This is a genomic window from Flavobacterium microcysteis, assembly GCF_006385255.1.
In the GTDB taxonomy this organism is placed as follows: Bacteria; Bacteroidota; Bacteroidia; order Flavobacteriales; family Flavobacteriaceae; genus Flavobacterium; species Flavobacterium microcysteis.
On the sequence record NZ_VFJE01000046.1, the window covers coordinates 1 to 57,671 of the forward strand.

The following is a 57,671-nucleotide window of genomic DNA, read 5'->3' on the forward strand; positions in this document are numbered from 1 at the left end:
TGACCTGGGAATTAAGCGTGCCGGTAATCGTTACCGTGCCGGTGCCGTTCTCGCAGATCACGGGGGTAGATGTCGATATCGTCGCAGTCGGGGCATTCGTTACCTCGATGCTGACAGTGCCTGTTGCAGGTTGCGTGCACATTGGGGCAACGCCTGACCTTACACCAACAAGGGTGTAGGTATGCGTGCCAGCAGTAGGAAGTACCTCAAGAATAACGTATTCTCCTGTAGTATCAAGCGTTTTATTGTCTGCATTACCGTCAAGTAAATAAAAAACAGTAGCATTTGGTTCTCCTCTAAGTATTACCCTGGACGGGTTGCCAAGACATACCTGGGCATCTACCTGGTGGATTGTAGCCGTTGGCATAGGCCTTACGGTTATGATAACCGAATCCGTAACATTCTGCTCGCAAGGCGGCGTGCTGGTCGTGGATACTTTTACCAATGTATAGGTATAGGTTCCAGGAGTAAGAGTGTTTGGAACGGTAATAGTAGCGTTGCCCGTCGTAGGGTCAAGAGGCAGTATCTGCGTTACGCCATTAGGGTCAGTAAAGGTCACCGTAGTACCAGGAGTACCCTGAACATCGATGGTAAGACCGCTCCCCTCGCAGATAGAAGTATCTGCTGTAGTGATTGAAGCAGTTGGCAAACCTCCAACAGTTACAGTAGCCGAACCTGTTAATGGTTGTATACAAGTTATTCCAGCAGTTGTCAAACTAGCATCAACCAAAGTATAAACATATGGTGAGTTTGCCGCAACAACAGCTGGTGTTGCAAAGGTATAGACTCCTGTATTTGTACCAGTACCATCATCTACTAAAACAACAGTTATTGTAGCACCTGTATGATCAGTATATCGAACAGTAGCTCCAGCCGTTCCAGTTATTGTAATGGTTGCTGTTGAATTTTCACAGATTTGTGCAGTTCCAGAGATAGTTGCAGTTGGTGTAGGCACCAAACGCAAATCAAAGTAATACACATAATAGAATGTAGGATCTGCAATACTTTCTGCTCTAACATATACTCTATCACCAGTAGTACCTGGATAAGAGATTACTTCCGCAGGAGTAAGAGCTGTTGAAACATCGTCAGCATCAGCTTCAGATTCATGGAAAGTTATCGAGAAGTCAGCCGGAAGCGGATTACCCGTTTCAGCTGCAATTGCAGCATTGATTGCCGGCAATTCATCATTTAAATTGAAATTTTCCTGTGAGTCATTGCTAATGTCGCACATAATAATTGGTGCTATTTGCTCTGCATCACAATCTCTTAGGATTAAGTCAAAAGGAAGAATATAAGAACAGTTTGATATAATATCAAGTATTTTAACATACACTGTTTTAGTCATATCCGGTGCCGGAAGTGTATATAACACTGGCGCATCCGTATCTGCAGGATCATAAAACGCTGTATTTATCGGATTCGCATCTAAATTGGCATCCGCAAGGGTTTCATAATAATTAATATCAAAATCATACGGGTTCAAATTGTCCGGCGGTCCGGGAACAGTCGTACCGAGGACGACATCCGTATTAATCGCTAAATCAAAAATTCGAGGATTAGTATCAGTAGTACAATGTTTGATATTTTTTGGAGGATAACCTACAGGCTCCCCTACTTTTACTATAGTACAATCTGTGGCCGTAATAGGTGGGATTGCTGGACTACAACTTCCGAATGTAGCCTTAACACAATAGGTAGTCGATACTGCAGGACTTACTGTCACTGTTTGACCCGTTCCTATTATCGTACCAGGGTTACTTGCCTCATACCATTCGTATGTAACCGGAACCATCGGACCGCTTGGACTAAACCTCCATGCTTCTGATTGAGTTTCCGGAACCTGCCAAGTACCTGTATTTCTATTTGGACTTGTTGGAGAATATGCTGTAGAACCATCTGCATTTTGAATACCAAGCAGACCATTCCCTCCATTCCAACCGCCGCAAGATGTTCTTTTTCTTACGTGAATTTCTATAATATTAGTAGACTCAAACAATACGATTTGGTAGGATTGATATCCTTGTACAGTAGGATTACAAGAAAAATGAGGTACGTCTTGCCAGTTGGCAACGAACGCTCTACATGGATATGTACCAACTGTAAAATAGTTAATCGTACTGGTCGAGGTAGGACCATTCGCAATATTCAAATCCTGCAACATCATGATTGCATTTTTGTATGGCGGGCCATAACCTGGACCAGAAGGAATCGTCGCATTGAAAGCCCATCCACTACCACTTTCAGCTGGTACTTGAACACTCGGCCTATACAAACCTGTTGGTGAATCTGGATGCCCTAAAATACTAAAGGTAACAACTCCATTATCCCCTATCAAACAATCACTATATTTTTGTCCAAAAAAACAAAAATTAAAAGGTACTGTTTGCTTTCCTCTCAGCGGAATAATTCCCGACCATTTATCATCCGAAGTGATACTTGTTATATCATTAATGTTGTCAGGACTTCTCCATACAAAAGGAGTCTGAGAAATGTTATAAGTTGAAGTCTGTCTAGGGATACTGTTAATCGGTGGTGAAGCCGTGATGGTCCTGGAATCACCAACGTTACAAATAGGCAACGGAGTATTCGCATTTACGCGGACACAACCCAAATCCTGGCCGTAACTATTCGTTAACAATAAAGCAAATAAGAATAATAAAAGATAATTCTTTTTCATTTTTAGATTATTTTGAGGAGCGAAATTTACATAAATTTAAGAAATAATTATCTTAAATTTTGAAAATTTTTAAATTTAACATCTATGGAATTTCTTTGCTATTAATTATTTATCTTTGCAGTCTTTAATACATACTTACCATAATATATAATTTTCAATGACAAATAACGAAGATTTTCTAGACGAAATTGGAGATAACCATATTGCCACAAATGCAAAAAATCCTTTAAGAAGCGATGCCTTTGACATCCCAGATGACCAAAAGATCGAGCTTATAAAAAAAGATGTTGAAAACATTCTCTTAACGTTGGGAATGGACCTTACGGACGACAGTCTGAAAGGCACTCCAAACCGTGTTGCCAAGATGTTTGTAAAAGAGATTTTCGGCGGCTTGAATCCGGCAAAAAAACCAAACGCTTCTACTTTCATCAATAATTACAAATACGGTGAAATGCTGGTAGAAAAAAATATTACTTTATATTCTACCTGCGAGCATCACTTGCTACCAATTATAGGAAGAGCCCATGTTGCTTATATTTCCAATGGAAAAGTGGTTGGCCTTTCTAAAATGAACCGTATTGTTGAGTATTTTGCAAAACGCCCACAAGTTCAAGAACGACTTACAATGCAGATTGTTCAGGAACTGCAAAGAGTCCTGAATACGGAAGATGTAGCCTGCGTAATTGATGCTAAACACCTTTGCGTAAATTCACGTGGAATTAAAGATATCGAAAGCAGCACTGTTACTTCTGAATTTGGCGGTAAATTTAAAAATGAAGCTACGAGACGAGAATTCCTAGATTATATTAAATTTGACACTCAGTTTTAAGCAACTGACCTCATAGCCTTTTGCAGATAACTCAATCAGGCTCAAATTTTAAAACCGACAACCTATGCCATTGTACAAAACTCAGAATCTAAAAATATACAATTCTCTCTCCGGAGAAAAAGAAGTTTTCGTTCCCCTTCATGAGGGCAATGTAGGAATGTATGTTTGCGGGCCAACAGTTTACAGCAATGTGCATTTAGGAAACGTAAGGACATTCATGTCATTTGATGTTGTTTTCAGATACCTGCTACATCTTGGATATAAAGTACGCTATGTACGTAATATTACCGATGTTGGGCACGTAGTAGACGACGAAGATGAAGGTGAAGATAAGATTGCCAAAAAAGCGCGTGTTGAGAAACTCGAGCCGATGGAAATCGTGCAGCGTTATACTGTTGATTTTCATGAAATTTTAAAGGAGTTTAATTTCCTTCCACCTAGCATAGAACCTACTGCTACGGGGCATATTATAGAGCAAATTGAGATCATCAAAAAGATTATCGAAAATGGCATTGGGTATGTCTCTAACGGCTCTGTGTATTTTGATGTTCAGAAATTTAATAAGACCCATAATTACGGAAAATTAAGCGGCAGAAATATCGAAGATATGATTGCCAATACCCGTGAACTTGACGGTCAATCTGACAAACGAAATCCGCAAGATTTTGCCTTATGGAAAAGGGCCGAACCGGAACACATCATGCGATGGCCTTCTCCTTGGAGTGATGGCTTTCCTGGATGGCATTTGGAATGTACGGCAATGAGCACAAAATATTTGGGCAATCATTTTGATATTCATGGCGGCGGGATGGATCTTAAATTTCCTCATCACGAATGCGAAATTGCACAAAATGAAGCTTGTACCGGAGAAGCTCCTGTAAATTACTGGATGCACGCCAATATGCTTACCCTGAATGGTAAAAAAATGGCCAAGTCTACCGGAAACAATATATTGCCAAGAGAAATCTATTCCGGCGGCAGTCCTTTTTTAAGCAAAAAATACGCTCCTGCCGTAGCACGCTTTTTTATGCTTCAGGCACATTACAGAAGTAATCTTGACTTTACAGATGATGCGATAGCAGCTTCGGAAAAAGGTTTCGTGCGATTGATGGATGCGTATGATACGATAAACGAAATCATTCCTTCTGAAAAATCATCACTTGATATCCAGACATGGATTGCAGCGTGCTATGATGCCATGAACGATGATTTCAATACTCCAATATTGATAGCACAGCTTTTTGAAGCCGTTCGTTATATTAATTTGCTAAAAGAAAATAAGGAGACGATTACTTCAGAAGACCTAAACCTGTTCACCAAGACTATTGAAAATTTCTTGTTTGACGTTTTGGGACTGACAAACGAAAAGTCACTTGAAAATAACGACAAACTTGACAATGTCATCAATATGCTTATAGGAATGCGAAATGAAGCAAGAGCCAATAAGGATTTTGCACTGTCTGACAAAATTAGGGACCAACTTACTGATCTCGGAATCAATCTCAAAGATGGTAAAGAAGGGACGACATTCTCTATAAACTAACAAATCATGATGAAGCTTTACAGTTTCATCATTTTTTTTAACAGCACTATTTTGAATCTGAAAAAGATACTTATCGCTCCGTTTGTACTTCTGATCCGGTTTTATCAAGGCGGCATATCTCCTTTTTTACCTTCTGCCTGCCGATACCAGCCAACTTGTTCTCAATATACAATAGAAGCACTTCAAAAGCATGGTTTATTTAAAGGTGGTTATTTGGGAATCCGCAGAATACTGAGCTGCAATCCCTGGGGAGGAAAAGGTTATGATCCTGTTCCTGAAAAAGCCTGCAAGCATAAACATTAACGCCTTTTTTTGATTCGATTAAAATCAAATCTTTATTTTTACAGCTAAATTCAGAACTTCAAAATTATGACTACAGCTCTAAACATTGTTTGGAATCCATCAGAGGGCATTGACTTAGGTTTTTTCGTAGTGCGTTATTACAGCCTGATGTTTGTAATTGCCTTTGTACTAGGATGGTATTTAATGAAAAAGATATATTTGCGTGAAGGCGAATCAATCGAAAAATTGGACACGCTCTTTATTTATACCTTTTTTGCAACATTAATAGGAGCCCGCTTAGGCCATGTCATTTTTTATCAGTCGGAGTTGTTCCGTGAGGATTTCTGGAGCGTCTTCCTTCCATTTAAGACAAAACCGCATTTTGAATTTACCGGATTTTCAGGATTGGCCAGCCATGGAGCTGCGATAGCTATTATCATCACAATGTATTTTTACAGCAAAAACGTTATCAAGCGTCCGCTTATGTGGATTTTGGATCGTATTGTTATTCCTGTTTCCTGCGGCGCTATTTTTGTAAGACTAGGAAACTTCTTTAATTCTGAAATCGTAGGTCACAAAACGGATTCTCCATTAGGAATTAAATTTGTACGAGATAGCATCAAGCCTGATGTGGCTATGATTGAAACCAAAACCAACAATATCAAAGATGCTTACCACCAAATTGCAACTAATCCTGAATATGCAGCTATATTACAACAGGTTCCGGCCAAGCATCCGGCACAGCTATATGAAGCTGTAGGCTATGTGGTTGTTTTCTTTATCCTATTTTTCTCTTACTGGAAAACGCAAGCCCGAGAAAAAACCGGATATCTTTTTGGTCTATTTTTAGTCTTACTATGGGCTGTTCGTTTTTTAGTAGAGTTCGTAAAAGAAAGCCAGGGCGGAATTGAAGAGTCTCTAGGCCTTTTCTCAACCGGACAATGGCTAAGTATTCCTTTTATAATTGCCGGCTTGTATTTTATCTTCAATGCAGAAAAAAAGGTAAGTTCTTTATAGAAATTACATATCAAATTTCAAAAGGGCCTTCGGGCCCTTTTTTATTGGCTTTTATAAGCCTTCAAGCATTTCTCAATCCCATTTAACCTAAAGCAGACAAAAGCTCTAAAAAAGGCTGATTTACGTTTATATACCAAACCCCTCGATCCTATCTTTACTTAATAGCACACAAAGAATTATTTACTTTGCGCCTTAGCGCCTTTGCGAGCAACTATTATCTCACAAAAGTGCTAAGGCGCAAAGCTTATAAGAGCGAGGCTTGAAACAGACTTTAGCTCCTTACCCATTTAACACAAGCTTCCCGAAAACCCTATAAAACAAAAAAGCCCGATATCTCTATCGGGCTTTTCATTATCTATAAAAGAACTTATTATTTGTTCTCAGTATTATTGTGCATTTCTTCAATTCTCTTGTGCTCAGCATCTGAAATCGAGTCACAAAGAACTGGCGTTGCAATGAACAACGAAGAGTATGTTCCTACGATGATACCTACAAGCATTGCGAATATAAATCCACGGATAGATTCACCACCAAAGATAAACATGATTAATAATACCATGATCATTGTCAACGAAGTGTTTAAAGTTCTTGACATTGTAGTATTAACTGATCTGTTTACGATTTCATTGAAGCTTCCTTTTGTTTTACCTGCAAGATATTCACGAATTCTATCGAATACAATTACCGTATCGTTCATCGAGTAACCAATTACTGTCAGGATAGCTGCGATAAAGTGCTGGTCCATTTCCATATGGAATGGCATGAATTTATAACATAATGAATAAATACCTAAAACGAAGATAACGTCGTGCGCAACAGCTGCAATCGCACCAAGGCTATACTGCCATTTTCTGAAACTTATCATCAGGTAAAGGAAAACGATTCCCATAGCTCCTAAAACAGCCCAGAAAGAGTTTGTCTTGATATCTTTTGCAACAGCAGGACCTACCTTAGAAGAGGATACGATACCTACAGTTTTTCCGTCATATGCATTTACGAATTTTTCATAAGTCAAATCCGGTCCATAATATTTCTTAAGGTTGTCAAATAACATTTTGTTTACTTCAACATCAGCTTCAGAGCTTGCGTCATCAATCTTATATTTAGTAACAATTTTAAGCTGTTCTTTATCTCCCAATACTTTAGCCTGAACCACTCCGTCAAATACTTTTGTAAGTTCATCAGATACTTCAGAAGCTTCTACCGGCTTTTCAAATCTGATTTGGAATGTACGACCTCCTTTGAAGTCAACACCTTCGTCAAGTCCGTTGATGAAGAATGAAGCAACGCTCACGATAACAACACAGGTTGAGAAAATATAAGTGATTTTCTTTTTACCTAAGAAGTCGTAGTTGAAGTTTGTAAACCAGTTTTTAGACATTGATGTTACAAATGTCAGGTTGTTCTTTCTCGAAATACTCCACTCTAACAAGATTCTTGTAATGAAGATAGATGTAAATAGAGATGTGAAGATACCGATCAACAACGTAGTTGCGAAACCTTTGATTGGTCCTGTTCCAAAAATGAATAATACAGCTCCAGTTAAGATGTGGGTTACGTTCGCATCTGTAATAGAAGACATCGCTCCTCTCCAGCTGAAAGAAACTTTTACGGCTTCTTCTAAAGTCTTGCCCATTCGCAATTCTTCTTTCGCTCGTTCGTAGATGATAATGTTAGCATCTACCGCTGTACCCATTGTCAATACGATACCCGCAATACCAGGCAATGTCAAGATTGCACCAATACTAGCCAAGATACCAAATAAGAAAAGTAAGTTAACTGCCAATGCAACGTTAGCATACCAACCTGATTTTCCATAATAAACAACCATCCAAAGCGAAACTAGTAACAATCCAACTAAAGCTGAAGTAATACCATTATCAATCGCTTCTTGTCCTAATGATGGACCAACAGCATCAAACTGAACGATGTCTGCAGAAGCTGGTAATTTACCCGCTCTAAGAATGTTTGCTAAATCTTTTGTTTCAGAAATATCAAAGTTACCTGTAATCTGAGAAATACCACCTGTGATAGCACCGCTTGTTACACCTGGCGCAGAATATACTACATCATCCAAAACGATAGCAATGAATCCTTTTTCAGTATATGCTTTTCCAGTAAGAGCTTCCCAATCTTTAGCTCCTTTGCTGTTCATGATCATCTCTACAGATGGTTTACCCATCTGGTCGAATTTGTCGCTAGCATCAGTTACTACTCCTCCGCTCATTGCTGGAGTATTTTGTCTGTTACCTTTTAATGCGTATAGTTCTAAAACCTCTACTTTTTTAGATTTAGGTGTTTTAGCCGGATCAACAATCTGCTTTTCTAATACATTTATAGATTGAGGCTTACTCCAAACAAATTTAGCATAACGCTGCTCACCTGCAAGAAGCGATTTCACTTCCGGCATTTTTAGATAAGAGTTGATTTTTGCAGTATCTTTTGCAGAGAAATACCCCAAGATAGGACCTTGTCCAAAAGCAGTCATCTTATCAATCCAAGGATTGTTTCCTTTTACAGCTGTAGAATCAGCACCTTTTGACGCATCTGTCAACAGGTTACCAATAGTATCGTTAGCAGTTTTAGGAGTTTCTTTAGTTTCGATTGCTTTATCGGTTTTCTTAAGGACTTCATTAGTAGCCATCAAGAAATTACCCATTTCTTCAACCTTATACGTTTCCCAGAATTCAAGCTGGGCAGTACTTTGCAATAATTTTTTAATACGGTCAACATCTTTTGCACCTGGAAGTTCTACCAAGATTCTTCCTGATTCACCTAACATCTGAATATTTGGCTGTACTACACCGAATTTATCGATACGCTCAGTCAATACTCTAAATGCACTTTCAACAGATTCTTTAACTTTTCTCTTGATGATTGTTTTTACTTGAGAGTCACTCATATTAAAGTTAACTTCTTCAAGGTTACGGTGTGCAAAAACTTCAGGATCTGCTAATTTTACTGCTCCTTTAGACTCTTCATCAAATGCTACAAAAAAGGCATCGATATAATCTTGGTTACCTTGTTGATTTTTATCAGCACTTTCTAAAGCCTTATTGAAAACTGGGTTCTTTGTGTGGTTAGCCAAAGTTTTCAAAACGTCTTTTACAGAAATTTGCAAAATCACATTGATACCACCTTCAAGGTCAAGCCCTTTGTTGATTTGCTTATCGGAAACTTCTTTGTAAGTAAACTCCGTAAAGCCAAGGCTGTATACTTTTTCCTTGCCGATTGAATCCAGATACTTTACTTCTTTTTTCTCATCTCCGTTAGCAAAAGCTTTTGCATCACTCTTAACGCGGTTGGCGACAAATGTGAATGATAGTTGGTAAATACTTACCAATGCAAATAAAATTGCAAAAAATTTAACGAGTCCTCTATTCTGCATTATTACTAAAAATTAATTAAATTTCTTATTCTTGATGTGTTTAAACAGATAAAACAGACCAAATCAAGTAGTTATCAGATAATAACAGTAAAACTTGACTTATTCCCTTTTTTTTAAAACGAGCAAATATATAATTAACCAAAAGATTAACCAATTAATTTGCTAATTATATCATAAAAAAAAGACTGCAAGAAGCAGTCTCTTAATTTATAAGGTAGAAATTATGCCAAAACCGACTTCAAATCGGCGTTCATATTTCTTACCGCATCGGCACTTTTCGCCAACAATGCTTTTTCTTTTTCATCTAGGTTGATAGAAAGAATTTCTTCTATACCATTTTTCCCTATAATACAAGGAACACCCAAACAAATATCGTTTTGCCCATACTCTCCTTCTAAGAATACAGAGCAAGCAATCATTTTCTTCTGATCATTTAAGATACTGTCAACTAAATACGCCACAGAAGCTCCTGGAGCATACCAAGCCGAAGTTCCTAAAAGTCCTGTTAATGTAGCACCACCAACCATAGTATCTGCTGCTACTTTATCCAAAGCTTCTTGTGAAAGAAATTCAGAAACCGGAATACCATTATAAGAAGCCAAACGAGTCAATGGAATCATAGTTGTATCACCATGTCCTCCAATTACCATAGCCGAAACATCATTAGACGGTTTGTCTAAAGCTTTTGACAAATAGTATCTGAAACGTGAACTATCCAAAGCACCACCCATTCCGATGATTCTGTTTTTTGGAAGTCCGGTTGCTTTTAAAGTCAAGTAGGTCATTGTATCCATTGGATTTGAAACTACAACCACGATGGTATTTGGAGAATATTTCAAAACATTTTCTGCAACCGACTTAACGATTCCAGCATTAATTCCGATTAATTCTTCTCTTGTCATTCCTGGTTTTCTAGGAATACCTGAAGTGATTACCACAACATCGCTGTTAGCAGTTTTAGAATAATCATTGGTTACTCCGGAAACTTTTGTATTAAATCCAGTATTTGTAGCGCATTGCATGATGTCCATTGCTTTACCTTCTGCAAATCCTTCTTTAATATCTAATAAAACTACTTCACTGGCAATTCCTCTGTAGGAAATCACATCAGCGCAGGTTGCGCCCACATTTCCGGCACCTACTATTGTAACTTTCATAATAATTGTATTTGTTTATTTGTTGTTGTTTATTTCAAAATGATTCAAAAGAGATTATGCATCAATCTTGGCATAGGCCGCATTCTTCTCGATGAACTCACGACGAGGCGGCACCTCATCACCCATCAACATAGAGAAAATACGATCTGCTTCTGCAAGGCTGTCAATTGTTACCTGACGCAAAGTTCTGAAGTCCGGATTCAAGGTAGTTTCCCACAATTGTTCCGCATTCATCTCTCCAAGACCTTTATATCGCTGTATGTTAGAACCTCCACCCATTCTTTCCGTAATTTCATCACGTTGGGTATCATTCCATGCATATTCTTTTTTGTTTCCTTTCTTCACCATATATAAAGGAGGCGTTGCGATGTAAACGTGTCCGTTTTCAATCAGCTCTTTCATAAATCTAAAGAAGAAGGTTAATATTAAGGTAGAAATATGAGAACCATCGACATCGGCATCACACATGATTACTACTTTATGGTATCTTAATTTTTCTAAGTTCAAAGCTTTCGAATCTTCAGCCGTTCCTATAGTTACACCAAGAGCTGTAAAAATATTTCGGATTTCCTCATTTTCGAATACTTTGTGATGCATCGCTTTTTCAACGTTCAGGATTTTACCACGCAATGGCAAAATCGCCTGGAAATTCCTGTCACGCCCTTGTTTTGCAGTTCCGCCCGCAGAATCTCCCTCGACAAGGAAAACTTCGCATTTTGCCGGATCTTGCTCCGAACAGTCAGATAATTTACCTGGCAATCCACCGCCACCCATAACGGTTTTTCTTTGCACCATTTCACGAGCCTTTTTAGCTGCGTGACGCGCTTGTGCTGCCAAAATAACCTTCTGAACGATTACTCTTGCATCATTTGGATTTTCTTCCAAATACGCTTCAATCATATCTCCAACTGCCTGGCTAACCGGAGAAACTACTTCTCTGTTACCCAATTTCGTTTTGGTTTGTCCTTCAAATTGCGGCTCCGAAACTTTTACGGAAATAATGGCCGTAAGACCTTCACGGAAATCGTCTCCTGTGATTTCGAATTTTAGTTTTTCCAAAAGACCAGAAGCATCAGCATATTTCTTTAGAGAACGGGTCAAACCAGTCCTGAAACCTTGCAAGTGCGTTCCTCCTTCATGGGTATTGATATTGTTTACATAAGAGAAAATATTCTCTGAGTAACTGGTATTATAAATCAAAGCTACTTCAACAGGAATTTCTCCCTTTTCGCTTTCCATACTGATTACATGTGAAATGATAGGCTCACGGTTACCGTCTAAGAAACGGATGTATTCTTTAAGACCTTCGTCAGAATGGAAAACTTCGCTTATGAATTCTCCTTTTTCATCTTTTTCTCTTCGGTCTGTAAAAGTAATGGTGATGCCTTTATTCAAGAAGGAAAGCTCACGCATACGGGCAGAAAGCGTATCGTATGAAAACTCTGTTGTTTGCGTAAAAATAGTATCGTCCGGATAAAAAGTCTGGCGTGTACCTCTTTTTTCAGTCTCGCCAATCTGTTTTACAGGATACATCGCTTTTCCTCTTTCATATTCCTGCTCATAAATTTTTCCATCACGGAAAACGGTAGATTTCATATGGTTGGACAAGGCGTTTACAACCGAAACACCTACTCCGTGCAAACCTCCGGAAACTTTATACGAATCTTTGTCGAATTTACCTCCGGCACCAATTTTAGTCATTACAACCTCAAGTGCGGAAACACCTTCTTTTTTATGGATATCTACAGGAATTCCACGACCGTTATCTTCAACTGTTATGGAATTATCTTCATTAATGGTAACGGAAATAGTATCGCAATAGCCACCCATTGCTTCATCGATCGAGTTATCGACAACTTCATAAACTAAGTGGTGTAAACCTCTTACACCTACATCTCCAATATACATCGATGGACGCATTCTAACGTGCTCCATCCCTTCTAATGCTTGAATACTATCGGCTGAATAACTGCTCTTATTGATTTCTTCGCTCATATATAATCTGTCTAAAAAGGTATTTTTTTGTTTAACGAACAAATATATAAAAACAGGAGTGATAATCAGTCACAAAAGGAGATTTTAGCACTTAAGTTATCAACATTCTTAAGGTTTAGCCATTTATTTTTCAACACCTGGCAGACCTTTTTAAAAAAGCAAAAAGCGCCACTCTAAAGTGAACGCTTTTGCAACAAACAAACTAAACTTATTTTTTAAATCAGGCAACAGCATTAGCTTTTGATATCGCAGTATCTGCCTGAATATGTGCCGCATTTGCCCTACCGCTCGGGTCTAAGTTATCTTGCCATTTCGGTATCCATTTTCTAACAGTTTGGGCTGCACTCAACTGAGGAAAATGCTTATGAAATATATCGCGGTAGAAGTAGGCTTCTTTTGTTACCGGAGTGTTGTATGTAAATCGCTCTGCGGCTTGCTCCATTTGCAAATCTGTAACTTGTGAAGAGCAATACTCAATCAACGTATCAATCCAGTTATAGCCTACACCGTCTGAAAACTGTTCCTTTTGCCTCCACAATACTTCCTGTGGCAAATAAGGGTCTTCTGGTGTGTCAAATGCTTTTCTGAGAATGTATTTTTCAACTCCATCATATGTTTTTGGTTGTTTTTCTTCTGGACGGATGCTGATTGCCAAATCCAGGAATGCTTTATCCAAAAATGGCACTCTAGCTTCGAGTCCGTGAGCCATTGTTGACTTGTCTGCACGAAGCAAATCGGCAGTAAACAATTTCTGTACTCTTTCAATGGTTTCCTTTTGAAAATCTTCTGTTGATGGTGCGTTTCTGAAATAAAGATATCCGCCAAAAATCTCATCGGCTCCTTCTCCGGACAACACTACTTTCACACCCATATCTGTAATTGCTTTTGAAAGAAAATACATTGGCGTACTGGCACGAATAGAAGTAATATCATAGGTTTCCAGATGCCAGATTAATTTATCCAGAATCTCAATTCCCTGTTCAATTGTAAAATAGATTTCATGGTGTTCTGTTCCTAAAAACTCAGCTACTTTTCGGGCCGCTTTTGCATCAGGTGCTTCGGCATCTAGTCCGATAGAAAACGAGCGCAATTCTTTGCCTTTTTCTTTTAGCAATCTTGCTGCTATGGCCGATGTTAAGGAGGAATCCAATCCACCGGAAAGCAATACTCCAATAGGCACATCACTCATCAATCTTTTTCTTGTAGCTTCGGTTAAAGTCTCCCTTATTTTCGACAAATCCAGAACTTCTGTAGCTTTTTCATGGTCTTCATATTCTGGTCTGTAATATTTTACGAAACCTGTTTTTTGCGTGTAATAATGTCCCGGAGGAAAAGTTGCGAATGTTTTGCATTGGTCGGCTATGGGTTTCATCTCTGAAGCAAAATAAATGCGTCCTCTTTCATCAAGTCCGTAATACAATGGCTTCACACCAACAGCATCTCTTCCCGCTATAAAATCATCGCCATCAATAACAACAAAAGCAAAGTCGCCATCCAGCTTGTTTAAAAAATCATATCCGAATTCTTCATACAGATGTACGATTACTTCCGAATCTGATTTGGTTCGGAAAGTATGATGTTTCAATACCGTGTCTCTTAATTCCTGATGGTTGTAGATTTCGCCATTATGAACCATATAAGCGGATTTGGTTCCTTTTATAGGCTGTCTTCCGGAATGCAGGTCAATAATCGACAAGCGCTCATGACTTAAGATATGTCCGTTTTCAGTAACATATAGGTCACTTTCGTCCGGCCCACGATGCGACATCCTTTTTGAAAGTTGTTTTACTAATTCTTCATCTTTCCCTTTTCCTATAATTGCTAATATCCCGCACATACCTTTACTTTTTAAATTTGGTTATTTTATTAAAGCAAAATTGTGGTTTTTGTTTTATTTAGTAAACTATAATTTACTTTTTAGTTACAATTTAAAATTAAAAATGTTTATTTTTAGCAATCATGAAACTTTATCCATTAAAAAACGGACTGTTTGGTTTATTTCATAAAAAAACCATCCTTTTGGATGGTCATTTTGTCATTCTTATTGAACTTCTTCTATCAGGTATTTTGTCCCGTTGATTTCAAAACTATAACCAACCTGCTGTCCCAGAAGTTTATTTCCTAATGGTGATTGTGGCGAAAGCGCAATAATGTTTTTTTCTTCTATCTTAATCTTTGGAAATGCGGCACTCATAAACAATAAGATTCCGTTCGCTTTGATAATACTACCCATGGTGATTATCTTGGTTTCTTTTGAAGCATCAATCTTGTCCAGGACATTCTTCTGTTCCAGAAATTCTTTTAGCTTGTGATTGAGCTTTTCCTGCTCCAGATGCATCATGGATAGTGCTGTTTCGTGTTTATCACCAGCAGAGCCTTTTGCATCATTTTGGGCATCATCAGTCAGGTTTGAAATCATATCCTGAAAGGCATCGATTTTATCTTGTACAAGCTGCTTATAATAGTTTAATGTTTTTTCTTTGAGTGTCATTTTTGATGCTTTTTTAAAGATGCTGATTTTCGCTGATTTTTTTGGAATAAAAAAGCCCACAGATGAATGCAGGCTTTTTGATATTTACAATTGATTACTTCTCAGGATTTATTCAGATTTTTGATTTTTGATTTATGATTTATGATTTTTGGATTTTTAGAAATCAAATTTATAGCTGGCTCCTGCCATAACCTGAATTCCTTGAACCGGATAGTTTAGCCATTTTTGGTAATCCTGGCTAGTCAGGTTGTTTGCTTTCAGGAATGCGGTTAATCTGTCGTTGTATTTATATCCGACATGTGCATTAAGATCAAAATAGCTGTCTAGATTTACCGTTTCTGTTTCGTTTCTTAGGAGTGATGTATAACTAAAAATATCTTTTCTTTCGCCCACAAAAAACAGGCTTGTTCCAGCATACCATTTCTCTGTGATATTGAAATCAAGATTGGCTGCAATTTGGAGCTGTGGAAGATTCCATGCCTCAGCCAATTCGTCTGTCGTATAACTGCTGAAAGTTCCGCTCACGCCAAAAGATACATTTTTAGAGAAGTCGGCTTTTAGTTCACCAAAAAAGCTCATTGTTTTTACGTTGTCATATACCACACTGAAGGAGTTTCCAAAAGCATAGCCTTCTTTGTTTGGGTTCTCATTATTATACGGATTGCTCAAGAACATGGCTTTTTGGTCTTCGTTTTTATAAGAACCTCTAATATTAAAGCTTACATTGTTTGCAATTTTTCCTTTTAACCCTACATAAATATCATATTTCTGGTCGGTTGGAGCGATTCCAAGTGTTGGAGACACAAAGAAGTTTTCTTGTGTAAAATCACGATACGAATTTTGTTTCAAGCTTCCTTCCGCTCCTGCATAAGCAATCATAACATCACCCACAATTCTGTAGGTCGCTGTGACTTGCGGATAGATAAAAAACTTATTGTCGCTGTTTTCATTATCCATACTATAAAAAAGCCCTGCTCCTAAATTGACCGTCAAATCATCTTGCTGGTAGATAAAACTTGGCTGTACTCCAATATTGGTATAACCATAGCTAATGTCTGTGGTTCCTGAATAGTCTTTTTCAAAAGAACCACCCAAATAGTCAATTATGAAATTAGCATTAATCTTGTTCCCTGAAATATCCAAGCCAATGGCAGGTTTTACATAAAATCTATTTTCTGAAGAACCAAAAGCATCTGAAAAATGGTTGAATTTTAAGCTTGCTTCTTTAAAAATACTTTCTTTTACGCTGATTCGTCCACCTAGATAAATGTTTTGGTAAGTCTGCTGCGGGTCGATACTGTTTATTAGGTCTTTTCTGTCTTGCGGATCAGCTAAATCATTAGCAAAATCGTTTCTCAATCCATACCAGTTATATACCTGATGTTGGTAACCTGCATCTACATTCCATGAATAATCTTTCTGCTGGTTTCCGTATGTAAGATCAAGCGATGTGTTGTAAAATTTGTCATCCAGTAAAAGGTCATTGATACCACCTTGGGATGAAAGATGGCGAAGCATTCCACCTACATATTCGTTACGGTTTAGGTTTTCTGTAACAAACAATTCTGCATTCAGCGTACCGTAATTCCCGACGCCCAGAGTAGCATAATTTTTATATAATTTTTCCTGTTTTGCTTTATCAACAGAAGCCGCTCTTCCTTTAGCTGGCGTAAATGTAGAAGCTACCGGAAAAGAGAAGATATTGTATTTGATTTCTTCTTTTTTCGTGTTGTCTTCGTCTTCCAATGTCGGAGTTTCTTTTACTTTAAAAGCGTCAGAAATAGTTGGCGTGTATGGTTTTACTACGTTTACGACTTCGGTTCCGATATTCTCATCCTTCTTTTGTGCAAAAGCTCCTTGCAAGCCTGCGAAAAGAAATAATAATGCAATCTTATATTGGGTTTTATGTGTCATATTACTTAAATTGTATTAGAATGAGATGTGATTAATTTTGGATGGATGAGTTGCGTTTTGCTTCTTCTCCTTTAATAATATCCAATTCTTTTTGTGCTTCTTCAATAACATCAGGATAATCCTTGAAATTTTTAAGGACGCTTTCCAGAATATAATTCGCCTGGAAGCTGTCTTTTAATCCGTAGAAGTTTTTCGCCATTACAACCAAGCCTTTAGCTCCAAAATACTTATATCCGGAATAATCTTTCGCTAATTTTTGTACTGCCGTATTTGACGCTTCAAACTTTCCGTCTTTATTTTTGAAATAAGCATCGTAGAATAATGCTTCTGCCGCGAGTTCTCCTTTAGCAATGGTCTGTAATTTCGCATAAGCCGTTTTGGCTTTTGCCTCGTCATTAATTTTTATTGCAGAACGCGCTACAATCACCTGAGCATCACTTTTTACCTTATCGTCTGTTTTTGCATTTGCCAAGACTTTTTCAGCATATACTACCGCATTTGCATAATCTTTTTGTTCGTAATACGATTTCATCAAATTGGATTGAGCAAATGTTATGTTTTGCGGATAATCAGCTTCCGCTTCTAATCTTTTCAAAACAGGAGCTGCTTTCACATAATCTGCTTTTTTAAGCAGGATCTGAGATAGCCTTGCAAGTGACTGCTCCGTGAATTCGTTTCTTGGTTTTGAAATCACAAATTCATAGTTCGGAATAGCATTGTTTTCCAAACCATCCGCAAAATACGATTGTGCCAGATAGAAGTTTGCTTTCAATGAGTTGATTCCGTTAGGGAATTTTGCAACATAACCGCTCAATGCTGTAATTGCAGGTTTGATATTATTCTGAAGATATTGTTTTTCAGCTGCACCATAAGTATCATTGTCTAATTCTGCATCAGAAACCTCTACAAAATCTAATGTTTTTACCCATGTTGCATATTCGTCAACTTTGCCATTATCCAGATAAATAAGCCTTGCCGTAGATACCGCTTCTAAAGCTTCCGGAGTATTTGGAAATTCCGCTACTACTTTTTTAAGCTTGCCCAAAGCCAATTGGTCTTTTTCTGCGTTGTAATATACAAGTCCTTGACGCAAAATTGCTTTTGAGGTATAGGAGCTTTCTCTATATTCCGCAATCAGTTTATCATAGGTCTGGATAGCACTTTCTGTTTTCTTCTCTGCTACATACGTATTTCCAAGTTCATAAAGAGCATCGTCACGCAATTGCGATTTCGGGAAGTTTTTGATAAAACTGTTCAACTCTTCAATTTTCTTTTCGTTTCTGGCAACAAAACCATAGCTGATTGCTTTTTGGTATGCTGCATAATCTGCATCAATTCCTTTGATTTCGATAGCTTTGTTATAAGCTTCCATCGCAGGCCAGTATTTTGCAGAGACATAATGGCTATCTCCCAAACGAAGGTAGGCATCATTTAAACGAACCTTATCGTCTTTTGCTTCCGGAATATAGCTTTGGAAGTTGGTCGCAGCCTGATCATAATCTTTTAGCTTGAAATAAGCATAACCTAAGTTGTAGTATATGTTTTTGTATTCTGGCGTATTTTTAGCTTCAGATTCGCCTAAAAATTGCTTGTAAGTAAGTACTGCTTCTTTAAAGCTATCCAAAACATATTCTGTTTCTCCTTTCCAGAAAGTGGCACGGGCTGTAAATTTCGCATTGCTTCTTTCGGCTAAAGATTTCTTGAACATAGCAAGCGCTTCCTGATAATTACCATCGGTATACAGTTCTAAACCTCTGTAAAACGTAACTTTTTGGTAAGCTTCTCTATTGGCTGTTTTGTTTTTTTCCAATAAGGTCAATGCTTCTTTATAGTTCTTTGAGGTAATGTAAGAGTTAATCAATAGCGTTTCGATTTCCGGTCTGCTTGGATTGTTTGGATATTTTTCAATAAAACCATTCAATACGGCAGGAATACTTTGGTAAGAGTTTCCAATTTCATAGCTCAGCTTGGCATAATTCAAATAGGCATCTTCCTGGATTTTTGCATCAAATGCCATTTCTGAAGCATTTTTAAACGCATTTAGCGCCTGTTGCTTTCTATCGGTTTTTAAGTAGCTTTCACCTAAGTGATAGTAGGCATTTTGTGCTACGAAATCTTGTCCATCAATAATTTTATTGAATTGCGAAATCGCATTTTCATAGTCATTCTGCTTGTAGTAAGCATATCCTAACTGGTAAAAATCCGTATTATTCCATTTTCCTTTTTTCCCTTTGTATTCATTCAGGTATGGAATGGCCTGATCGTATTTTTTCAGGTTAAAATAGCTTTCTCCAATAATCTTGTTCAGTTCTGATTTTTCCAAGGCGTTTGACTTCGCCATAGCCGCTTTTCCAAGTTCTATCGCTTTATCAAATTTGCCCAGTTTGAAGTTCATATCTGCCTGGAAATATGACATCTTTTCCTGATATTTTTCTTCGCCAGAAACTTCATCAAACAATTTGGTAGCTTTGGTATAATCATCCGATTCATACGCCATAAAACCTAAATAATACTTTGCCTGTGAGCCGTATTCCTTAGAGTTCAATACCTGGTTGAAATAATTTGCAGCTTCTTTTTTCTTACCGGCTGTAAAAAAAGTATATCCTTTTTGGAAATTATATCTTTCACGGTCGCTATCGCTTAGTGAACCTTCGTCTACTTTGTCAAACCATTTGAGTGATTGCGGGTATTTTCCCTGTTCGAAATAATAATGCGCCACTTCAATATAGGCTTGATTCTGCTTGGTACTCGTTGGATAATCTTCCACGAAGCTTTCCATCATCTGATCGGCATTGGCCTGATTCAAACGAATCGCACAATTTGCAATATAATAAGCACAATCCGCTTCGATATCTGAATTTTTATTGCTGTTTTCAGCTTTTACTTTTTCAAAAATAATCTGTGCGGCCTGATATTGCTTGTCTTTATAAAGCGAAACAGCCTTATTGTATTCCGTTAAATCGTTGGTGTAAATTGCTGTCTGCTGAGCAAAAACCGGAGCGGTTCCTATAAATGAAAACAACAGAAATAACCTTGAAAGTCTGTGCATTTTTAATGGTTTTGTTTAATATCCAAATATATCATTCTTAAGTTTATAACGGAAGCCCTTTTGTGTTTATTGTAAACATCTTTTTTAACATTTTGAAGTTTTATTGCCTTGCAGCTCCGGACAATTGAAACTCAAAAGAATACGACCTACAAAAATTAAAACAACCATTTGCAATTTAATTTTGATAAAGCACGTTAACTTATTACTTTTACAACATAAACAAGATTACTATGTCGCAACCTGTGCTTTTTTTAAGAAACGTAAATATCTATCAGGAGAAAAACCTCATTTTATCGAACGTAAATATTGAAGTGAAACACGGTGAATTCCTTTATATTATTGGAAAAACCGGTTCTGGAAAAAGCAGTTTCATGAAAACTTTATATGCTGATCTTCCTCTTACGGATGGACAAGGAAGCATTGTGGATTATGACCTGGCGGCACTCAAAGAAAAAAATATTCCTTACTTGCGCCGTAAAATTGGTATTGTATTCCAGGATTTCAAATTGCTTCCAGATCGAAACATTGAGGAAAATATGATGTTCGTATTAAAAGCTACCGGCTGGACTGACAAGCAGGAAATGCAGGTCAAAATAGAGGAAGTTTTGGAAAAAGTGGGCATGAAGAACTTTGCCAGTAAAATGCCGCACCAGCTATCTGGTGGTGAACAACAACGAATTGCAATTGCAAGAGCCTTGCTTAATGATCCTGAAATCATATTAGCTGACGAACCTACCGGAAACCTTGACCCTCAGACCAGTGTTGAAGTCATGGAACTATTGCGAAATATTAATGCGAATGGAAAAACAATCATCATGGCAACGCATGATTATGCGCTTTTGATGAAATTCCCTTCCAAGACCTTGAAATGTGACAGCGGTTCTGTTTTTGAAGTGGTACAGAGAACGGTTTAATGATTTCAATTTTAATCCCTACATATAATTACAATATCTTCCCGCTTGTTTTTTCCTTATGTGAACAGGTAAAAGCACTGAATATAGAATATGAAATTATAGGTTTGGACGATGCTTCAAAGAAATACCATTCTGAGAACCAAAAAATCAACGATTTAGCGCATTGCTCTTATTCGATTTTGGAAAAAAATATCGGACGGAGTGCTATACGCAATCTTCTGGCAAAAAAAGCACGTTTTGAAAATCTGCTGTTTCTTGATGCCGATGTGATCCCGATCCATAACGACTTTATTTCCAATTACATTCCTCATATAAACTCCAACGTAAAAGTGATTTACGGCGGTATTCGCTATCAGGAACAAAGACCTGAAAAAGATCAGATTTTGCGATGGGTTTATGGAAAATCAAGAGAAGCGCTTACGGCAGATGTGAGAAATCAGAATCCGTATCTCGCTTTTCTTACCTTGAATTTCATGATTCAGAAATCCGTTTTTGAATTGGTTTCATTTAATGAAGAGATTCCGAACCTGAGACATGAAGACACCTTATTTTCTTATGAGCTGAAAAAAGCGGGAGTCTCAATGCTTCATATCGAAAATCCTGTCTGTCATAACGGATTAGAAAGCAACCAGGTATTTTTAAGGAAATCAGAAGAATCTTTAGTTGGGCTTGATTATTTAATTAAAAATGGGCTTATAGAAGCAAACTATGTAAAGCTTTCTGTAGCTTATAGAAAACTGGAAAAGTATAAATTAAAAGGAATGTATTTGGCTTTTTACCGAACTTTTAAGTCGGGCTTTCTAAAAAATCTTCTTGGAAAACAACCTTCACTTCTTATCTTTGACCTTTTCCGATTAGGATATTTTTGCGACCTAAACACTAAGTAAGATGCCTCTATTTTCTATTATCATACCATTATATAATAAACAAAATTATATAGCTGCAACATTACAAAGTGTGCTGGATCAAACTTTTAGTGATTTTGAAATACTCGTTATAAACGATGCTTCTACAGATAACAGTCTGGCTGTAGCACAAGAATTTAACGACAGTAGAATTAAAATAATAAATCATCCTATAAATAAAGGTCTTCCAGCTTCCCGAAACACCGGTATTGATAATGCAGGAGCTCGTTATTTGGCCTTTCTTGATGCCGATGACATCTGGAAACCACAGTATCTTGAGAAAATACATGAACTCATTATAAACTATCCCGAAGCCTCATTATTTGCTACTAAGTATGTAGAAATATACAACAACAGTACCCCTATAGAACTTTCTCACCAAGTTGAAACAGGCATGCTCGATAATTTTTTTGTACAAAACTCAATTAAGTCTATATATTGCCCGTCTAGCTTATGTATAGAGAAAGTTGTTTTTGAAAAAGTGGGATATTATAAAGATATTTATTTTGGTGAAGACATCGATTTAAACATTCGTATCCATTTGGCTTTTAAAATGGCTTATCTCAATGAATCATTAGTTCGTTATAATTTCCATTCTGAAAATCAAATTACACATGCTTCTATGGCCGGAAAAAGCAGAATAGATTTTGATTATTACGAGAATGCATATCCGGAAAATTTAAGTCTTAAAAAATATCTTGATTTTCACAGATACTCTATGGCGAAAAGATATAGACGTTCCGGAGATTTTAAAACTTACAAAGAACTTCTGTCCAAGATTGATCTTAGAAACTTAAATAAAAAGCAAATTATATTGCTTTATTCTCCTCCGTTTATTTTACAGTTCATTATAAAATTAAAGGCTTTTTTTCATAAAAAAGGGATAAATCCTACTGCTGATTAGTTTTTATATAGGCAAGAAAATCATCATAATTTCTTATGTAATCATCCTCATCATAAACCTCTGATGCAATAACCATACAAACGGCGCCTGAAGAAAAGTTTTCGAGTTCACGCCATATATTACTTTTAATAAGAAGACCTCGATCAGGCTTATTGAGTGTTATGGTGATTTTCTCAGTACCATCTTTAAGCACTACATCAAAACTCCCCGAAAGAGGTATTAATAACTGTAATAAAGCCTTGTGAGCATGTCCTCCCCTTTTTGCAGAACTAGGAACATCATACAAATAATAAACCCTTTTTATATCAAAAGGCACTACATCCATTTCTATCACACCAATATTACCTTTTGTATTTTTAATTTTTGGTATTTCTATTATTTGTATTTCCATAAACAATTAATCTATATCTATTTTCAGGTAATTCATCCATTGATTACCAATGTTTTCCAAAGAAAATTTTTCAATACTTGCAACAGCATTCTGTTTGCAAGTAGCGTATAATTCTTTGTCTGTAAACATCAGGTTAATCCCTTCTGTAAGTTTTTCTATATTTTGGTCTTCAATTAACAAACCGTTTATTTTGTCACTAATAATTTCAGACGGCCCGCTAAAACAATCAAAAGACACAACTGGCGTACCACAGGCTAATGACTCCAGCAACACCATTGGCAAACCTTCATTTTTGCTTGAAAGCACATAAAAAAGAGCATTATGCATATAAATATACGGATTTTCGAGAAATCCTTTAAAAACCACCATCTCTTTTAATCCTATTCTATCCGCCTGATCTTCTAATATAGATTTATGGATTCCATCTCCCAAAATTACAAGTTTCACATTATTTTGAGGTAACACAGAATTCGCATAGGCTTCTATAAGCTTGTCAAATTGTTTAATATTGTCGTCTCCCATTCTCCCTGCAGCGAGTATATAAGCCGAATCAATATCTAGATTGTTTTCATTAACACGTTTAGCGATGTAGTCCAAACTAACAAGATTGTGGATAGTAACGACATTCTTAAGTCCATGTAGTTGTTCAATATGCTCTTTCATTTTTAAAGTAAGAGCAACTACTCCATAAGCTTTGCCGTAAATAAACCTTGTTAACCAGGGTTCTTTAGGCATATACCAGTCAATAAGATAACTATGGACCGTATATATTGTGGGTGCTGTAAATATAAACCTTGAAATGAAAACATCCTGTATCTTTTTTTTACGCATCCTAAAGTCAATAATAAAATCAAACTTATGCTTTTTTATATAGCTGCGTAATACTAAAAAACGCTTTAGTTTATTATTGAAACCATTAGTAGTGTCTTTAAGAAGTCCTAAATTTAAAAGCTCTCCAGAAAAATCATAGGAGATCTTATTCTGCACCACTACGTTATGTATTTCAATATTTTTTGAGGCAAAATAATTTGAAAGAAAAGCATGAACACGCTCGGCACCTCCCGCTGACAAAGCATCTCCAACAAGGCAGATTTTAATTTTAGAAGGTTGCGACATCAAGTTATATTAGCTATTTTTGATACAAATATAAACATTCATGAGGATTTTACTGATTGGTGAATATAGCAGGCTGCACAATTCGTTAAAAGAGGGTTTGGTTGCATTAGGCCATGAGGTTATTTTAGTAAGTGATGGAGATGGCTTTAAGCAATACTCGTCCGATTTTTATATTACTCCAAAAATAGCAGTAAACAGATTTTTTAATATTCCTAGACAGCTAATTTTTAGGATATTCAAATTTGATATTGCAAAAATAGAGCGAGGCATAAAGTTCTACAGATTGCTGCCTAAATTAAAAGATTATGATGTTGTACAACTAATCAATGAAGCTCCTATACAGACAACATCATTCTTTGAAAAGTACCTTCTCAACAAAATAATAACACAAAACAAAAAAGCTTTTTTACTTTGCTGTGGAATCGATTATACGGTAGTAAAGTATATGCTTGATAAAAAACCCAGATATTCATTATTAGATCCTTACTTTGAGAATACAAATCTGATAAAGCACTATCGTTATATTTTTGATTATGTATCTAACGGACATAAAAAAGTACATAATTTTTTATATGAAAAAGTAGAAGGAATTATAGCCAGCGACATGGATTATTATCTCCCTTTAAAAGGACATCCTAAGTTTTTAGGCCTTATACCTAATCCTGTCAATCTACTGAATATCGAATATACAGAACCTTCAATAAAAGATAAGATTATTATCTTTTTGGGAATTAACCAAGGAGCTTATCATGCCAAAGGAATTCCTTATTTTGAGCAAGCCTTAAAAAGTATTACCTCTAAATATAAAGACAAAATTGAGGTGATAGCAGCTCAAAACATACCCTATAATGAATATATTGAGCTCTATAAAAAAGCCCATATAATACTGGATCAGATATATGGTTACGACCAGGGTTATAATGCTCTCGAGGCTATGGCTGCCGGAAAAGTAGTTTTTACCGGAGCCGAATCTGAATTTCAGGACTATTATCAGCTTACGGATACTGTTGCTATTAATGCCTTGCCTGATGTCGAATCTATTGTAAAACAACTTTCCTTTTTAATTGAAAACCCGGAAGAATTGATTTTGATTGGAAATCGTGCCCGAAAATTTATAGAGAAAGAGCACCACTTTGTTAAGATAGCAGAAAAGTATCTTGAGAGCTGGAATAAACCCAAAATCTAACTATGAAAACAATTCAGGCTAATACTATCTACCGTAGTTTATTTTTCATGATTATAGCTATATACTGCTTGTTTACGGCAAGATATGGCTTTGAAACATGGGACACTGGATATATCCCAAGTTTTTCATGGCGAATTGCAAACGGACAGGATGTTTATAACGATTTTGTATATAAAGCTCCCCCATCTACATTATATTTTCAGGCTATTTTCATGAAAATCCTTCCTGAAATCGGTCAGTTTTATTTTATAAAGGTCACAAATTATGTATTGTTTGCTTTGCAGGTGTTTTTGGCTGTTAAGAGCTTTACTAATTTTTATCCGCAGCAAATAAAGTTTAATAAATGGGCCTTAATGATACTAGGACTTGTCATTTCCTTATTAAATTTTACGGCCTATCCCTGGCCTACAACCGACGGTTTGCTTTTTGCTGTTATTGCATTGTATATCTTTTCATTAAACACCAAATCAAATGGATGGCAGCTCATAGCAATTGCTTTTTTCTGCCTCATGTCGAGTCTCACAAAACAGTCATTCTATTTAATTCCTATTGGATTTCTTTTCGTCATAATTGGCATGCAAGGAATAAAAAAAGGACTATTTTTCTTTTTCTATCTGGTTCTCTTTTTTCTGCTTTTCCTTTCCTGGGTTGCTTATACCTCATCACTTCATGAATTTTTAGAGCAGACAACCGGACAAACCCATTTTAAAGATCTCCTTTTTTCAGGCTTTCTGGATTATATAATAACCTACCCTAAAGTCGTTGTTTTTATTCCCCTGCTTATTATATCCGCTTTTTTATTATTTTATTTTCCAAAGCGCAAAACCTTGGGTATCCTTGAATATTTAAAAAACTTAGCTGTCGTTTTACTTGTTTTTGCCCTTTCTTTATGCTTCTTCAGAGAATTTTTATTTGCTTCAAGGATTGCAATGCTTTCAGCTTCTTTTGCTGTAGTCAGTAAAGTCATAAAAGACAGAAAGAACTTTAGCTATTATATGCCAATCCTGTTGTCACTTTTGATTGCATGGAGCTGCTCAATAAGTATGGGCTATAATTACCCAATTTTCTTTTCGACTGGAATCATCTTATCAATAACCGTTTTATTTGCTGAAGAATTAAATAAAATTTACAATCAAAAAGCATTTATTCTTGTCGGAAGTATCATTTTGGTATTGGCTTATTCTTTAAATCTAAGACCTTATAGGGAAAAACCTTTTTCAGAATTAGAATATCCGCTTGCTGATGTTTCTCCCAAACTAAAATATCTTATAACCCATAAGGATAACAAAGATAAATTGCTTGACCTTAAATCCTTAATCAAAAAATACGGTAACAATTATATTGTTGCTCCAAGCTTTCCTATGGCTCATTATACTTTCAATACTCAAAGTATACTGCCAGCAGATTGGCTTACAAATAATGAGGTGAATAGAGACCCTGAACGTATTTTAAAGATTGCCGCAAAAAAGGAAAATTATGTCTTTCTAGAAAAAAGCTTTTTGGAAGGTGAGGAATTTATGTTTGACAATAGAGCTGATTTTAGCGTGATTGCTATTTATATCTATAAAAATTTCAAAAAAATAGACGAAACAAAACACTTTATCATCTTCAATACACTAGAAAAAAATGAAGCATTTCCAGTTATTATAAAGAAATCAGTCCATTAAAAAATTACTCTTTTCTTTTATCGTAATGGAAATATATTTTCAGAATTTGAAAAGGAAAAATTAAAAACTCTTTCAGTTTTATAGAGGTATTCCCTTTTTCTATCCAGGTTTCTAATGGAAATTCTTTAACCGCTATTAAAAAATCGGGATAATTAATTTTATACCTCAATAACATTTCAACATCAAAAATCCATCGGGTTAAAAATGGCTTTTCAAATAATTTCTTTGCTATGTTGGTTTTTATAATTTTTGCACCACATTGCGTATCGTAAACCGGAGCACGCAAAATCATTTTACTGATGATGGTAGCAAAGATCCTTCCGAAATAATGCCTCCTCTGCGATCTTACAACCTGGTTTCCGAGAAGCTTTACCCTACTTCCTAAGATAATATTTAAATGCCTGTTTTTTTTCGCATACTCCAATAGTTTTACCATTTCAGAGACTGGTGTCGAAAAATCGGCATCGAGATAACCAATATATTCGTATTCTTTTTGACTATGCAGTATTCCTTGTCTTATTGCTTCAGCTTTACCTGAATTTTGAGATAAATCATAAACTGAGCAATTTTTTAAATCATCAGAAAGTTTATTTAAAACACTCAATGTATCATCTGAACTTCCATCATTCACCAATAAAAAATCTATTTCTTTTGAATCATCGATAATTTGCCGATATTCATCAAAAGAAATTCTTTTTCCTTCATTATAAAATGGTATGATAAAAAGAGCCTGGTTCATTTAGTTTTGTTTAGATAGCATGCCGGTAGGCTTTAGTTTATTTTTAAAATAAATTACCAACATCAAAAGATAAAATGCATGGGTAAAAGCATGGGCCATAACAATACCTTCAATGCCATATAAATCTATAAAAAACATGCTGGAAGCATATAAAATCCCTAAAGATATGAGTTCTGTAACGATAAAAGCCAATGTCATTTTTTTTGCAAAAAATTCAAAGCCAAGAATTAGCGAAGCCACTTTAAATATATCGCCAATCAATTGCCATTGAAACAGCTCTTCAACCGGTAAAAATTCTTTTGTAAACAGGAATCTTACAATAAATCCTTTCAGTATATAGATGATCACAATAGCAAAAATAAAAAGTGGTAAAATCTTTTTGTAATAACTATAAAAGACATCCTTTGTCTGCTGACTGGTAGTTGCCAAGATAAGTTTTGGAAGGAAATAAACCGTAAGCAAAGTAGAAATAAACAGTAGGTAGTTGGAAGAAATCCTTTCCATTGCCGACCAATATCCGGCTTGTTCTTCTCCTAATTTTTCAATGACATTATTTCGTATAGTCAGATAAACCAACGGGCCAAAGAATCCTGACACAAAGGCCATCAGTGAAAATGAAGATAGATTTCTGATGACGGCAAAATTAAAGTACCGGAAATGGATATATTCCCGCATATTCATTAGCGACCTGAAATATAAATAGGTAACTATCAAAAGCAACGCAGGTGTGGCGGCAATAGAAATCAAAGCTCCAGCAATATCAAGCTTCCATATCAAAATAACTGAAACCAATAATCCGATTATATTTCCGAAAATAGTAATATAGATTACTTTATGAAATTTTCCGAAACCATTCAAAACGCTTGTTAAAAAAACATTCATCACATAAAATGGGATAGAAATCGCCAAAATTGAAATGACAAAACCATAATTATTATGATCTCCAAAAACCTGATTGCTCCAAAATTCACTAAAGGCAAAAAGAATCAGAGCAAATAGTATAGAAGAACACAGCAGGGTTATAAAAATCGTAGAAATTACTTTTTTTAAGTGGGTTTCATCATCTTTATTTTCAGCTGTATACTTTACGATTCCGTTTTGAAAACCTAATGTAGTTACGGTTTCTACTGAAGAAAAGAAGTTTCGCATGTTTCCAACAAGAGCCATACCCGGAGCTCCTAAAAAAATAGCAATCACCTTTGAAGACAATATGCCAATCAGAAGTTTTATGACAACACTGACACTGTTCAAAGAAGTCACCTTGAATAGCGAGGATTCTACTATTTTTTTTATAGAAACCAATTAGAATTTATTAATTATTTCGATTACATATCCTATTTCTTCGTCTGTCATGACTGGGCTTATAGGCAAGCTCAAAACCTCTCGATGGATTTTTTCCGTGATCGGGAATGACAAATTACTCATATAAGAAAGCGCTTTTTGCTGGTGTGGTGGCGTTGGATAATGAATCAAGGTTTGGATATCATTTGCAGACAGATAACCCTGAAATTCTTCTCTATGCTCTGTCCTGACTACAAAAAGATGGAAAACATGATTTTGCGAACCGTCAAAAAAAGGCAGTTTTACTTTATCGTTTTTGATTTCTGCCAGATAACGTTCTGCTACTTTCTTTCTTAGTCCGTTTTCTGCATCCAGATTGGGCAATTTTACGCTTAGGAAAGCTGCCTGTAGTTCATCCAAACGAGAGTTTATGCCAATATAGTCATGGACATATTTTTTTTCGGAACCGTAATTCCGAATTGAAAAAATCATTTTTGCCAGCGCATCATCGTTTGTTGTGATGGCGCCTGCATCACCTAAAGCGCCTAAGTTTTTTCCAGGATAAAAGCTAAATCCTGCTGCATCACCCCAGTTTCCTGCTTTTTTTGAATCCAAGACTGCACCATGACTTTGTGCGGCGTCTTCAATTACAAGCAAATTATTTTGTTTTGCTATCGCATTAATTTCTCTCATCGGAGCCAATTGCCCGTAAAGATGTACTGGCAGAATCGCCTTCGTTTTAGGCGTAATGGCTTTTTCGATGGCTTCAGGATCAAGATTATAGGTTTCCAGATTAGGTTCCACAAGCACAGGCACTAAGTCGGCTTGAAGTACGGCCAAAATACTGGCGATGTATGTATTGGCAGGGATGATAATCTCATCTCCTTTTTGGATTTTCCCTAATTGGATGTAAGCTTTAAGAATCAGCACCAAAGCATCCAATCCGTTTCCAACTCCGATGCAATATTTTGTACCGCAATAGTGGGCAAAATCAGCTTCAAATGCCTTAATTTCATCACCTAAAATATACCAGCCTTTGTCCATGATAGTTTTTAACCTGTCTTGGAAAGCCTTCTCATAAGGCTGATTTATTTTTTTTAAATCCAGAAATTTTATCATATCAAAACATTTTCTAGCTTATCATAATTGGAAGTGGCGATTTCATAAAAATCTTGCGTGAGTGTCCTTGCTCCAAAACTTTCCTTCCAGAAAATAAGTCCCTCGTTGAGCTTTCGTCCATTTTCTTCGTTTGAAATTCCAAAATCAAAGAATCTTTTATCCTTAAATACTTCAAGAATCAAGTGACTATACAGAAAATCGAGCGAACCCAATTCGTTTTTTTCATTTTGACCCGATACATATTGGGGATGGGCTACATTTTTGGAAATAAAAATGGTTGTTCCGGCAACAATCTTGCCTTCAAAATACACATTAAAATGCCGAATATTTTCAGGGAATAACCGATGTAGCTTTTCAATTTCTTCAACGGTATGCACCGGTTTGGCATCGTGTTTTGCAGAAATATTCGGAATCAGGATTTCATCCCAGAATAGCCTAAAATTAGGTTCTTCTTTTAAAACGAGACCTAATTGTTGGCCTCTGCGTACGCAAGCTCTTCTGGCCCGGGAAATCTTATGTGGTCTGGAATTATCAATAACAGACAAAGCATCTCTTCGCATTAATTTTGCATCCGTCAAAAACAAAGCATAATTGAGTTCGTCTGACGGATAATCAAAATAAATAGACGGCATCATTTTAAAATGAAGCTTCTGGATTCCATTGGCTTCAAGATATTGCAATACGTTTTTGACAATCAAAAGCATCATTGATTGCTTCAATTTTACATCACATACAACACCTCCATAGGTCAGACCCTGATGTGAAAAAACAATATCTCCAACTACATTTGCTGGTAAAACAGCAATCCAAGTCTCGCCATCCAAAACTATCAAGGAATAATCATGGAACCTGTCGCTATGGTATTCCATAAAATCTCTATGAAATAAAAAGGTAGCATTCTTGGCTTTAGCAATAAAAGCATTCCAATCCTGATAGTCTTCAGCTCTATATTTCCTGACAGTATAGTTTCTCACAGCTTATTTTTATGCTTTGGAAAAGTACTAATTTTTTGAATATGATTAGGCCATTCCATAATGCTAATTTCATTTTGTTAACATACTCTATTGTAAATAAATAGTATCTTTATATCTTTCAATTGATTATCGGGTGAATCTAAAACTACAAATTAGAAATTTTGTTGTCCTTTTCTTTTTTTCTTGTGCTGCTTTTGCACAAGACGTAGCTTTATTTCGGCAATTTAACGGGCGTTACGATTTTACTATCGTTGGAAACACCTTAAACACTTCCGAAAACAACCTCAATAATTTTTGTACCATCACAACAGCTTCTTCCGCCTCCTTAAATCTGGGAGCTGCAGATGAGATTGAAAAAGCCTATCTGTATTGGGCAGGCTCAGGAACTGGTGATCTAAATGTAGTATTAAACGGTGTTCCTATCGCTTCCGAAAGGAATTTTGCATTCTTCCAAAACGATCTTGATTATTTCTGTGCTTTTACAGATGTTACCACTCAAATACTCGCTACAGGAAATGGAAATTATACGCTATCCGATCTAGATGTTTCTCGTTTTTTAGATGCGAACCACTATTGTAACAATCGTACCAATTTTGCAGGCTGGGCTATTGTAATCATTTACAAGAATGAAAATCTTCCATTGAATCAGATTAATATATACGATGGACTTCAGGGCGTTTCAAGAACACAGAATCACCTGACATTGACATTGAGTAGCTTAAATGTAATTGACAATGTTGGTTCCAAAATAGGATTTATTGCTTGGGAAGGTGATGTGAATCTGCCAAATCCAGGATTTACAGAATCATTAAAGATTAACGGACACATTCTGAGTAATGCCTTAAACCCGCCCAACAATGCTTTTAACGGCACCAATTCATTTACCAATTCCAGAACGCTGTATAATATGGATCTGGATGTATATGATATACAGAATTACATCCAAATCCATGATGAATCTGTAGAAATCCAGCTCACATCAGAACAGGATTTTGTAATGATCAGTACGGTACTTACCAAACTAAATAACCAACTTCCTGATGCCACAATTTCAATAGACAATGTAGATTTAGAATGTAATTCACGACGGATTATTGTTGATTATACTGTATACAATCTTGACAGTACAAATCCTCTAAGAGCCGAAGTCCCAATTGCAATCTATGCTGATGGAACATTGATTGAACAAACATTGACCGTACCTCCAATTCCTATTGGCGGTAGCTATAGCGATATTATCCATCTGACGATACCGGATGAGATTCCAAATGATTTTATCTTAAAATTTGTGGTGGATGATACTGGAAACGGTACCGGAATCGTAACGGAATTAGATGAAACGAATAATATCTTTTCTGTTTCTGTTTCTTTATTGGTTTCGCCAGAATTTAATCTGCTGGACAAAATCATCGCCTGTAATGAGGGACTAAAAAAAGGCACTTTTGATTTTTCAGATTATGAAGAAATTGTAAAAGTTGACCCAGACCACGTTGTTCATTTTTTTAATTCCCAGGAAGAAGCCCAGGCAAACCAAAATCCAATCCTGAATACAAACCGTTACATCGCTTCTACCACACCAAAAGAGATTTTCGTAAGAATAGAAGATGAGAACTGCTATAGCATTACTTCTTTTTTCCTGGACACTAAAAACTGTCCGCCAATAGTATATAACGCCGTAACGGCTAATGAAGACGGATGGAATGATTTTTTCTTTATAAGAGGACTAAGAGATATTTTTGTAAACTTCCAGCTTTCCATTTACAACCGTTGGGGCACTTTGGTATGGACGGGAAATAACAATACTGAGAACTGGCGGGGCCAGGCAACCAAAGGCATAGAATTTAACGGGAATAATCTTCCGGATGGTACTTATTATTATATACTTGACCTCAACGATCCTGATTATAAAACACCACTGACAGGTTATGTATACCTGACCCGATAATTTAGTCTTGTTTCAACGCTGGAAGGTACCACTTGAATTTCACAGCCAGAAGTCGGAGGGAAATCATCACGCAGGAAGTTATTAAATAAAGAATGTCATTATCCAGATTCCAGCGTTTTAGGATAAAGAATACAATTCCACCAATAATACAGATCGTAGCATAAATTTCTCTTCTGAAGATTACGGGAATTTCGTTGCAGAGAATGTCTCTGGTCACACCTCCAAAACAAGCTGTCATTGTACCCAAAGCAATACAAATAATGGGATGAAGATTGGTATCCATTCCTTTTTCAAGACCAATCAATGTAAAAACGCCCAAGCCTATCGTATCAAACAGAAACAATGAAGTTCTGAGCCTGTCGAGTTTCTTTCTGAAAATGATAGCAAGAAAATAACCTGCTATGATAAAGTAAACATAGTTCAAATCACGCATCCATCCCACAGGTGTACGGCCAATTAACGTGTCTCTCAGCGTTCCGCCACCTACAGCTGTTACAAAGGCAATAATAAAAACACCAAAAGGATCCAGCCTTTTATTCATTGCTGTTAAAGCGCCAGAAAGCGCAAAAGCCATAGTTCCGATTATATCTAAAAGATAAAACATATTGGGTTTGGGGATTTTTGATTTGTGATTTTGGATTTAGGATTTGGGATTTATGATTTGGGATTTATGATTTTAGACTTATGATTTCTGGCTTTTAACTATCAACTACCCACTATCATCTATCAACTATAAACTCTCCACTATCAACTATAAACTGTCTTTCGATTACATTTTCTGTGTATAATAATTGTAATCTTTCAAAATGGTCCTGATGAAATCTTCCTCATTACCTGATTGGCTCCTGATTCCTGTGACATCTTCAATTTTTGTCTTTAACTTCGAAATCATCTGGTAATCTCTATTTGTCCTCGCATTATTGAAAGTTTCTTTGATAATTCTGGCATCATTGTCACTTAGCTTTATAACCAAAGGATAAGTAGGCACATAATTCACATCGATTTCCTCTAAAATGGTATGACTGATATTGATATTGTTTTTTAACGAAATGACTGAAGTACCCGCTGCCATATCCCCTAATCTTTGTGATTTTTCACTTGCAATAATGCTAACCAATCCTATAATACCGCTACTAAGATTGACATCTACAATCCTAAAAATCCACCTCATGATATAGTCTCCAAAAGAGGCCTGATAACCGTCTATTTTAACTACCTTAATTTTAAGCAGTCTCTTGCCTAATGTCTGTCCTTCAAGCAAACTTTCTAGAATAAGCGAATAAAAAATGACCGGCAAGTAAAACATAATTTGTATTGAAGCTTCTGACCACTTATCATTCATCCTACCCATGAGCTTGTTGATTCCCAAGGCATAAAAGAAGATATAATAGACAACAATTACATAAGCCGCTTTAACCAGAAAATCAAGCATATACGCCAAAATCCTATCACCTATAGTAGCTGCCGTAAAATTAATATTGACATTTTGAGTCGTATTTATAGATAATTGTGTCATATTTTATATTTTAGCTTCCAATGAGAGAAGTTGCATTCATAAAGCAAAATAAAGAAAAATGGCTTGACTTCGAACAAGCAATTTTCGGTAAAGCTAAAAAAAATCCTGATGAAATGGCCAGTTTGTATATACATTTGGTCAACGATTTGTCGTATGCACAGACTTATTACCCTAAAAGCAAGACAGTTGTCTATCTCAACTATCTCGCTGCACAGATTTACCAAAAAATTTACAAGACCAAAAGAACCGAAACCAACTGGTTTGTATATTTCTTTTCTATAGAAGTACCGCTAATCGTGTACCAATACCGAAGGTATGTGTTATATGCGTTCCTCCTATTTTTCATGACAACAACCATTGGAGTTGTTTCGGCAAAATATGATCCCGATTTTGCACGGCTGATTATGGGTGACGAATATATCAATATGACCTTGGAGAATATCAAAGATGGTAATCCTGTAGCCGTATACAAAAGCGGAAGCAATTGGGGCATGACTATTGGAATCACATTAAACAATTTATATGTTGGGCTCATCTCTTTTATATTTGGCATCTTTGCTGGAATTGGGACATTTTATGTGTTGATTCGAAACTGCATCATGCTGGGTGCTATTCAATATTTCTTCTATGAGCAGGGCGTCTTTTGGGAAAGTGTGCAAGGGATATGGATTCACGGTTCTATGGAAATTTTTGCCATTGTTATAGAAGCCGCAGCAGGTTTTATTTTAGGTGCTTCCCTATTGTTTCCAAAAACCTATTCCAGAATGGCTTCTTTTAAAATAGGTTTTAAAAACAGCTTTAAAATAGTATTAGGAACAATGCCTTTTACTATTGCTGCCGGAATTTTGGAAGGTTTTGTAACCCGCTATTCCCTCGAAATGCCTAATTGGCTAAACGTATTAATCATCTTGTCTACCCTGTCTTTAATTTCCTTTTATTTCTTGATCTTTCCTTTTATAGTCAATAAAAAAATACAATCCGCCAAATGATCGCTTTATTCAAGAAAAGAAATTTTAACGACTACCTTAATGACACTTTCTCTTTTTTCAAAAAAGACGGAAAGCATTTCATAAAAAACTATTTTGTCATCAATGGAATTTTCCTGTTGCTGCTGGTCGTTTTTATTTATTTTCTTTCGAAAATTTATTTTGAAGCTATTTTTTCTACACTAGATCAGACCAATCCGGGATATAATTTTGTGGAAGAGCTTTTTAATGAAAATTTAGGGGGTTTTATTGCTTCGCTTATTGGATTCGTTGTATTGTCCCTTTTTCTTACACTCCTGAATTTTGCTTATCCTATTATTTATCTTGACAAATACGACCAGTTCCAAGGAAGCAATTTTGACACCAGGGAAATAATAAGCGGTCTGAAAGCCAAAATGGGTAAGATCTTTTTATTTTTTATTATTTCACTGTTTGTGATAATTCCTGCAATAGCTATCTTATTCACAGTCCTGATACTTCTTTCATTTATTATTATCGGGATTCCATTGATCATGATTACCATTCCTACTATTTTCTCTCTGATTACATTAATGTTCTATGACTATCTGACAACCGAGAATGGTTATTTTACATCACTTGGCAATGCAGCAGGTTATCTAAAAAAGCAGTTTTGGCCAATTGTTGGGGTTACTATGCTCATGTATATGATTATTCAAGTCGTATTAACCCTATTTTCAATGATTCCTTATGTGATTGCTATGGTCATGCTTTTTACATCCATTGGAGATCGTACAACCGGGCCATCCCAGGATGCCTTATCCACTTTTGGTGTTTTGATGTCTGTCGTATTCGTAACCGTAATTTTAGCCAATTATATATTGAACAACTTATTAATCGTAAACCAAGGTATGATCTATTATAGCCGAAAAGAGCATGATGAGAACAAAGCTACTTTTGGTGAAATTGACAGTATCGGAACAAATTTTGAATAAGCTATTCTACATATTTTTATTTTTCTTCTGCCTGAATGCTTTCGGACAGGACTCTCTTTCGGTTAACAAAACGGATACAACTGTTGTAGCCCAAAAATTTTCCGAGAAAGACATTCTTATTGACACTACTAAAATAAAAAGCCTTTCGTTTCCCGATTATAAAAAAAAATACAACGATCCTGACTTTAATTATGAAACCAAAGTCAAAGAAAAAAGTGCATGGGAACGTTTTAAGGAATGGCTCGCCTATTGGTATAATAAAATTTTCAGTATTGGCAATGAGGGAGCCTCTAAAACAGCTATTGAGTTGATTTTAAAAATCTTAGCCGTCATTATCATTCTGATCGTGATTTACCTTATAGTAAAAGCAATCATGAATGACGAAGGACGATGGGTATTTGGAAAACCATCCGACAAAAAAGTCATTCATTACGATGAAATTGAAAAGAACCTTCATCTGGTAGATTTTGAAAAACTGATTAAAGAAGCTGTAAAAACGGGTGAAAGCCGTTTGGTTATACGCTACTATTATTTGTGGCTTCTAAAAAAACTAGCTGCAAAAGAAATTATCGAATGGGATACCGAAAAAACAAACTCTGATTATCTCTATGAAATAAAAAACGAAAAGCTGAGGAACGACTTTGCTTATCTTTCCTACCTCTACAACTATATCTGGTATGGAGAATTTGAGCTTGAGGAAGAAACACTTTCCAAAGCAATACAATCGTTTGAAAAAACAATCAAGACTTTATAATGAACAAGACTATCAAAATATACATCGCTTTTTTGGTACTGCTTTTGGTAGGCATTGTTTTTATTGATGTAGTCCGTCCAAAACCTATGAATTGGTCACCAACGTACGACATTACAGACAAGATTCCTTTCGGGATGTATGTCTTTAACAAAGAAGCTCCCGACCTATTTGGGCAAAAAGTGAATAGAATCACGCAGACTGCCTATCAATATTTTGAACCAAAATACGATTACGATAGCCTCGTAAATACGTATACGGTGCGTGGAACCATACTGTCAATTTCAGACCAATGCCTGATTGATGAAGAATCGGCACAGGAACTTTTGTACTTTGCCCAACATGGAAATAAGGTTTTTATTAGTGCGAAATCCTTTCCTAGTAAATTGAAGGACAGCTTAAAATTCTCCTATACTATGAAATTCATGGGGCTTGGCAAAGATTCTATTTTTACCATGCTAGCCAATCCGCATCTTGGCAAGAAAAAATACGACATCTCTGTGGGTGCCGGAAATTCATACTTTGAAAAAATTGATACTTTAAAAACGACAGTTCTTGGCTATCATGAAAATTCAAAAGAAAAACTGGTCAATTTCATAAAAGTTCCCTACGGCAAAGGAGAATTTTACCTGCATACGCAACCAACCGTATTTACTAATTACCATCTTTTAAAGGGCAATGGTCCTGAATATACAGCCAAAGTCTTAAGCTATACGGAAGGAGAAATATTCTGGCTTCTGAAAAACCAGTCTGGAGAGATTCTGTCGAATTCGCCTATGCGTTATTTCTTGAGCCAGCCTGCATTAAAAGCGGCATGGTATATATTCTTGATAGGCACACTTGTTTTTTTCATATTCAATGCAAAAAGAAAACAACGAATTGTCCCTATCATAAAACCTTTAGAAAATACTACTGTCGATTTTACGAAGACAATCGGGAATTTATACTTTCAGGAAGGGAACCATGACAACATAATTGAAAAGAAAATCATATATTTCCTTGAAAAAATAAGAAACGATTATTTGCTGGATACGACAGTACTCGATGATAACTTTGAAAAAAAGCTACAACAGAAATCCGGCAAAAAACCAGAAGACATACGCAGAGTTATTCATCTCATCAATGAACGCAGAAAAAGCTATCATCAAAGTATTGAAAGCGACCTGATAGCCATAAATACAGCCATTGAGAAAGTCCTCGAAAAAGAAAAAAACAGTCAAGAAACATAATCCAATTATAAAATGGAAGAAAATATAGCACACAATCCAAATGAAAATCCAATTGAGAATGTAAATTTTCAATCCCGAATTGATTTGAGCCAACTGCAAGAAAGCATCGAAAAAATCAGGTCTGAAATTAGCGGTGTTATTGTAGGACAGCACAAAATGATCGACCAGCTTCTGGTTGCCATTCTTTCCAATGGTCATGTTTTGCTGGAAGGTGTTCCTGGTGTTGCCAAAACAATTACTGCAAAATTAGTCGCCAAAACCTTAAATATCGGATTCAGCAGGATTCAGTTTACTCCTGACCTTATGCCATCAGATATATTGGGAACTTCAGTATACGATCTAAAAAAATCAGAATTTGAATTCAAAAAAGGACCTGTTTTCTCTAACTTGGTTTTGATTGACGAAATCAACCGAGCTCCTGCCAAAACTCAAGCTGCTTTGTTTGAAGTTATGGAAGAGCGCCAGATTACAATGGACGGGGTTACTTACGAAATGGATGCTCCATTTTTAGTAATTGCAACCCAAAACCCTATTGAACAGGAAGGAACCTACCGCCTGCCAGAAGCTCAATTAGACCGATTCTTGTTCAAAATCAATATTGATTATCCAAAACTGGATGAAGAGATTCTTATTATCCAGAAAGAACATCAATTACAAAATCACGGAAAGCTAGACAATATCCATACTGTACTGACTTCTGATGAAATCCAGAAATACCAATCGCTGGTAAAGCAAATTATCGTAGAACCTCAGCTTTTGGAATACATTGCCAAACTGGTAATCAATACACGTGAAAATGCTTTCTTATACTTAGGTGCTTCACCTCGTGCCTCTATCGCCATCTTAAATGCTGCAAAAGGATATGCTGCAATCCGTGGAAGAGATTTCGTAACACCAGAAGATATCAAAGAAGCTGCAATTCCGGTATTACAGCATAGGGTTATCGTAACTCCAGAACGTGAAATGGAAGGCATTACCAGTACAGAAATCATCAAACAAATCATCGAAACTATCGAAATTCCTAGATAATCTAAAAGTTACGCCCGTTGAAACTGCTCAAAAAATTATACATCAACAATTTCTTTTTTTACGCGCTGCTTGGCGTGGCATTCTTGTATTGCGTTGCCTTTATTTTTCCGGCACTTTACAACGCTGCAGGTTATGTATTGCTGATGCTTTTGGCTTTTTTAGTTCTTGACATATTGATTTTGTTTAGTGCCAAAAACGGGATTGAGGGAACTCGTATTGCACCCGAAAAATTGTCAAACGGAGATGAGAATCCTATAGGAATTAATATTAAAAACTATTACACCTTTCCTATTGGCGTAAAAATCATAGACGAAATTCCAGAACAGTTTCAGATTCGTAATTTTGAAATAAAAAGAAAAATCAAGGCATCTTCGCAAGATGACATCCAATACTACTTACGCCCGACTTCGAGAGGCGAATATGTCTTTGGAAATCTGAATGTTTATGCCATGACACCCCTAAGGCTGGTTTCCAGAAGGTTTACATTTAACAAAAACCAAATGATTCCAACCTATCCTTCCTATATACAGTTGAGAAAATATGACCTGATGGCTTTTTCCAACAACTTATTCCAATATGGCGTAAAGAAAATAAGGAGAATTGGCCATACTATGGAATTCGAGCAGATTAAAGAATACGTACAGGGCGATGATATCCGTACATTGAACTGGAAAGCGACTGCCAAGAAAAATGCATTGATGGTCAATCAGTTTCAGGACGAAAGATCACAATCTATTTACATGGCTATTGATAAAGGGCGAGTTATGAAGATGCCTTTTAACGGATTAAGTCTGCTGGATTATGCCATAAATGCAACCTTGGTCTTATCGAATGTGATCTTAAAAAAACAGGATAAAGCCGGTATGTTCACCTTTTCTAAAAAAGTAGAAAACCGTGTTGCTGCAGAAAGGCGTTCTTCACAAATGCACCAGATTTTGGAAAGCCTTTACAACATCAAGACAGACTTTTTTGAAAGCGATTACAGCCGATTGTATGTCGATATAAAGAAAAACATCAACCACAGGAGCTTGATTATCCTGTATACTAATTTTGAAACGCTAGACAGCCTGCACCGACAGCTTCCTTACCTGAAAGCAATTGCAAAAAGCCATTTGCTTGTCGTTGTATTTTTCCAAAACACGGAACTAAACGATATTATCAATTCAAAAGCCATTACTGTTCAGGAAGTATACGACAAGGTTATTGCTGAGAAATTTGCATTCGAAAAGAGATTGATTGTAAATGAACTCAAAAAATACGGAATCCATTCTGTATTGACACAACCTGAAAACCTGACTTTGGATACGATTAATAAATATTTGGAGATTAAGGCAAGGGGAATACTTTGATTTGGGATTTTTGATTTCTGATTTTAGATTTGTGATTTAGGACTTTTGACTTTAAACTTTTGACTTTTGACTTTAGATTTTTGATTTTTGATTTATGGTTTATGATTTAGTACCTTAGCAGCTTAGAAATACAGAAATCAGAATCTTGAAACAAATCACTTCAGTTCAGAATCCATTTATCAAATCGCTAGTACTGCTTCAGGAAAAATCCAAAGCCCGAAAACAGACTGGAACATTTTTAATTGAAGGCCACAGAGAAATTGAACTGGCTCTAAAAGGCGGTTATGAAATCGAAACTATTTTATTCCTGCCTGAAATCAGTTCCGAAAACGATACCAAAAAGCTTTCCGGTTCTGCAGAATTAATTGAAATCAGCAAAGACGTATACCAGAAACTGGCCTATCGTGATACTACAGAAGGTATATTGGCTGTGGCAAAATCTAAAAATCTTTCCCTTTCAGAATTGAATCTTGGCAAAAATCCGTTGGTTTTGGTTGCTGAATCTCCTGAAAAACCTGGAAACATTGGTGCCATGCTAAGAACAGCTGATGCTGCAAAGATGGATGCCGTAATCATTGCCAACCCAAAAAGTGACTTATACAATCCTAATATCGTACGTTCCAGTGTTGGCTGCCTGTTTACAAACCAAATTGCAACAGGAACAACCGAAGAGATTATTGCTTTCCTAAAAGAAAAAAAAATCAATATTTACTGCGCTACCTTACAAGATTCGACTGGCTACCATACTCAAGACTACACTACTCCAACTGCTTTGGTCTTGGGAACGGAAGCAACAGGATTGACACAGGAATGGCGTGACAATTCAACTCAAAATATCATTATCCCAATGCAAGGAGCAATCGACTCCATGAATGTTTCTGTTGCAGCGGCCATCTTGATTTTTGAAGCAAAAAGACAACGAGGATTTTAAAAACAGTAATTATGAAATTTATTCCTTTTGAAAAAATAACATATAGCTCAAGACTTCCCATAACAGAAATAAAAGAAAGGCTTGAAAATGAAATACAGCCAAAAGCGAATTTTTCATTTGGACAGAAACCCGCAGCTACCTCAAAAAAATTCGAAGGAATTGCAAACGGAAATGAATTTCAAATTCAAAGAATAATATCCTACAGGAATTCTTTCCTTCCAAAAATTGATATAACTCTCGCTCAAGACCTATCGGGTTCGAAAGCAACAATAACTTTCAAGCTTTTGCCATTAGTCGCTATTTTTATTGGCTTTTGGCTCGCAATCGTAGCCTTTTCAGGGATTGCTCTGGCGCTTTTCACCACTTCTGAAGAAAATTTTGAATTTGCAAAATTCATTCCGCTAGTCATGTTTGTTTTTGGATATGCTATGACAATCCTGGCATTTAATTATGAAGTAAACAAAGCCAAAGAAGAGCTCGAAAAAATCATTCAAATTAGAAATTGATACCATGAAGAAAAACATCAAAAATTATTTTTTAATCACATCCTTATTGTGCTTTTCCGCAGCACATTCTCAGCTAACCTCAACGCAGATTGATGATGTTGTTGAAAAAACCATAAAAACATTTGACGTTCCGGGTATTGCCGTTGCCGTAGTAAAAGACGGGAAGATTGTCCATTCCAAAGGTTATGGCGTAAGATCAATAATCACCAAGCAAAAAGTCGATGAAAACACTTTATTCGGAATTGCTTCCAACAGTAAGGCGTTTACAAGTGCTGCATTGGCAATGCTTGTTGATGAAGGCAGAATCAAATGGGACGACAAAGTCATCAAATACCTTCCTGAGTTCAAAATGTATAACGAATACGTTACCAATGAATTTACCATCCGTGACCTGCTAACTCACAGAAGCGGACTTGGACTTGGTGCGGGAGATTTAATGATCTGGCCTGATGGTTCAGATTTTAAGGCCGAAGATATTATTGAAAACATCCAATACCTCAAACCAGTTTCAGGATTCAGGACAAAATACGATTATGACAATCTCCTTTACATTATTGCCGGAGAAGTAATCCACAAAGTAAGCGGGCAAACATGGAACGAGTTTGTAGAAAACAGAATCATAAAGCCACTTGGCATGACCAATACAGCTTCTTCCTGGGTAAGATTAAAAGACACATCTAATGTTATTGTTCCTCACGTACCGATTGATGGCAAGCTAAAAGTTATTACACGCTATAAAAATCAAATGTTTGATGCCGCTGCAGGTATTTATTCCAGCGTAAACGACATGAGCCAATGGGCAATCATGCAGCTGAATAAAGGAAAATACGGCAACGGACAGAAGATATTCTCAGAAAAAGAGCATTTCGAAATGTGGACGCCACAAACACTTATGCCTAATAGACCGGTTCCGCCTTACAATTCGCTTTTTAAAGCCTATGGTTTGGGTTGGCAGTTGAATGATGTTAAAGGAAAAATGCAGGTTTCACATACCGGAGGCCTGGAAGGAATCGTAACACAAGTAACTTTGATTCCTGAGCTTCAGCTTGGAATTATTGTTTTCACGAATCAGCAATCAGGTGCTGCTTTTTCTGCAATAACCAATACAATAAAAGACAGCTATCTGGGAATGGAAGCTTTTGACCATGTCAAATATTTCAGCGATAGGGAAAAAGCCAGCGGAGAAAAAGCAGACAAAATTACAGATGAAGTATGGCAAACTGTCGCAAAAAACAAAAACCAGAAAATCGATACCAAAAAGTATATCGGGACCTATAAAGACAATTGGTTTGGTGAAGTTAGCATCACTGAAAAAAAGGGGAAAATGTATTTCGCTTCCAAACGTTCACCGCAACTCAAGGGCGAAGTTTTCTTCTATAAAGACAATAATTTTGTAGTAAAATGGGACAATCGCTATTTTCATGCAGATGCACATATCTTCTTCGGGAAAGACAATGCAGAATTCACCATGAAACCAATTTCTCCTGCTACAGATTTTAGCTATGATTTTCAAGACCTTAACTTTTTCAGAATAAAATAAAAAGACAAGCCTGAAACTATTTTCAAAGCTTAAAAACCGCCCAATTTGGAGCGGTTTTTGCTTTTATACAAAGAGGCAAAAAAATTGCAAATTCAAAAACTTTATTTTACTTTTAGTCAATAGCAAACAAACATCAGAAACGCCATGGTAGAAATTGATTTAGAAAAAGAAAACAAGGCAATTGCGAGGGAATACAAAGAACTTTTACGAATCAGTTATCAAACGTTGTCGGAAGATGACAAGAAACTAATTCGTAAGGCTTTTGATGTGGCTGTAGATGCCCATAAAGACCAGCGCAGGAAATCTGGCGAAGCCTATATCTTCCACCCTATTGCCGTGGCAAAAATTGTAGCTTCGGAAATTGGTTTGGGTGCGACTTCTATTGCCGCTGCCTTGATGCATGATGTTGTTGAAGATACAGATATCACTGTAGAAGACATTGAAAGAATGTTCAATCCGAAGATTGCAAAAATCGTTGAAGGATTGACTAAAATAGCTCAGGTAAAGACAGACAACGAAATCTCGATGCAGGCGGAAAATTTCCGTAAAATGCTACTGACTTTAAATGATGATGTACGTGTTATCCTTATCAAGATTGCAGACCGTTTGCACAACATGCAGACCATGGAATCGATGGTGGATTACAAGCAGGCAAAAATAGCATCGGAAACGCTTTATATTTATGCTCCGCTTGCCCATCGCTTAGGATTATACAACATCAAAAATCAGCTGGAAGATTTAGGCCTGAAATATACCGAGCCTGAAACCTACAATGATATTGTCAGCAAGATAAAAGAAACAAAAGAGCAGCAAGACGAATACATTAAATCTATTTCTGATGTATTAAAAGAATCATTAGATGCCGAAGGAATAGACTATATCATCAAAGGCCGTCCAAAATCCATTTTCTCCATCCGGAAGAAAATGCTTGCGCAAGGCGTAAGCTTTGACGAAGTATACGATAAATTCGCTTTAAGAATCATCTACAAGGCAGCTCCAAGCGAAGAAAAATTCCTTGCCTGGAAAATATATTCTATAGTAACCGACCATTATCGCCCGAGCCCGAGTCGTCTTCGCGATTGGATTTCCTCACCAAAATCAACAGGTTACGAAGCCCTTCACATTACAGTAATGGGCCCAAAAGGACGCTGGGTAGAAATTCAGGTACGAAGCGAAAGAATGGACGAAATTGCTGAAAAAGGCTACGCAGCACACTATAAATACAAACAAGGCGGTTCAGAAGAACACGGTTTAGATACCTGGCTGAATCTTTTAAAAGAAGCCCTGGAAAATGCCTCAACGAATGCCGTTGACTTTGTAGAAGATTTCAAATTGAATCTCTATTCTAAAGAAATTTATGTTTTCACGCCAAAAGGAGAAATCAAATCGCTTCCAAAAGGAGCGACATCGCTGGATTTTGCCTTCAGCATTCACTCCGAAATTGGAATTAGAACCCGTGGAACCAGAGTTAATGGTAAATTAGTTCCGCTAAACCATGTACTGAATAGCGGCGATCAAATAGAAGTCATTACATCTCCAAACCAAAAGCCTACTTCACACTGGCTGGATTATGTAACGACATCACGTGCGAAAACCAAAATTAAAAACGTACTTAACGAGAATACAAAGAAAATTGCGGAAGACGGAAAAGAATTATTGACCCGAAAATTACGCCATTTAAAGGTCAATATGTCTGAAACGACCGTAAACGAGCTGGTCAACTATTTCAAGCTAAAAACCAGCCTTGATCTTTTCTATCGTGTAGGAATTGGAGCTATTGACAACCAGCAGCTTAAAGATTTCGCCGCACAGAAGAGCAATACGTTTATGAATTTCTTCAAAAACAAAATCAAACGTACGCCTTCGACCAATCCGGAAACCATCAACAAGCCAGAAATCAGCAATAACTTTGACATGCTGGTTTTTGGAAAAGAACAAGACAAACTGGATTATAAGTTAGCGACTTGTTGCAACCCGATTCCGGGTGATGAAGTTTTTGGATTCGTAACTATCAACGAAGGAATTAAAGTCCATAAAAAAGATTGTCCAAATGCCATCAGTCTCCAATCCAACTATGCCTATAGAATCATCAAAGCCAAATGGATTGATTCATCACAACAAGAATTTAAAGCCATATTAAACATTACCGGAATGGACACTCTAGGTTTGACAAACGAACTGACCAAAGTGATATCCAACAATATGCATGTGAATATCCAGAGTATTTCCCTGAGTGGTGATGCCGGTATTTTTAACGGACAGGTCGTGGTAGTTGTACAGAACAATACAATCTTGAAAAAACTAATCGAGAACATCAAAAAAATTGACGGAATCGATAAAGTCACGAGAATTAACAAGAACTAAAAAATCAGAATCAAAGCCGTTTGTAAACCATAAATTGAGAGACTTTCTCTATTAAAAAATTTTAATATTTTTTTAGGTAAAAATCAACAAACGAGAAACTTGATACTTGAAATAAAATGATTTATCTTTGCAGGATATGACACTAATTTCCGTAGATAATAATAAAAATCAAGAGATTGTAAAAAATGTTTTTACAAAATATCTTGAAACAAAAGGACATCGCAAAACTCCTGAGCGCTATGCTATTCTCCAGGAGATTTATGATAATGAAGAGCATTTTGACATTGAATCTCTTTATATCAAGATGAAAAACAAAAACTATCGTGTGAGTAGAGCTACGCTTTATAACACGATCGAACTTTTATTGGATTGTGCATTGGTAAGAAAGCACCAGTTCGGGCAAAATCAGGCACATTACGAAAAATCTTATTTCGACAAGCAACACGACCATATCATCATGACAGACTCTGGCGAGGTGATTGAGTTTTGCGACCCGCGAATCCAAAGCATCAAAAAAACTATTGAAGAAATTTTTGATATCGAAATTCACAATCACTCCCTATACCTTTACGGAAACAAAAAGACTACACCTAAAGAATAAATAAACAACTAACAACAAAAAAATGACCGTAGATTTACTACTCGGCTTGCAGTGGGGCGACGAAGGCAAAGGAAAAATTGTTGACGTTCTCACTTCAAAGTACGACATTATTGCCCGTTTTCAAGGCGGACCTAATGCCGGGCACACGCTCGAATTTGATGGGATTAAGCACGTTTTGAGAACAATTCCATCAGGAATTTTCCATAAAAATTCAATCAACATTATCGGAAACGGTGTCGTAATTGACCCTGTGGTTTTCCAAAAAGAATTGGAAGGCCTGGCAAAATTTGATATTGACATCCAATCCCGATTGATTATTTCAAGAAAAGCACACCTTATTTTACCAACACACCGCTTACTGGATGCGGCTTCTGAAGCATCAAAAGGCAAAGCTAAAATCGGTTCTACATTAAAAGGAATCGGACCTACCTATATGGATAAGACCGGAAGGAATGGTTTACGTGTTGGCGATATTGAACTGGCGGATTTTAAAGAGCGATACAGAACGCTGGCTGACAAGCACCAAGCAATGATTGCTTTTTACGATGTTGACCTTCAGTATGACTTAAAAGAATTGGAAGACGAATTTTTCGAATCGATTAAAGTCTTAAAAACATTGCAGTTCATCGACAGCGAAGAATATATCAATAAAGCTATGAAAGAAGGAAAGTCAATTTTAGCCGAAGGAGCTCAAGGCTCACTTCTGGATATTGACTTTGGAACTTATCCTTTCGTTACTTCTTCAAACACCACTGCAGCTGGAGCTTGCACAGGATTAGGAATTGCTCCAAACCGTGTAAAAGAAGTGTTTGGAATTTTTAAAGCCTATACGACAAGAGTTGGAAGCGGCCCTTTCCCTACCGAACTTTTTGACAAAGACGGTGAAACAATGGCGAAAGTCGGAAACGAATTTGGTTCCGTTACAGGTCGTGCCAGACGATGCGGATGGTTGGATCTGGTAGCTTTGAAATATGCTATCCAGGTTAACGGAGTAACAGCTTTGTATATGATGAAAGGCGATGTTTTATCCGGATTTGATACGCTAAAAATCTGTACGGCTTACAAATACAATGGAACGGAAATCGACCACCTTCCTTACAACATTGAACCAGAAAACGTTTCTCCGGTTTATGTAGAGAAAAAAGGATGGAAAGCAGACCTTACTGGAATGACTTCCTACAACGAACTTCCTTCAGAATTAAAGGAATATGTCGAGTTTATCGAAAATTTTGTAGAAGTGCCAATCAAGGTTATCTCAGTTGGTCCTGACAGAAAACAGACGATTTTAAAATAAGAACAACGCCTTGATAATCTCAAGGCGTTTTTTTTTGAGAAACTAATTATATTTGGCAATAGCGAGTGCTTCAAGAACGTTATCTAGCAAACTATATAAATGAGAAACAAAAATCTAATCCTGAATTACATTTTTATTATTGGAATTTTAATCCTTTTCATTAATGACCAATTTTTAAAGTTTGCATATCCAGGTCTCATTACGGGAAAATTATCAGATGTTTGTGGAATCATAATTTTTCCATTATTACTGACTTATATATTTCCTAAGTTAAGAGAAAATAGTGTTTGGATAGCAATGCTGATATTCGCTTACTGGAAAAGCCCCTATTCACAAAATTTAATAGACTTTTATAACCAATTTTCTCCCATAGAAACCTCTCGGATTATTGATTATTCGGATCTATTAGTCTTTGTATTACTCCCAATTCCATACTTTATATTAAAAAAAAATTGGCTGATAGAACCTATTTCAATCAAAAAAGCAAATCCACTTCTTATATTGATTCCGTCAATTTTAATTTTAATAGCTGAAGCTCCGCCAAAAAGGTACTATTATACAAAGACAAATGGAAACCTAAAATGTTTTAAATGCGACATTAATATCAATCAAAGTCAAAACGATATTATTGTTAAATTAGGTCAAAACGGAATTATATTTGACTCTATAAAGCCTATTTATTTTAGGGGCGTTATAGATTCTGTGGATGGAGCAAAAAGATTATTCAAGCGAGAAATGATTATCGATAAGGATACTTTAAGAAATATTGATATAACTCTGGTTCCGCTCAAAAAGAATAAGACAAAGCTGTACTTTAACGGCATGGATGTTCCCAAAAATTTGTCTGATGAAAATCTGGTAAAGGACATCAGGAAATATTATAGGAAAATAATTTTCGAAGAAATAAAACGTAAATTATAGAGCAAAACTAATATACTTTTATACCTAAGAAAAACTTTCTGAATCAGGATTTTTTTCTTTAATGCCTATATCCGTTCTTCTCAAAAAAATCCTATGAGCTTCCATTTTATACATCCAAACCATCTTCATCTAGTATGTTATCGTCAAAAATCATCTCAACGAAGTTTACATTCAATTGTTTACACAAATAATTCTTAATTAAAAATCAGATATGCAGATTTTAATTAAATTTGAACCAAAATTCAATCCATTGAAGAAGAACTTTTTATTTCTTGCAAGCTTTTTTATCCTACTGAGTTTCAACACGCTGCTGGCACAAGCACCACCAAAAAAAATAATAGTAGAGAATTCCGACTTTGTCGATATCCAACAGGAGGAAATTCCTGGTGCTATCCGATACAGGGGAAATGTGAGAATTCTGCATGATGGAGTCAGAATGACCTGCAACACGGCTTATTTATTTCAAAAGGAAAACTATATAAAAGCTTTTGGTGATGTAAAAATGAATCAGGGCGATACTGTATTTATGGACAGCCGTTATGCCGAATACCAAGGAAATATAAAGTTTGCCTTTGCAACCGGAGATGTGGTCATGCGAGATCCAAAAATGACGCTGACAACAGACACGATTAATTTTGACAGAAGAATACAGCAGGCTTATTATACTACTTATGGGACTATAAAAGACCAGGAAAACACATTACGAAGCAAATCAGGAAGGTATTACCTTAATGAAAAAAAGTTCCAGTTCCTGACAGCTGTTACCATAACGAATCCAAAATATGTAATCAAATCAAACCATTTGGATTACTATTCAAATTCGGGACATTCCTATCTATTTGGTCCATCAACGATTACAAGCAAAGAAAACTTTATCTATACGGAAAAAGGATTTTATGACACCAAGAAGAATTTTGCGCATTTTGTCAAAAACTCCTATATCAAATACGACAACCGCCTCATTGAAGGAGACAGCTTATACTATGACCGGAATCGGGAATTTGCTTCCGCCACAAATAATGTAAAAGTCACGGATTCCATCAACAAAGGAATTGTTCGGGGCCATTATGGTGAAGTCTATCGAAACCAGGATTCTTTAGTCATGACCAAAAGAGCTGTAGCTGCTACTCTGATAGAAAAAGATACGCTTTATATTCATGGCAAGAAACTAATGGTTACCGGAAAACCAGAAAACCGAGTTATGCGTGCCTTTAATAATGTCCGATTTTATAAAATCGACATGAGCGGCAAATGCGACTCTTTACATTCTAACCAAAAAAATGGACTGACACAATTGATTGGAAGGCCGGTTATTTGGAATGGAGAAAATCAGCTGACTGGAAAAGTGATACATCTGATTTCAAATCCTAAAACTGAAAAACTGGATTCGCTCAAAGTATTGACGGATGCATTTATAGCCTCAAAAGACACGCTCGGAACCGGCTATAATCAGGTCAAGGGCGTCAATTTATATGGCAAATTCCGGGATAATAAACTATATGAAGTCGATCTCGTCAAAAACACCGAAAAGCTCTATTATGGTTATGACAAAGGGCAATTGGCAGCTATTGACAAAGGAATCAGTAGCAGTATTCACCTGGAACTGGAAGACAATAAGATTACGACCGTAACAGCTTTCAAAAACCCAGAAAGTGAGAGTTATCCTGAAAAAGACCTTCCTGAAAACGCACGGAAACTAAGAGGGTTTATATGGCGGGGTGATGAAATAATAAAAAGTAAGGATGACATATTCCCACCGGAAGAAAATGAAATCCATGAAAAAATAGTAAAACAGAGCAAAGTGGACAAAGCCAAGGAAGATGTTCCGATGGAAGTCCGCAAAGAAACTCTGGATTACGACAAGAAAAAGACTGAGAAAAAGCCTGAAAAAAAAGCAAAAACTCAGTAACACCACTATCATAATGCAAACAAAATGAATAACGATTTTCAAAAATACCAGGCACAAACTTCCCCTTACCCGCTTGGAATGGAAGTTTCTCATGCCGTTGGTTCTTACATTTACGACACTAACAATAAAAAATACCTTGACTTCGTAGCCGGAGTTTCTGCCTGCACGCTTGGTCATCAGCACAAAAGAGTGAATGACGCCATAAAAAACCAACTTGACAAGTATTCGCATGTCATGGTGTATGGTGAATATTCGCAAAATCCGGCTGTTGAATTTTGCAAATTATTAGCTTCACTCCTACCCAAACCGCTTGAAAAAACCTATCTGGTTAACTCTGGTACCGAAGCTACTGAAGGCGCATTAAAATTAGCCCGAAGAGTTACAGGACGTAGTCAGCTAATTTCCTGCAATAATGCCTATCATGGCAATACGATGGGCTCCATGAGCGTTATGGGTTTTGAAGAAAGAAAGCGAGCGTTCCGTCCGTTGATTCCAGATGTCGACTTTATTACATTTAACAATGAAGAAGACCTAAAGAAAATCACGACAAAAACCGCCGGGATAATCTTAGAAAGTATACAAGGCGGAGCAGGATTCATACAGCCTGAAAATGGTTTTTTGAAAAAAGTCAGAGAACGCTGCACTGAAGTAGGTGCCATGATGATTATTGACGAAATCCAACCTGGATTTGGAAGAACCGGAAAATTATTCGGCTTTGAAAACTATGATGTTGTTCCTGATATCATAATTCTTGGTAAAGGAATGGGTGGCGGTATGCCTGTAGGCGCCTTTACAGCTTCGTCAGAAATGATGGATTTATTAAGCGACAATCCAAAACTGGGACATATCACAACCTTTGGAGGACATCCTGTCATAGCGGCCGCAAGCCTTGCTACGCTTCAGGAAATCACAGAAACCGATCTGATTCCGCAGACATTAGAAAAAGAAACCCTTTTCCGCTCGCTTTTGGTACATCCTTTGATAAAAGAAATAAGAGGACGTGGATTAATGCTAGCGGCAATGACCGAAGATGCCGAAATCACAAACCAGATCATCTTAAAATGCCAGGACAAGGGACTGATTTTATTTTGGCTGCTGTTTGAAGGAAAAGCAATCCGGATTACGCCTCCTCTGACTATCTCCGAAGAGGAAATTAAAGAAGGATGCGCTATCCTATTAGAAGTAATGGATGAAGTCCATTCGACACTGAAAAACTAGGATTTAACAATAAAAATCCGTAACTTACAGAGAGTAGTTTTGTTAATTAAATTGTTCACAACAATTTCAGTCTGACCTCGCTAAAAGATTTACGTTCCCTAAATTTATTAAGGATAATTTTAAAAACAAAGAGTATGCATTTGAGTCACGATGAAGAAGATTACAATTTATCCTTGTCCAAGTTCGAATCCATGTTGAAAACTAACAAAGTTCTCTTCTTTGATTCGGAAGAATTTGAAGAAATTATTCTTCACTACCTGGATATGGGTAAAGCGTCTCTGGCTAAAAAAGCCTTAAAATTAGCGCTTGAGCAGCATCCACGTTCTACAGGCTTAAAACTAGTACAAGTAGAAATGTTGGTATATGATGACAAGCTTGAAACAGCTGAAAAGCTATTGAATGAACTCTACGCCATTGAACCACAAAACGAAGAGATTTTTATCCAGAAAGCCAACATTTATTCCAAAAGAGACAATCACGAAAAAGCAGTAGAATTATTACAGGAAGCCTTAAAACTTACTGACGATTATGCTGATGTTTACAACTTGATTGGTATGGAATATCTTTTTATGGACAATCTGGAATTTGCCAAAGAGAACTTTATTAAATGCCTTGAAGAAGATGTTGAAGACCAGGCCGCATTATACAATGTGGTGTATTGCTTTGAATTTTTAGACCAAAACAAGGAGGCTATTGATTTCCTTGAGAAATATATCGACAGAAATCCGTACAGTGAAATCGCCTGGCATCAAAGCGGAAGGCTTTATTATGGACTACAGGATTACGAAAACGCATTGCGATGCTTTGATTATGCTTCGATGATTGATGACGAATTCATGGGTGCTTTTATGGAAAAAGCAAAATCCCTGGAGCGTCTAAAACGTTATGAAGAAGCCATTGAAAGCTATAACAGGACCATCGAGTTAGATGATCCTACTTCGTATGCGCTATTGCGAATTGGAAAATGTTACGAGAAATTAGGCAACAAGCCTTTAGCTCTAAAATATTTCCATAAAACCGTACATGAAGATCCGTTATTAGACAAAGGATGGATTGCTATTACTGATTTCTACGTAAGACAGAAGAACTATCAAAAAGCTTTATTCTATGTAAACAAGGCGATTGGAATCGATAACGAAAACAGATTGTACTGGAAACGTTATGCGACCATCAACAAAGCCTTGGATTTTCTGGAAGAAGCCGAAATGGGATACAGAAAAGCTGTCGAGTTTGGAGATTATGAATTAGACACCTGGTTGTATTGGATTGACATATTACAGAATTTAGGCGAATATGACGCTGCCATCCATACGTTATTGCAAGCTTCAGAATATTTCCCTGAAGAATTCCAATTGGAATATCGTTTGGCCGGACTTTACTTCATGGATGGAGACGACACCAAAGGTAAGTTTCACTTAAGCAACGGCTTACGTGTAAGTTTTGAAAACAATACAATCTTAGAAAGCCTATTTCCAGAGGTTTGGACAAGAAAAGATGTCCAGGAAATGATTAACAAGAAATAGACAATACTGAGTATAACTTTTAAAGCCTGACAAAAATGATTAATTTCGCTTTGTCAGGCTTTTTAATTTTGGTTATATGGAAATCACTCACTTATTCGGACTTCTTGGAAAAAACATCGCATATTCTTTTTCAAAAGGATATTTTACAGAAAAGTTCAAATCTTTAAATTTGAAAAACTACGATTACGTAAACTTTGACATTCCATCTATCGAAGAATTTCGTGACATCAAACAGAATAATCCCAACTTAAAAGGGATGAATGTAACGATTCCGTACAAAGAAGCCGTACTGCCCTATTTAGATAAAATCTCTAAAAAAGCTGAGAAAATTGGGGCTGTCAACACCATAAAAGTCACCAAAAAAGGGAATTTAAAAGGCTACAACACCGATTATTACGGTTTCAAGAAATCTTTAGAACCGCTGTTAGAACCACATCATAAAAAGGCCCTGATTTTAGGAACCGGAGGCGCATCAAAAGGCGTAGCCTTCGCATTAGACGAACTTGGAATCTTATATACTTTCGTTTCCAGAGAAGCGACAGGCGAAAGCATTGGATATAATTTGGTCAATGCTACCACGTTTGACAATCACCAGATTATAATTAACTGTACTCCATTAGGCACATCACCAAATACTGATGCTTATCCACCTATACCTTATGAGTATTTTACGCCGAAGCATATTGCTCACGACCTGATTTACAATCCTGCGGAAACGATTTTCCTTAAAAAAGCAAAAAAACAAGGCGCTAAGATTAAAAATGGTTTAGAAATGCTTCAATATCAAGCCGAAAAATCATGGAAAATCTGGAATAGATAAACATTAAAAATAGAAAATCTTACTATCCTTTTGATAAAAAACAGACTACCAGAATCTGAAACACTCTTATTCGCAAAAAAAGAATAACCTAGAAAAAACAAGTTAAATATTGGTTTTTCTTTGAATTTTCAGATGCCTTTACTATCTTTCCAAACGAAAGTATTACCAACCATAAACATTTAATGATGTTAGAAGAAAAGAATGATAACCTGCATGAAGCAGATGGAAGTAACGAAAATGAAACACAAGATGTGTCTCAAAACGAAAATTCGCAAATTGAGGAGCCAATCGAAAACAATGCTGATACTACTGAAGTAAGTTCAGACGATGCAAATGATGTAGTTTCCGAAACTGCGGATGCAATAGAAATTTCTCCAGAAGAACTGGAAGAAACTGTTGTTGTCAGTGACAACCAAAAAGCTTTGGATGCCATCGCAGATTCCAATGCTGAAGAAAGTGAAGATGAAACTCTTAAAGAGCGCCATGAAATTCCAATGCAGGATTATGAAGCAATGGACATGGAATCTCTTGTTGCGGAACTGGAAAAACTGGTTACCGTAGAAAAAGTGATGTCTGTAAAAGACCACGTAGAAGAGCTTCGTACTGCTTTTTTATCAAAATACAACCATTTCATAGAAGAAAAAAGAGAAGAATTTCTGGCCGAAAATCCGGATACAACAGAAGATTTCCACTACCATCTTCCATTGAAAATCAAATTTGATACTTTAATCAATCAATATAGAGATAAGAAAAACACACATTTCAAAAGTCTTCAGAATAACCTAAAGGCAAATTTGGATGTGCGTTTGGCTATTGTTGAAGAGCTCAAAGAATTAATTAATCCTCAGGAAAACATCAAAGACACGTTGAAGCATTTCAACGAACTACGTGAAAGATGGAAAAATGCAGGCCCTATTCCAAGAGACAAATACAATCACGTTTGGAACAACTACCATTTCCATGTTGAAAATTTCTATGACTATCTGCATCTTGACAGAGAAGCCAGAGATTTAGATTTCAAGCACAATCTTGAGCAAAAGCAAAGAATTATTTCTAGAGTAGAAGAACTTGTCAATGAATCGGATGTAAACAAAGCATTCCGTGAACTGCAAGACCTACATAAAATCTGGAAAGAAGATATCGGACCGGTTTCAAGAGATCACCGTGAAGTCATTTGGAATACTTTTAGCGAATTGACTAAAAAAATCCATGACAAGAGAGAATTACTGTTTGAAAAACAAAGAGGTACGGAGCAGGAAAATCTTGAAAAGAAAAAAGATATTATATCAAAAATAGCTGAACTTGCTAAAGAAAAAGTTGAGGCGCACTCTTCATGGCAGGGACAAATTGAAAAAGTCGAGGCTTTACGCAATGAGTTCTTTGCAACCGGAAAAGTTCCAGCTGACGTCAATGAAGAAACCTGGTCTGCATTCAAAAATGCTGTCCGTGACTTCAATGCCTTGAAAAATTCATTCTACAAGGACATCAAAAAAGACCAGCAAGAAAATCTGAACAAAAAAATGGCTTTGGTCGAAAGAGCAAAATCATTAAAAGATAGCGAAGATTTTGGAGCAACCACTCCTGTAATGAAACAAATTCAGGAAGAATGGAAGCAGATTGGTCATGTACCTAGAAAATATTCAGACAGTATCTGGAAAGAATTTAAAGAAGCCTGCAATCATTACTTTGACAAGCTTCACGCCCAAAGAAATGAAGTAAATTCAGAAGAATTGGAAGCTTTTGAGAAAAAGAAAACCTATCTTGAAACCATCAGGGATTTTGAATTGACTGGCGATCATAAAACAGATTTGGATGCTATCAAAGCTCATATTGAAACATGGAAAAGTTATGGTAAAGTACCGCACGCCAGACGCCATATTGAAGGAAAATTCAATAAGATACTGGATGCCTTGTTCGACAAGTTGAGCCTAAGTAAAAAAGACTCTGAAATGGCTCGATTTAACAGTAGAATTGACCAGCTTTCCAGCTCTGACGACAGTAGAAAACTAGAGAATGAGAAAATCTTCCTGATTCGTAAAATCGAAGAAGTACAGCAGGAAATTTTCCAGCTTGAAAATAACATTCAGTTTTTTGCTAATGCTAAAAAAGACAATCCGATGGTGCTTGAAGTAAAGAAAAATATCGAAAGGCACAAAGAGAGCTTACAGATGTGGAAAGATAAATTGAAGCAAGTAAGAAACTTAAAAACAGAATAAAATTTCATAAAAACCCCGCAATTGCGGGGTTTTTCTTTTGATTTAGAGCATTTAATGTCCTATTCCTTTTATTCCTCTTAGATAAAGGGTATCTTTGCCCGATGAAATGGATTAAAAACATAGTTGTGTTTTTTGTGTTCCTGGCTTCTTTCCTTTTTACCCAAATAGGAGAAGCTAAGGCTTTTGACACTGCATCCATTCCTCTTCCTCTAAATAAAAAATCTATTGAAAAGGTTGATTTCCTCAAGGCTTCTGCCTTAATCAACCAGGAAGTAAGCATTCATTCAATCTCAAATCCAAGGGCAGATCTTCCTACCTATGCCAAATGGTTTGAGCTATATTACAATATAAGTTTTTCAGGGTTCAGCGCCTGCGAAGCTACTGCAGCTTTTTTGAAACAAGACATCAACCGATGCCTCAATGTTTCAATCTTATTATTTCCCTTCCATATTTTTTGGTGATTTTTATTCTGTCGAATTAAAAATCTAAGGCTGTGCTTTACAGCCCACAATTACTATTTATTAAATTA

Annotated in this window: 44 protein-coding genes and 1 pseudogene; 29 read left to right on the plus strand and 16 right to left on the minus strand. The window is 36.4% G+C overall.

The annotated features are described in order from the left end of the window. A pseudogene (locus FJA49_RS00530) lies at positions 1–2,680 on the minus strand (hypothetical protein); the annotation flags it as partial. Between the two features lie 157 nt (positions 2,681–2,837). On the opposite strand from FJA49_RS00530, the gene folE reads away from it, so the two are divergent. The 4 genes from folE to lgt all read left to right on the plus strand — a co-directional run bounded on the left by folE (position 2,838) and on the right by lgt (position 6,351). Beyond that, positions 2,838–3,509, plus strand: a complete 672-nt coding sequence (gene folE / locus FJA49_RS00535) for a GTP cyclohydrolase I FolE (RefSeq protein WP_139997753.1) — start codon at positions 2,838–2,840, stop codon at positions 3,507–3,509. A gap of 64 nt (positions 3,510–3,573) precedes the next feature. Further along, positions 3,574–5,052 carry a cysteine--tRNA ligase gene (gene cysS, locus FJA49_RS00540; RefSeq protein WP_139997755.1) on the plus strand — a complete coding sequence of 493 codons (1,479 nt, stop codon included), beginning with the start codon at positions 3,574–3,576 and terminating at the stop codon, positions 5,050–5,052. A gap of 9 nt (positions 5,053–5,061) precedes the next feature. Next, a complete protein-coding gene (yidD, locus tag FJA49_RS00545) occupies positions 5,062–5,355 on the plus strand; it encodes a membrane protein insertion efficiency factor YidD (RefSeq protein WP_139997856.1) in 294 nt (97 codons plus the stop codon). Positions 5,356–5,421: 66 nt separating this feature from the next. After that, entirely contained in the window at positions 5,422–6,351 is a 930-nt protein-coding gene (gene lgt, locus FJA49_RS00550) for a prolipoprotein diacylglyceryl transferase (RefSeq protein WP_139997757.1), read from the plus strand. A 370-nt stretch (positions 6,352–6,721) separates the two neighbouring features. On the opposite strand, the gene secDF is transcribed toward lgt, so the two are convergent. The 7 genes from secDF to FJA49_RS00585 all read right to left on the minus strand — a co-directional run bounded on the left by secDF (position 6,722) and on the right by FJA49_RS00585 (position 20,345). Then, positions 6,722–9,739: a protein translocase subunit SecDF gene (gene secDF, locus FJA49_RS00555; RefSeq protein ID WP_139997760.1), complete on the minus strand. Its 3,018-nt coding sequence runs from the start codon at positions 9,737–9,739 to the stop codon at positions 6,722–6,724. A 221-nt stretch (positions 9,740–9,960) separates the two neighbouring features. After that, positions 9,961–10,896, minus strand: coding sequence for a malate dehydrogenase (gene mdh / locus FJA49_RS00560; RefSeq protein ID WP_139997761.1), 936 nt, complete (start codon positions 10,894–10,896; stop codon positions 9,961–9,963). A 54-nt stretch (positions 10,897–10,950) separates the two neighbouring features. Next, the gene (gene gyrB / locus FJA49_RS00565) at positions 10,951–12,891 is read right to left on the minus strand and encodes a DNA topoisomerase (ATP-hydrolyzing) subunit B (protein ID WP_139997763.1); all 1,941 of its coding nucleotides are present in this window, start codon (positions 12,889–12,891) and stop codon (positions 10,951–10,953) included. Between the two features lie 220 nt (positions 12,892–13,111). Beyond that, positions 13,112–14,728, minus strand: coding sequence for an asparagine synthase B (asnB, locus tag FJA49_RS00570; protein WP_139997765.1), 1,617 nt, complete (start codon positions 14,726–14,728; stop codon positions 13,112–13,114). A gap of 204 nt (positions 14,729–14,932) precedes the next feature. Further along, positions 14,933–15,382 (minus strand): hypothetical protein, encoded by a 450-nt coding sequence (locus tag FJA49_RS00575; RefSeq protein ID WP_139997767.1) that lies wholly within the window; start codon positions 15,380–15,382, stop codon positions 14,933–14,935. A 156-nt stretch (positions 15,383–15,538) separates the two neighbouring features. Beyond that, a complete protein-coding gene (locus FJA49_RS00580) occupies positions 15,539–17,296 on the minus strand; it encodes a TonB-dependent receptor (protein WP_139997769.1) in 1,758 nt (585 codons plus the stop codon). A 31-nt stretch (positions 17,297–17,327) separates the two neighbouring features. Continuing rightward, on the minus strand, positions 17,328–20,345 hold the full coding sequence (locus FJA49_RS00585; RefSeq protein ID WP_139997771.1) for a tetratricopeptide repeat protein: 3,018 nt from the start codon (positions 20,343–20,345) through the stop codon (positions 17,328–17,330). Between the two features lie 230 nt (positions 20,346–20,575). On the opposite strand from FJA49_RS00585, the gene FJA49_RS00590 reads away from it, so the two are divergent. The 3 genes from FJA49_RS00590 to FJA49_RS00600 are packed head-to-tail and all read left to right on the plus strand — an operon-like array spanning position 20,576 to position 23,068. Beyond that, on the plus strand, positions 20,576–21,259 hold the full coding sequence (locus tag FJA49_RS00590) for a cell division ATP-binding protein FtsE (protein WP_139997773.1): 684 nt from the start codon (positions 20,576–20,578) through the stop codon (positions 21,257–21,259). Next, positions 21,259–22,146, plus strand: a complete 888-nt coding sequence (locus FJA49_RS00595; RefSeq protein WP_139997775.1) for a glycosyltransferase — start codon at positions 21,259–21,261, stop codon at positions 22,144–22,146. Before FJA49_RS00590 ends, FJA49_RS00595 begins: the two co-directional genes overlap by 1 nt. A 1-nt stretch (position 22,147) precedes the next feature. After that, positions 22,148–23,068, plus strand: coding sequence for a glycosyltransferase family 2 protein (locus FJA49_RS00600; protein WP_139997776.1), 921 nt, complete (start codon positions 22,148–22,150; stop codon positions 23,066–23,068). Here the strand turns inward: FJA49_RS00600 and FJA49_RS00605 are convergent. After that, complete coding sequence (locus FJA49_RS00605) at positions 23,055–23,459, minus strand: sugar 3,4-ketoisomerase (protein ID WP_139997778.1); 405 nt, start codon at positions 23,457–23,459, stop codon at positions 23,055–23,057. The two genes, FJA49_RS00600 and FJA49_RS00605, sit on opposite strands and share 14 nt — an antisense overlap. Before the next feature lie 6 nt (positions 23,460–23,465). Then, positions 23,466–24,575 carry a glycosyltransferase gene (locus FJA49_RS00610; RefSeq protein ID WP_139997780.1) on the minus strand — a complete coding sequence of 370 codons (1,110 nt, stop codon included), beginning with the start codon at positions 24,573–24,575 and terminating at the stop codon, positions 23,466–23,468. A 40-nt stretch (positions 24,576–24,615) separates the two neighbouring features. Between FJA49_RS00610 and FJA49_RS00615 the strand changes: the two genes are divergently transcribed. Continuing rightward, entirely contained in the window at positions 24,616–25,761 is a 1,146-nt protein-coding gene (locus tag FJA49_RS00615) for a glycosyltransferase family protein (RefSeq protein WP_139997782.1), read from the plus strand. A gap of 2 nt (positions 25,762–25,763) precedes the next feature. Beyond that, a complete protein-coding gene (locus tag FJA49_RS00620; RefSeq protein WP_139997784.1) occupies positions 25,764–27,428 on the plus strand; it encodes a hypothetical protein in 1,665 nt (554 codons plus the stop codon). 4 nt (positions 27,429–27,432) lie between these two features. Here FJA49_RS00620 and FJA49_RS00625 read toward each other — a convergent pair whose 3' ends face one another. From FJA49_RS00625 to FJA49_RS00640, 4 genes are read right to left on the minus strand one after another with little or no spacing between them, the layout of a single operon-like run. Next, positions 27,433–28,167: a glycosyltransferase gene (locus FJA49_RS00625; protein WP_139997786.1), complete on the minus strand. Its 735-nt coding sequence runs from the start codon at positions 28,165–28,167 to the stop codon at positions 27,433–27,435. Next, on the minus strand, positions 28,168–29,469 hold the full coding sequence (locus FJA49_RS00630; RefSeq protein WP_139997788.1) for an O-antigen translocase: 1,302 nt from the start codon (positions 29,467–29,469) through the stop codon (positions 28,168–28,170). Next, positions 29,470–30,567 (minus strand): DegT/DnrJ/EryC1/StrS family aminotransferase, encoded by a 1,098-nt coding sequence (locus FJA49_RS00635; RefSeq protein WP_139997790.1) that lies wholly within the window; start codon positions 30,565–30,567, stop codon positions 29,470–29,472. It lies immediately after the preceding gene. Next, positions 30,564–31,541 (minus strand): GNAT family N-acetyltransferase, encoded by a 978-nt coding sequence (locus tag FJA49_RS00640; RefSeq protein ID WP_139997792.1) that lies wholly within the window; start codon positions 31,539–31,541, stop codon positions 30,564–30,566. Before FJA49_RS00640 ends, FJA49_RS00635 begins: the two co-directional genes overlap by 4 nt. A 133-nt stretch (positions 31,542–31,674) precedes the next feature. Between FJA49_RS00640 and FJA49_RS00645 the strand changes: the two genes are divergently transcribed. After that, complete coding sequence (locus FJA49_RS00645) at positions 31,675–33,486, plus strand: T9SS type B sorting domain-containing protein (protein ID WP_233590044.1); 1,812 nt, start codon at positions 31,675–31,677, stop codon at positions 33,484–33,486. 1 nt (position 33,487) lies between these two features. Here the strand turns inward: FJA49_RS00645 and FJA49_RS00650 are convergent, their stop codons facing one another. Both FJA49_RS00650 and FJA49_RS00655 read right to left on the minus strand, forming a co-directional pair. Continuing rightward, a complete protein-coding gene (locus FJA49_RS00650; RefSeq protein ID WP_139997794.1) occupies positions 33,488–34,090 on the minus strand; it encodes a trimeric intracellular cation channel family protein in 603 nt (200 codons plus the stop codon). A gap of 165 nt (positions 34,091–34,255) precedes the next feature. Beyond that, a complete protein-coding gene (locus FJA49_RS00655; RefSeq protein ID WP_139997796.1) occupies positions 34,256–35,002 on the minus strand; it encodes an RDD family protein in 747 nt (248 codons plus the stop codon). Positions 35,003–35,022: 20 nt separating this feature from the next. Between FJA49_RS00655 and FJA49_RS00660 the strand changes: the two genes are divergently transcribed. The 19 genes from FJA49_RS00660 to FJA49_RS00750 all read left to right on the plus strand — a co-directional run bounded on the left by FJA49_RS00660 (position 35,023) and on the right by FJA49_RS00750 (position 57,603). Next, complete coding sequence (locus FJA49_RS00660; RefSeq protein WP_139997798.1) at positions 35,023–35,991, plus strand: stage II sporulation protein M; 969 nt, start codon at positions 35,023–35,025, stop codon at positions 35,989–35,991. Further along, the gene (locus tag FJA49_RS00665) at positions 35,988–36,941 is read left to right on the plus strand and encodes a hypothetical protein (RefSeq protein ID WP_139997800.1); all 954 of its coding nucleotides are present in this window, start codon (positions 35,988–35,990) and stop codon (positions 36,939–36,941) included. Before FJA49_RS00660 ends, FJA49_RS00665 begins: the two co-directional genes overlap by 4 nt. Continuing rightward, complete coding sequence (locus FJA49_RS00670) at positions 36,934–37,695, plus strand: DUF4129 domain-containing protein (protein ID WP_139997860.1); 762 nt, start codon at positions 36,934–36,936, stop codon at positions 37,693–37,695. Before FJA49_RS00665 ends, FJA49_RS00670 begins: the two co-directional genes overlap by 8 nt. Next, positions 37,695–38,921 carry a DUF4350 domain-containing protein gene (locus tag FJA49_RS00675; protein WP_139997802.1) on the plus strand — a complete coding sequence of 409 codons (1,227 nt, stop codon included), beginning with the start codon at positions 37,695–37,697 and terminating at the stop codon, positions 38,919–38,921. The genes FJA49_RS00670 and FJA49_RS00675 overlap by 1 nt, the downstream gene beginning before the upstream one ends. A gap of 12 nt (positions 38,922–38,933) precedes the next feature. Next, positions 38,934–39,950: an AAA family ATPase gene (locus FJA49_RS00680; protein WP_139997804.1), complete on the plus strand. Its 1,017-nt coding sequence runs from the start codon at positions 38,934–38,936 to the stop codon at positions 39,948–39,950. Positions 39,951–39,967: 17 nt separating this feature from the next. Continuing rightward, on the plus strand, positions 39,968–41,299 hold the full coding sequence (locus FJA49_RS00685; RefSeq protein ID WP_139997806.1) for a DUF58 domain-containing protein: 1,332 nt from the start codon (positions 39,968–39,970) through the stop codon (positions 41,297–41,299). 145 nt (positions 41,300–41,444) lie between these two features. After that, a complete protein-coding gene (locus FJA49_RS00690) occupies positions 41,445–42,230 on the plus strand; it encodes a TrmH family RNA methyltransferase (protein ID WP_139997808.1) in 786 nt (261 codons plus the stop codon). An 11-nt stretch (positions 42,231–42,241) separates the two neighbouring features. Further along, positions 42,242–42,736 carry a hypothetical protein gene (locus FJA49_RS00695; RefSeq protein ID WP_139997810.1) on the plus strand — a complete coding sequence of 165 codons (495 nt, stop codon included), beginning with the start codon at positions 42,242–42,244 and terminating at the stop codon, positions 42,734–42,736. 4 nt (positions 42,737–42,740) lie between these two features. Next, positions 42,741–44,276, plus strand: coding sequence for a serine hydrolase (locus FJA49_RS00700; protein WP_139997812.1), 1,536 nt, complete (start codon positions 42,741–42,743; stop codon positions 44,274–44,276). Positions 44,277–44,420: 144 nt separating this feature from the next. Next, positions 44,421–46,640 carry a RelA/SpoT family protein gene (locus FJA49_RS00705; RefSeq protein WP_139997814.1) on the plus strand — a complete coding sequence of 740 codons (2,220 nt, stop codon included), beginning with the start codon at positions 44,421–44,423 and terminating at the stop codon, positions 46,638–46,640. A gap of 136 nt (positions 46,641–46,776) precedes the next feature. Next, positions 46,777–47,241 (plus strand): Fur family transcriptional regulator, encoded by a 465-nt coding sequence (locus FJA49_RS00710; protein WP_056072956.1) that lies wholly within the window; start codon positions 46,777–46,779, stop codon positions 47,239–47,241. 22 nt (positions 47,242–47,263) lie between these two features. Further along, complete coding sequence (locus FJA49_RS00715; protein ID WP_139997816.1) at positions 47,264–48,535, plus strand: adenylosuccinate synthase; 1,272 nt, start codon at positions 47,264–47,266, stop codon at positions 48,533–48,535. A gap of 99 nt (positions 48,536–48,634) precedes the next feature. Beyond that, entirely contained in the window at positions 48,635–49,456 is an 822-nt protein-coding gene (locus tag FJA49_RS00720; protein WP_139997818.1) for a hypothetical protein, read from the plus strand. A 211-nt stretch (positions 49,457–49,667) separates the two neighbouring features. Next, positions 49,668–51,365 (plus strand): OstA-like protein, encoded by a 1,698-nt coding sequence (locus FJA49_RS00725; protein ID WP_139997820.1) that lies wholly within the window; start codon positions 49,668–49,670, stop codon positions 51,363–51,365. Between the two features lie 24 nt (positions 51,366–51,389). Then, complete coding sequence (locus FJA49_RS00730) at positions 51,390–52,583, plus strand: aspartate aminotransferase family protein (protein WP_139997822.1); 1,194 nt, start codon at positions 51,390–51,392, stop codon at positions 52,581–52,583. Between the two features lie 134 nt (positions 52,584–52,717). Next, positions 52,718–54,106 carry a tetratricopeptide repeat protein gene (locus FJA49_RS00735; protein WP_139997824.1) on the plus strand — a complete coding sequence of 463 codons (1,389 nt, stop codon included), beginning with the start codon at positions 52,718–52,720 and terminating at the stop codon, positions 54,104–54,106. Between the two features lie 76 nt (positions 54,107–54,182). After that, entirely contained in the window at positions 54,183–54,926 is a 744-nt protein-coding gene (locus FJA49_RS00740) for a shikimate dehydrogenase family protein (protein ID WP_139997825.1), read from the plus strand. A gap of 185 nt (positions 54,927–55,111) precedes the next feature. Next, positions 55,112–57,142, plus strand: a complete 2,031-nt coding sequence (locus FJA49_RS00745) for a DUF349 domain-containing protein (RefSeq protein WP_139997862.1) — start codon at positions 55,112–55,114, stop codon at positions 57,140–57,142. A 101-nt stretch (positions 57,143–57,243) separates the two neighbouring features. Beyond that, positions 57,244–57,603 carry a hypothetical protein gene (locus tag FJA49_RS00750; protein ID WP_139997827.1) on the plus strand — a complete coding sequence of 120 codons (360 nt, stop codon included), beginning with the start codon at positions 57,244–57,246 and terminating at the stop codon, positions 57,601–57,603. The last annotated feature ends 68 nt before the right edge of the window (positions 57,604–57,671 follow it).

Coding starts and splice junctions, on each gene's coding strand:
- folE (WP_139997753.1), top strand. CDS start 2,838: ATGACAAATAACGAAGATTTTCTAGACGAAATTGGAGATAACCATATT.
- cysS (WP_139997755.1), top strand. CDS start 3,574: ATGCCATTGTACAAAACTCAGAATCTAAAAATATACAATTCTCTCTCC.
- yidD (WP_139997856.1), top strand. CDS start 5,062: ATGAAGCTTTACAGTTTCATCATTTTTTTTAACAGCACTATTTTGAAT.
- lgt (WP_139997757.1), top strand. CDS start 5,422: ATGACTACAGCTCTAAACATTGTTTGGAATCCATCAGAGGGCATTGAC.
- secDF (WP_139997760.1), bottom strand. CDS start 9,739: ATGCAGAATAGAGGACTCGTTAAATTTTTTGCAATTTTATTTGCATTG.
- mdh (WP_139997761.1), bottom strand. CDS start 10,896: ATGAAAGTTACAATAGTAGGTGCCGGAAATGTGGGCGCAACCTGCGCT.
- gyrB (WP_139997763.1), bottom strand. CDS start 12,891: ATGAGCGAAGAAATCAATAAGAGCAGTTATTCAGCCGATAGTATTCAA.
- asnB (WP_139997765.1), bottom strand. CDS start 14,728: ATGTGCGGGATATTAGCAATTATAGGAAAAGGGAAAGATGAAGAATTA.
- FJA49_RS00575 (WP_139997767.1), bottom strand. CDS start 15,382: ATGACACTCAAAGAAAAAACATTAAACTATTATAAGCAGCTTGTACAA.
- FJA49_RS00580 (WP_139997769.1), bottom strand. CDS start 17,296: ATGACACATAAAACCCAATATAAGATTGCATTATTATTTCTTTTCGCA.
- FJA49_RS00585 (WP_139997771.1), bottom strand. CDS start 20,345: ATGCACAGACTTTCAAGGTTATTTCTGTTGTTTTCATTTATAGGAACC.
- FJA49_RS00590 (WP_139997773.1), top strand. CDS start 20,576: ATGTCGCAACCTGTGCTTTTTTTAAGAAACGTAAATATCTATCAGGAG.
- FJA49_RS00595 (WP_139997775.1), top strand. CDS start 21,259: ATGATTTCAATTTTAATCCCTACATATAATTACAATATCTTCCCGCTT.
- FJA49_RS00600 (WP_139997776.1), top strand. CDS start 22,148: ATGCCTCTATTTTCTATTATCATACCATTATATAATAAACAAAATTAT.
- FJA49_RS00605 (WP_139997778.1), bottom strand. CDS start 23,459: ATGGAAATACAAATAATAGAAATACCAAAAATTAAAAATACAAAAGGT.
- FJA49_RS00610 (WP_139997780.1), bottom strand. CDS start 24,575: ATGTCGCAACCTTCTAAAATTAAAATCTGCCTTGTTGGAGATGCTTTG.
- FJA49_RS00615 (WP_139997782.1), top strand. CDS start 24,616: ATGAGGATTTTACTGATTGGTGAATATAGCAGGCTGCACAATTCGTTA.
- FJA49_RS00620 (WP_139997784.1), top strand. CDS start 25,764: ATGAAAACAATTCAGGCTAATACTATCTACCGTAGTTTATTTTTCATG.
- FJA49_RS00625 (WP_139997786.1), bottom strand. CDS start 28,167: ATGAACCAGGCTCTTTTTATCATACCATTTTATAATGAAGGAAAAAGA.
- FJA49_RS00635 (WP_139997790.1), bottom strand. CDS start 30,567: ATGATAAAATTTCTGGATTTAAAAAAAATAAATCAGCCTTATGAGAAG.
- FJA49_RS00650 (WP_139997794.1), bottom strand. CDS start 34,090: ATGTTTTATCTTTTAGATATAATCGGAACTATGGCTTTTGCGCTTTCT.
- FJA49_RS00655 (WP_139997796.1), bottom strand. CDS start 35,002: ATGACACAATTATCTATAAATACGACTCAAAATGTCAATATTAATTTT.
- FJA49_RS00660 (WP_139997798.1), top strand. CDS start 35,023: ATGAGAGAAGTTGCATTCATAAAGCAAAATAAAGAAAAATGGCTTGAC.
- FJA49_RS00665 (WP_139997800.1), top strand. CDS start 35,988: ATGATCGCTTTATTCAAGAAAAGAAATTTTAACGACTACCTTAATGAC.
- FJA49_RS00675 (WP_139997802.1), top strand. CDS start 37,695: ATGAACAAGACTATCAAAATATACATCGCTTTTTTGGTACTGCTTTTG.
- FJA49_RS00680 (WP_139997804.1), top strand. CDS start 38,934: ATGGAAGAAAATATAGCACACAATCCAAATGAAAATCCAATTGAGAAT.
- FJA49_RS00695 (WP_139997810.1), top strand. CDS start 42,242: ATGAAATTTATTCCTTTTGAAAAAATAACATATAGCTCAAGACTTCCC.
- FJA49_RS00700 (WP_139997812.1), top strand. CDS start 42,741: ATGAAGAAAAACATCAAAAATTATTTTTTAATCACATCCTTATTGTGC.
- FJA49_RS00705 (WP_139997814.1), top strand. CDS start 44,421: ATGGTAGAAATTGATTTAGAAAAAGAAAACAAGGCAATTGCGAGGGAA.
- FJA49_RS00710 (WP_056072956.1), top strand. CDS start 46,777: ATGACACTAATTTCCGTAGATAATAATAAAAATCAAGAGATTGTAAAA.
- FJA49_RS00715 (WP_139997816.1), top strand. CDS start 47,264: ATGACCGTAGATTTACTACTCGGCTTGCAGTGGGGCGACGAAGGCAAA.
- FJA49_RS00720 (WP_139997818.1), top strand. CDS start 48,635: ATGAGAAACAAAAATCTAATCCTGAATTACATTTTTATTATTGGAATT.
- FJA49_RS00725 (WP_139997820.1), top strand. CDS start 49,668: ATGCAGATTTTAATTAAATTTGAACCAAAATTCAATCCATTGAAGAAG.
- FJA49_RS00730 (WP_139997822.1), top strand. CDS start 51,390: ATGAATAACGATTTTCAAAAATACCAGGCACAAACTTCCCCTTACCCG.
- FJA49_RS00735 (WP_139997824.1), top strand. CDS start 52,718: ATGCATTTGAGTCACGATGAAGAAGATTACAATTTATCCTTGTCCAAG.
- FJA49_RS00740 (WP_139997825.1), top strand. CDS start 54,183: ATGGAAATCACTCACTTATTCGGACTTCTTGGAAAAAACATCGCATAT.
- FJA49_RS00745 (WP_139997862.1), top strand. CDS start 55,112: ATGTTAGAAGAAAAGAATGATAACCTGCATGAAGCAGATGGAAGTAAC.
- FJA49_RS00750 (WP_139997827.1), top strand. CDS start 57,244: ATGAAATGGATTAAAAACATAGTTGTGTTTTTTGTGTTCCTGGCTTCT.